Source organism: Flavobacterium sp. ov086, from assembly GCF_900187965.1.
Taxonomy (GTDB): Bacteria; Bacteroidota; Bacteroidia; order Flavobacteriales; family Flavobacteriaceae; genus Flavobacterium.
This window is the reverse complement of the sequence record NZ_FZNL01000003.1, coordinates 115,344-173,014: the sequence shown is the minus strand read 5'-3', so window position 1 is coordinate 173,014 and position 57,671 is coordinate 115,344. Positions and strand designations below refer to the sequence as shown.

Here is a 57,671-nt window from a genome sequence, read left to right as displayed (position 1 = left end):
TCTATGGACAGACTAGAACCTTTATTGCAAAATACGTCTAACAATGGTGGAACCTGGAAAGAATTTGGCGTTGGTTATAATAAAGTCTACGAAAAAAAGAGCGTTATAAAAGAAGGTTCTCGGTCTTTATGGAGCTACGCCGAAGGTTTAATAAACGAAAGCGTCGAAAAAGGCATCTTGAAGAATGAGTAAAATTTAAGTATCGAAAACTTTGTCAAAGTTTCAAACTTTGACAAAGTTCTGGTAGACATAAGTGTGATTTGCACTTTTAAATTTGTTGAAAAGTTTAACAAATGTTGAGCGATAAACTTTTTTTTAAGGCAGGAATTTCGGGTTTTAATGGGTAAATTTGTGGGACTTCATAAATAAAATACCACTATGGAAGAAATGCTTTTTTATGACCGAATGCAATTCGCCTTCACAATTACTTTTCATTATCTTTTTCCGCAACTTACAATGGGGCTTTCGCTGATCATTGTTTACTTCAAGTGGAAATATCTTAAAACTCAAAATGAACAATACAATCACGCCACGCATTTCTGGATGAAAATTTTTGCCCTTAATTTTGCAATGGGCGTTGTTACGGGAATTCCTATGGAGTTTCAATTTGGAACCAATTGGGCAAAATTCTCTGAATTAACCGGTGGAATCATCGGTCAGACTTTGGCAATGGAAGGAATGTTTTCATTCTTCTTAGAATCCTCATTTCTTGGAATATTTTTATTTGGAGAAAAACTCCTTGGACATAAATGGCATTTTGTAACCGGCTTACTAATTTGCATTGGTTCCTGGGCAAGCGGATTTTTAATTATAGCTACACATTCGTGGATGCAGAATCCTGTAGGTTACGAAATCCTTGAAAACGGAAAATTTGTGCTGAATAATTTCCAGGCTTTATTCCTGAATCCGTGGTTGTGGCCATCTTATTTACACAATCAGGCAGCTTCATTAGTTACGAGTTCATTTGTTGTGGCGGGAATTGGAGCTTTTTATATTCTGAGTAAAAAGAATGTTTATTTTGGAAAATTATTTCTTAAAACAGGCGTGATCTTCGGATTGATTTCGAGTATAATTGTGGCAGTTCCAACGGGAGATTTACTGGCTAAAAACGTCGTAAAATACCAACCTGTAACTTTTGCCGGAATGGAAGGAATTTTTCATACCGAACAAAAAGGTTCCGAAATTGTTTTAATCGGTCAGCCCGATGTAAAAGACAAAAAACTGGACAATAAAATTGCCGTTCCAAATATCCTGAGTTTCCTTACTTACGGAAATTGGAATCAGGAAATTAAAGGTTTAGATCAATTCGAAGAAGATTTGCATCCAACCAATATTTCAGGATTGTATTATGCGTATCATATTATGGTAGGACTCGGAACTGTATTCATCGGTTTGATGCTGATTTCTCTTTTTCAATTGATTAGAGGGAAATTATTCGAAACCAAATGGATTTTATGGTCGCTTATGTTTATGATGCCATTTCCGTACATTGCTAATACGACAGGCTGGTACACCGCCGAATTAGGCAGACAACCTTGGCTGGTTTATAATTTATTACGAACTGCCGCCGGAGCATCGCCAACAGTTTCTTCCGGAAATACCTTGTTTACTTTGCTGGGTTTTATTGGATTGTATCTTTTACTGGGAATGTTGTTTTTGCTTTTGATTGGAAAAATTATAAATAAAGGACCTCATCAAGAAGTCATAACTGAAAATATATAAGTATGGAATTTTTTTGGTACGTAGTTTTAATGGGAATTCTAGCCGTTTATATTGTCTTAGACGGTTATGATTTTGGGGCAGGAATTATTCATTTATTTTTTGCCAAAACAGAAAAAGATAAAAAAGCAATTACGAGTGCCATTGGTCCGTTTTGGGATGCCAATGAAGTTTGGATAATTGCTGCCGGAGGAGTTTTATTTTTTGCTTTTCCAACTTTATATGCATCTTCTTTCAGCGGATTTTATCTGCCTTTGATTATGATTTTATGGCTTTTAATTTTCCGTGCCATTGGTTTAGAAATGCGCGGTCAGGTTCATCATCCAATGTGGGAATCGATTTGGGATAAAGCATTTGGAATCGCAAGTTTACTTTTGGCTTTATTCTTTGGGATTGCTTTGGGGAATATTGTTCGCGGTGTAAATCTCGGAATGGTGACTAATGGCGTTTCGACACAAGAAGCTCACTTTTTCTTTTTGCCTTTGTGGAATCCAACTTTTAGCCCACAGGCAAATGAATTGGGAATTATCGATTGGTTTACACTCTTTCTGGGAGTTGTGAGTGTTGTCGCTTTGACGATTCACGGCGCAAATTGGATTATTTTCAAAACCAATTCTTCGTTAAATACCCAACTTAAAAATGTGGTTTTTAAACTGAATATTGTTCTTTTGATATTAGTTTTTATTTCACTGCAAATTTGGCATTTTATCGAACCTCAGCCATTTCATAACTTTATAGAAAATCCAATTCTTTGGTTTTTTCCTCTAATGACTTTTGTTGGAATTGTAGGTTTGTTCAAAGTTCGTTCGTATAAAAAAGACGGTCACGGATTTATATTTTCGACTTTGTTTCTGGTTGGTGGATTTGCCTCAACAGCTGTTTCGATTTTTCCGAATGTTTTGCCTTCGACCAATAATGTAAATCCATCTTTAACGATTTATAACACAGCGGCGGGAGAATACGGTTTAAACGCCGGAATGAGCTGGTTTTTTGTTGCTTTGTTTTTAGTGATTGTTTACTTTATTATTCAATACCGTGTTTTTAGCGGGAAGATGGATGATATTGGGTATGGGGAGCACTAGGTTTTTTTGCCACGAATTTCACAAATTTTCACGAATTAATTATATGACTAGCCGTTGGTTTTAACCAACGGTTTTTTAATTTCAAAATATAATGGCCTTAGCCAAATTGTTAAGCATATTTGGCTAAAGCCAAGATAGATTTATTCGATATTCCGTGGGTTGAAACCCACGGCTAGTCAAATGTCAATAATGATTAATTTTTCTAATATGGTTGCTTCGTTCCTCGCAAAGACACATGCTACGTTATTGCGAGGAACGAAGCAATCTCACTATGTATTTCTTTTGGTTTAATTATAACGGACATTTCTATTTACCCAAGTCTGCGTTAGGGATAGGAGCGGTATCCTTTTTTATGGCTTTTTCTGCCATAAAAAAGATATAGCGGATAGCCCGACCGGAGGGAACACCCAAATTATTTATCATAAATTATTTTTTCTAATTTGTTTTACTGTTGTCTTGAACTTAATTATTAGAAACTTTGTAATTGATTTGTTTTTAGTATGTTTGTGAGAAGAACGAATAACTAAACCTACAAAAAATGTATAATTGTTTTGATATAGCAAATTATTTTGTGGAGTTGGCTAAAGAAGAAGGTCAGGGACTTGATCCTATGAAATTGCTGAAGCTGACTTATATTTCGCATGGCTGGTATTTGGGAATTACAGGAAATCCTCTTTTCGAAAATCAAGTACAGGCATGGAAATACGGTTCGGTTATTCCTGATTTGTATTATTCGATCCGAATGTTTGGTAAGGATAATGTTGATCCGTTGTTGCTTAGTATTTCTGCTAAAACTCCATTGCAGGAAGAAGATAAAGAGTTTTTGAAAAAAATCTGGGACAATTATAAAAATCTATCTGGTTTACAGCTTTCGGCGTTGACGCATGAAGAGGGAAGTCCATGGTCGCAAACCTGGGACGGTACGCATGATGTTGTGATTGGAAATGATTTAATTAAAGAATACTACAAGGAAAAATTAAATACTTAATGGAAAGAACTCTAGCAGAAAAATTGACGGATAGTGCTTTAGGAAACGACATCATTAATGTTCCAAAGGATGTAACGAAAGAGGCAGAAAAGGAAGATCATTTGATGAGACCTTATGATCCAAAAAGCCACTCGGAATATATTGAACTAAAAAGATTTGAAATCGAACAGGCAAACGAAAGTTCTGAACGGAAGCTGAGACAGGAAAACGCTAAGAAAGCTTTTGTTTTTTCGTCACGATGGGCTATTTTCATCGCTATTGTAATTCTTTTGCACGGTTTAGGAGCATCGTATAAATTCTTTATTTTGTCGCAAACCGAGTTTCTATTTGTAGTAGGGACTTTAACGACTTCTATTTTTGCGTTTTACACCTTGGTTTTAAGATATTTATTTTACAGAAAACCAAGTCTTAGAAATGCTGAGAAGAAATAGTTTTCGTCTTTTTCAAAGCTCAAAACTTTGACAAAGACTACTTTACAAGTAAAACTAAAACAAAACCTCTTTTGTAATTATATAAAATCCCATTACGAGAACAAACCAGCCAAAAATTGGTTTTAGTTTAGTTCCGTCGATTTTTTTAGAAAGCTGACTTCCTAATAACATTCCTAAAAGTGCCATTGCCGAAACACCTAATAAAAAAGGATAATTAATAGGAGTTCCAATGTATAAATCGCCTCCAAAACCTATCGTAGAATTAATGCTGATAATTAATAACGAAGTTCCTACAGCTTGTTTCATAGGTAATTTTGCAAAAAAGAGCAAGGCAGGAATAATTAAGAATCCTCCGCCAGCACCCAGAAATCCTGTTATGATTCCTACAATGAAACCTATAAAACTTAGTTGAAGGTAATTTGTTTCGGCGCCTTTTATTTCGGGTTGGCTTTTTCGGATCATCGAAATTGCCGCCGTAATCATTAATATCGAAAAGATAATCATAATCAGAAAATCTTTTGAAACTGAATAAGAAGCAACGGAAAATAAGGTCGATGCAATTTGCGGAAAAATAACTTCACGAATAATCAAAATCGAAATCACCGAAGGAATCGCAAAATACAATGCCGATTTCAGTTTTAGATTTCCCATTTTGTAATGGCTGTAACTTCCAAACATGGCAGTTAATCCAACAATAAATAAGGAATAGGAAGTAGCTTGCTCCGGATTTACTTTAAACAAATACACTAAAATAGGAATGGTCAATATCGATCCGCCGCCACCAATTAAACCCAGCGAAATCCCGATAATAATCGAAGCAAAATAACCTAAATATTCCATTGCATTTGTTTTTATGCAAAGGTGGTTTGTAAAAAGAAATCCCACAGTAACATTTATCACATAAGGAATGTGAAATGGTAATGAAAAAAAGTTTTTACCATTAAGAGATTAAGAAAATTAAGTTTAACTGCTTAATTTTCTTTAGTAATCATTAAGATATAAAGACGCTAAACTTAATTTTCTTAATCTCTTAATGGTTCAAATAAAAAAACAAATGTTTTATTTTTTACTTAAAAGTTCGATTTGGTTTCGGTTTAGTTTGACCAAACCTCTTTGTTCCATTTTTTTGAGTAATCGCGAAACAACTTCTCTTGAAGTATTTAATTCGGAAGCAATTTCCTGATGTGACAAATTTACTTCGGTACAACCGCAAGCATCGGAATGTCTTTTGAGGTAAAACTCCAAACGCTCATCCATAGAACGGAAAGCGATATTGTCAACAACTTCGAGGACTTCTTCAAAACGATTTCTATAGGTTTCGATTACAAATTCGTACCACGATCTGTGTTCCATCATCCATTTGTCCATCATTTGCAACGGAATCATCATGACCGAAACATCTTCGACAACTTTTGCCATAATTTGGCTTTTCTCACTTTTGGTTGCACAAATCATCGAAATGGCGCAGGCTTGTCCGGGTTGTAAATAATACATTAAAAATTCGCCGCCATCTTCGCCTTCGCGATAGATTTTGATTTTTCCTTTGGTAATCAAAACGGTATTCTTGATATATTGTCCGGTTCGCATTAAGATCGTTCCTGCTTCAAAATGCTGCAGACTTCCGTTTTCTTCGATTGTCGAAATAAGTTCGGAAGAGAAATTAGGGAATATATTTTTTAATGGGTTTTGCATTGGATTGAGGTTGTTTTTTCGCCACGAATCGCACTAATTTTCACTAATTAAATTGTGCTGTTTTGTGTAATTCTTGACGTTTTTTTTAAATCATTATAATCTTTTAATCTGTGGCAAAAATAAATTTCAACGTAATTAATTCGTGTTTATTCGTGAAATTCGTGGCTTACTTTTTTATCAAATTAAGATTAAAGCACACAATTTTATACAAAGATAGCAGATTGAAATGGTATAAATTGTGAGAAAACTATATTTGAGAGATAAAAGGTCAAATGAAAAAATCCTATTTTCGATCGATTTTATAGACTATATTTTTAAAAATAGTAAGTAAATTTGCCTTTCACTGATTATAATCCTTTCTCTAAAACGTTTTCTGAGAATAATAATCGAAATCGCATTTGGCACGTTTTTAATTAATAGAAACGTCGTAATTTTACAAAAACACATTTATTATGAATTTATCACAAGAAGATTGGGTTAATCAGCTAGCTGCTGATGAGAATGCAGTTATACTTGACGTAAGAACTGAAGACGAATTTAATGACGGCTATATCGAAAATGCTGTAAATATCGACATTAATAAAGGACAAGGTTTTATTTATGAAATCGAAGAATTAGATAAAAACAAAAACTATTATGTGTATTGTCGTTCTGGTGCCAGAAGCGCTAAAGCATGTCAGATTATGAATGAGTTAGGTATAGATAATGCCTACAATCTGCTTGGTGGAATTCTGGACTGGGAAGGGGAAACCGTGAATCCATAAAAGATAGAAGAAGAGGCGCGAAAAGCCTCTTTTTTTGTTTAAAATGCTATTAATAACCAAACATAAATTACCAGATTATGAATTTAATACCCGAAGAATTTCAGATTAAAACCCTTATAAATCAAGATGCTTATCTTGTAAACGGAGAATTAAAACACTGGGCAGGACAAACTACACCTGTTTTTTCTACTATTTCATCTACAGAAAAATATACGCCAACTTTACTGGGATCGATTCCGTTTATGGCAGAGAAAGAAGCTGCTGAAGTTGTTGAAGCTGCAAATGCGGCTTATAATAAAGGACAAGGTTTATGGCCAACTATGAAAGTGGTTGATCGTATTAAATGCATGGAAAATTTCGTAAGACAAATGAAGGAAACCCGCGAAGAAGTGGTTAAACTTTTGATGTGGGAAATTGGAAAGAACCTTGGCGATTCGCAAAAAGAATTTGACAGAACAGTAGAATATATTCATGATACTATTGACAGTTATAAAGAACTAAACGGGCGCAGTGCTCACTTTGAAAAAGTACAAGGTGTAAATGCAATGATTCGCCGTGGACCTCTTGGTGTTGTTTTGTGTCTTGGACCTTACAATTATCCATTAAACGAAACTTTTTCATTGTTGATTCCAGCTTTGATTATGGGAAATACGGTAATCTTCAAACCTGCAAAACATGGTGTCTTATGTATTTCGCCATTATTGGAGGCTTTTAGAAGCAGTTTCCCTAAAGGGGTTATCAATATTGTTTACGGTAGAGGTCGTGAAGTAGCTTCTCCAATCATGAAATCTGGGAAAATTGATGTTTTGGCATTAATTGGAAACAGTAAATCGGCGATTGCTTTGCAGGATCAACATCCAAATAAAAACAGATTGCGTTTGATTTTAGGTTTAGAAGCTAAAAATCCGGCAATTATTTTACCGGATGCCGATTTAGATTTGGCAATCCAGGAATGTATTGCAGGAAGCTTATCGTTTAACGGACAACGTTGTACGGCCCTAAAAGTACTATATGTTCATGAATCTATTGCGGAGGAATTCAACAAACGTTTCTCTGAAAAAGTTGATGCTTTAGTATTTGGAAATCCTTGGGAAAAAGGAGCTTCATTGACACCACTTCCTGAAACCGAAAAACCGGCTTACATTCAGGGATTAATTGACGATGCTACACATAAAGGTGCTAAGATATTGAATGAAAAAGGAGGAAAGCACACTGATAATTATATTTTTCCGGCAGTTTTATATCCTGTAAATAAAAATATGCGTGTATATCATGAAGAACAATTTGGACCTGTAGTGCCAATTATTTCTTTTAAAGATATTAATGAACCGCTTGAAGATATGGCCGAATCTAACTACGGACAACAAGTAAGTTTGTTTGGTAAAGACATCAAAACTTTGGCACCACTTATCGATGCTTTAGTAAATTTAGTTTGTAGAGTAAATTTAAACAGTTCATGTCAAAGAGGTCCGGATGCATTTCCGTTTACAGGCCGTAAAGATTCTGCTGTAGGAACTTTGAGTATTCCAGATGCTTTGCGTTCATTTTCAATTCGTACGTTCGTGGCTTCAAAAGATATCGCTTATAATAATGAAATTCTGCAAGAGCTATTAAATAGCAAAGAATCGAATTTTATAAATACCGATTATATTTTGTAATTCCGAGGTTATATATTAATTGTAGATGCCGTCTTTTTCTTTTAGAATTAGGCGGTTTTTATTTTTTAAGATGTTAAGGATCTAAGTTACTAAGTGGCTAAGTATTTTTTTAATCTTTTGATTTTAATTTAATGTTTAGTTATAATTATTCTTAATTTTATAACGTCAATTTCTTAAAACAAATATTTTTATAACAAATTGTAACTTTAAATGAGAAAATGCCACTAATTATATATTCGATATTAAATCATTAAAATATAAAACCACTTATGGAGAAAAAAACATTCCAATTTGTATTTATTGCCTTATTATTTTTGGCGCAAAATAGCTTTGCGCAAGAGCTTTATATGCCCAGAAATATAAAAGAAGCTTATGCAAAAGGTACTCGTTCTCAGGACGGAAAACCTGGAAAAAATTATTGGCAAAACCACGGAAAATATACGATGGATATTTCTGTAGATCCAAAAACAAAACTAGTTAGCGGAACAGAAACTATTGTTTATGAAAATAATAGTAATGATACTTTAAGAAATCTGGCAATTCGATTTGTAAATAACCTTCATAAACCGTCTTCGCCAAGAAGCGGAACTGTAAGTGATGATTTTTTAAGTAATGGACTTACAATTACTTCTCTTAAAATTGGAGATGACGTTTATAAAGAAGATGCAAAAGGTTGGGGAACTGTTGGAAACGTAAAAATGAACAAACCAATTCTTCCACATTCGAAGGCAACTATTTATATCGATTGGAATTATCCATTGTCTAAAGAGAGTGGAAGAGAAGGACAGATCGACGAAACTACTTTTTTTGTAGCTTATAGTTATCCTCGCGTTTCGGTTTTTGATGATTACAATATGTGGGACCGATTACCACATACTGATCGTCAGGAATTTTACAATGATTTTAATGATTATAGCTATACCGTAAAAGTGCCTAAAAATTATGTGGTTTATGCAACAGGTGATTTACTAAATCCTGATGAAGTTTTGCAACCGGAATTTTCTACACGTTTGAAAAAATCTTATGTTACAGATGAAATTTTACATATTGCAAATGAAACCGAACTAAAAAGCGGCGTAGTTACCAAACAAAATGATTGGAATGTTTGGAAGTTTGAAGCCAAAAATATCTCTGATGTATGTTTTGGGTTAAGTGACCATTATTTATGGGATGCGAGTAGTGTTTTGGTCGATAAAAAAACAAACCGTCGTGCAAGCGTTCAGGCGGCTTATGATGTAAAAGGAACTGATTTTGTGAACTCAGTAAAAAACAATCAATATGCTTTAGATTTCTTTTCGAACAGTTGGCCGGGAGTTCCGTATCCGTTTTCAAAAATGACCGCATTTCAGGGTTTTGCAGATATGGAATATCCAATGATGTGTAATGATTCACAAATGGGAGATCCTGTTTTTGCGCAATTGGTTCAGGATCATGAAGTAGCACATACATATTTTCCTTTTTATATGGGAATCAACGAAACACGTTATGCATTTATGGATGAAGGTTGGGCAACTACTTTCGAATATTTAATTGGAATTGCAGAACATGGTAAAGAAGCTGCAGATAAATTCTATAAAGATTTTAGAGTAAAAGATTATATAAGTGATTTATCTACAGAAGAAGATCAGCCAATAATCACAATGTCTACACAAGTTTCCGGTGCCGGATATGGAAATAATTCATACGGAAAAGCATCTCTTTCTTATCTGGCTTTAAAAGATATGTTGGGAGATGATTTGTTCAAAAAATCATTACACGCTTATATGGACAACTGGAACGGTAAACATCCTATTCCTTGGGATTATTTTAACTCTATAAATACAGCTTCAGGCAGAAATCTGAATTGGTTCTTTAATAACTGGTTTTTTACCAATAATTATATTGATCTTTCAGTAAGAAACGTAGATAAAAACATCGTTTCCGTTGCAAATGAGGGAGGCTTTGCAGTTCCGTTTGATATAGTTATTACTTATCAGGATAATACGAAAGAAACTTTGCATCAAACACCAGCTGTTTGGGAAACAAATCAGAAATTGGCAAAAGTTATTTTGAAAAACAAAAAGCAAATAAAACAAGTTATTTTAGATGGTGGTATCTTTATGGATGCCACACCGGGAAACAATACTTGGACAGCTAATTAATAAACACAACAAGTCGCCTTTCTCTATGGGAAAGGCGATTTTTTTTCTATTATATTGAAGATTAAGTTTTATTAATTAACCTCAAAAAATAAAATAAATTGAAATGAATAGTTTAAAAAACAGTTTTAGAAAAAAGATAATATTCTTTGGGTTTTCCTTTTTGCTGACAAGCTTTGCATTTGCTCAGAATAAAACCAAAATTGAAATTGGAACAATTGATAGTATTTCTTCAAAAGTCTTGAATGAGAACAGAAAAATATGGGTTCATTTGCCTAAAAGCGCACAAAACAATGGTTTTGCGAAACAAAAATATCCGGTAGTTTATGTACTTGACGGAGATGGACATTTTAGTTCAGTAGTTGGAATTATTGAAGAAATGAGCGAAGTAAACGGAAATACAAATTGTCCGGAAATGATTGTAGTAGGAATTCCAAATACAAAGCGCAATAGAGATTTGACTCCAACACATTCAGATATTGATCCGTCGTTTGTGAAAAAAAGTGTAAGTGATCAATCTGGTGGAGGAGAAAAATTTGTCGAGTTTCTCGAAAAAGAATTGATTCCGTATATTGACAGTAAATATCCTGCAGCGCCTTACAGAACCTTAATCGGGCATTCTTTTGGAGGATTGACAGCCATTAATATTTTGACAAATCACACTAATTTATTCAATTCGTATATAGCTATCGATCCAAGTATGTGGTGGGATCATCAGAGATTTTTAGCAGAAACGGAAAAAAAACTGGCAAATAAAAATCTGGTAAATGTTTCGCTATTTATGGCTGCAGCAAATACAATGGATGACAATATGGATGTTGTAAAAGTTAGAAAAGATACAGCTGTTTTTTCAAGACATATCAAATCAATTCTGGATTTGAATGATTTCTTTGGCAAGAATAAAAAGAGTAATCTAAATTATGATTACAAATACTATAATGATGATGATCATGGATCTGTACCATTGATTGCAACATATGATGGTCTTCGTTTTATATTCAAATTCAATCATTTAAAGCTTTCAATATCGGAAGAAATTAATTTTAATAAAGCCGTTTTTACTAAAATTGAGAAGCATTTTGAAAATGTTTCCAAACATTTAGGCTATATAGTAAATGTTCCTGAAAAAATAGTAAATACTTATGCTTATGAGTCTTTGGGGAAAAAAGATATGGATTTGGCAGGTTATTTATTCAAATTAAATGTTACTAATTATCCTCAAAGTCCAAATGTTTATGATTCGCTTGGAGATTTTTATGAAGCCAATCGCGATAAGAAAAATGCGATTGCCAGTTATGAAAAAGCGTTACTTTTGGATAAGAATTTTCCTGAAACAAAAGGGAAATTAGAAAAACTGAAATGATTTTATTTAATAAGAACTCAAAATGTCGGGAGAAAAAGATTTAGAAAAATTGCTCAAAAGCATGAAACCTCAACATAATTCAGGAGATTATGTTTTTTGTAAAGTTGCGAAATTAGAAAATCTTGATTTGAACGATATCGAGATGTTCTTTAAAGAAAAAGAAGCCATTACTTTAATTCTGAAAAAAGAAATTGCAGAAAAGTTAAACCTGGAATATTCGGTTGTAATGTCCTGGATTACGCTTACAGTTCATTCCTCTTTGGAAGCAATTGGTTTGACGGCAGCATTTTCTAAAGCACTTTCAGAGAACGGAATTAGCTGTAATGTTGTTGCAGCTTATTATCACGACCACATTTTTGTAAGTACAAAAGATACCAAAAAAGCGGTGGAGATTTTAAATAGGTTTTCGAGCTAAATTGAAGTAAATCAATATATCATGCACAAAAGGGAGTCTAAATTTATAGACTCCCTTTTGTGTTAATATTAAAGATACAATTTGTTAAAGTTAAAGAAATACGGAAAACCATAATTGTATGTAAGAATAATGGCTTAAATTTGTAAGAAAAAAAACTGTATTAATGAAAAAGATTCTTTTTTTTATTGCCTTATTACTTACTTCAAAAACTTTTGCTCAAAATAATACAAAGACTTCGTTTCAAAAAAACAGATACGAATTAGCAGTATCCTATTATAAAAAAGCTGATTTTAAGAAAGCAATTGACCTATTTTATATAGCTTCTAAGATTATACCTGAGAACGAAATTGGTATCGAATCATTTAATAAAGTAGACACTTTAAGAAATGTTTTAAGAGAAAACATATTGACTCAGACATTGGGTATTTGGGAAATGACAGGAAATAAACCAGTTTGGGCAAGTAATAAAACAAGTGATAGTTCTGTGAAAACTTCTGATGAGTTCATCAAGGTTAGCAGAACGCAGGTTTCATTTTTTGAAAAAAATAAGAAAACACAAGAAATGAAACTTATTAAAACGGAAGATCTGGTTTACTATGATGGAGCGAAATCCGATTCTTTGTTTTCGAATATAATTTTATCAGATGGTACGATTTGGCATTGCTCAATAAATGATAGTTCAACAGAATTACATGTAATTAATGTTGCCAAAAAAAATAAAAAAGGTATCGAACAAATAAAAGATAATAATAAAGAATGGTATTTTGTTAAAGTAAAATAACACAAAAGGGAATCAATTTGATTCCCTTTTTTATATAATAAAAAGATATTTTTATAAAAATTTAAACCCAAGTGACAAATTGGAGATTGCCGTTTTTACGTTTCTACCGGAAGGATCAAGATCTGTAAAGCCTGCAAGATATCTGTAATCTAATGTAAGCTTCCATAAATCGACACCAACACCACCAAGAACACTGCTGTTGTTTTTTTCGAAATCGATAAAATTAAGATTGTTATTTGTTTTTATATCTGAGTAGTTTTTCCAATTATATCCAACAAAAAGGCGAATATTTCCAAGCTTTCCTAAAGGTACAATCTTGAAACCGGCGATTATTGTAGCATCAGTTCCGGATAATTCATAATCTGTTTCTCCAACTCCGGTTTGCGAAAGGCTAAATTTTGATTGTGAATATCCAAGTTCACCCTGAGCATAAAAGAGTAATAAATTAACTCTTGCAAATCCGGCAACTCCCATTGCAGTTCCAGAACTTTTAGAACTAAAATCGTCTGTAAGTGGTGAAGTAATGTTATAAGAAACCTGAGGACCAAATTGTATTAATTGTGCAAAGGAGTTTACACCAATACACAAAAATGCTGCTAAAAGGAATTTTTTCATAATGGGATTTGTTTTTAGGTGACATAAAAATAAATATTATTAATTAAAATAGAGCGATTTATCTTATTTATTTTGAGTTAATCTGTGTTTTTTGTTTTTGTATGTTTTTGATAATGAATACGATATGTTTGTTCTTTAGAAAACAATCTAATAATCTTAAATTTGAATGCTAAAAAAAATAAAACAATGAGAATTAGAACAATTCAACCTTCAGAAACCTGGGAGATTAGACACAAAGTAATGTGGCCGGATAAACCTGTTGAATTTGTACAACTGGAAGAAGATAATCTGGGGTCGCATTTTGGAGTTTTTGAGCAGGAAAAACTAGTTTCTATAGTTTCTTGCTTTGTTGTTAATCAGGAAATGCAATTTAGAAAATTGGCCACTTTAGAAGAATATCAAGGTAAAGGAATTGCATCTGAATTGTTAAATTATATTTTTAAAATCGCCAAAGAACAAGATTTAAGAAAAATTTGGTGCAATGCAAGAAGCAATAAAAAATCATTTTATGAGAAGTTTGGAATGATAGATACGGGTGAAATTTTCGTAAAAGAAGGACAAGAATTTACGATAATGGAAATTTTGTTATAGAAAAAGAATCTAAATTTATCAGAATAAAATATACATCCTCAGATATTTATGAATTTGATGGTTTGGTCTAATTGTATCTTTCATAAAAGCCTTAATTTAATTTGCGAGTTATTTGTCTCTGCTATTTTATCATAAAAGGCTGCATTTAATTATGAAATAATGATTGTTAAAAAATGAAAACGTTTTCGTCTGTTTCTACATGTTAAGACTTTCTTATTTTATTTTTTTTATTCCAATCTTTTATTACTTTCGCACCCAAATGAGAAAGTTAATAGTATTTTTAGTATTCATGAATTTCCTTCTGCTAGGCGGAGGGCAATATCTTAATGCTGGTACTCCTCAAAACTTTCATCAACACACTCTTGAGAAAAAGCACAGGATAAAATTCACAAATCAGGATCAGGGATCTTCAATAATTGAAGACGCTGACGTAGATCTTGAGGAAGAATATCTTGGAAGTGATGATCTTAAGGATGGACTTACGAATAAATTTTTTGCAGCAAATTACAGTTTACTTGACAATTGGTACCTTTCCTTTTCAAGTCAAACCATTGTAAATGATTATAATCGTTTTAAATTCTTTGTGCCATTTTGTGGCAACTCAAATCCTATCTACATTACCCAACAGGTTTTAAGAATTTGATTCAACAGTATACATCGGTTACCTAAGTTGTGATCTACATATCTTGTTGATGTATATTTTTTTACTTCTTCTTATATGAAAGTTAAGTTCTGACTAAGGCTGGCTGATGCATTTTTTCATCCAAAGGAATCTCTGTATTCCAAGCATCCAATCGCTTAATTTCCAAACTAAATCATGAAAAGAATTATCTTGTTCACAGGCCTAATTGGCCTAGTGTGCCTTACTAGTTGTACAACTAAAAAAGAAGAAAAAGAAGAAGTGGAAAAATTTACCGCAACAAATCCGGTACTAATTGATACTTCGTTTGTAAAAGAATATGTTTCTCAGATTAAATCTGTACGTAACATAGAAATCCGTGCTCAGGAAAAAGGGTTTCTACAAAACATTTATGTTGATGAAGGACAGTTTGTAAAAAAAGGACAACTGTTGTTTAAAATTATGCCAAATATGTATCAGGCTGAATTGCTTAAAGCACAGGCTGAACAAAGATCAGTAGAAATAGAATTGCAAAATTCAAAATTACTGGCAGATAAAAATATCGTTTCTAAAAACGAATTGAGTGTTGCTCAGGCAAAACTACAATCAGCAAAAGCTGAGGTTGCATTAGCAAAACTTCACTTATCATTTACAGAAATCAGAGCTCCGTTTGACGGAACTATCGATCGTATTCCATTAAAATTAGGAAGTCTTATTGACGAAGGTGAATTAATGACAAGTCTTTCAGACAACAGTCAGATGTTTGCTTATTTCAATGTTTCAGAGCCTGAATATATTCAATATCAAACAGATGTAAAAGATCGTGCTGATAATAAAGTAAGCTTGGTTTTAGCCAATGGTGATACTTTCAAAGAAAAAGGAAAGGTAGAACTTATCGAAAGTGAATTTAATAATGAAACCGGAAATATTGCTTTTAGAGCACGATTCCCTAATTCAGATAAATTGCTTAGAAACGGAGAAACAGGACAAGTTAAAATGTTAGTGCCTCTTAAAAATGCGATCATAATTCCGCAAAAAGCAACTTATGAAATTCAGGATAAAAAATATCTTTTTGTTATTGATAAAAACAATAAAGTAAATTCCAGAGAAATAACAATTTCAGGCGAAATCCCTGATTTGTATGTGGTTAAAAGTGGAGTTACTCAAAATGATAAAATTTTACTTGAAGGAGTTCAGAAGGTAAAAGAGAATGACAAAATTAAATATGAATTCCAATCTCCAAAAGAGGTAATGAATCATTTGCGCGTAAAAGCAGAGTAAGTAGCAGTATCCAGTGTCAGTATTCAGTAATGGTTTATAGTGTTGAGCAGCGATTTGCTTTTCACATTTTACAGTATACATTTCACCTATTACCATGTTTTACTCCTATTTGGTTTAATCATTAAAAAAATATAAAATGTTTAATAAATTTATTCAAAGACCTGTATTGTCGATAGTGATATCGCTTATAATTGTCTTTTTAGGGGTATTGTCGGTATTAAGTTTACCAATTACACAGTTCCCTACAATTTCACCACCAATGGTGAATGTTACCGCGGATTATCCAGGATCTAACGGTGAATTAATGATCAAGGCGGTTGTAATTCCTTTGGAAAGAGCCTTAAATGGAGTTCCCGGAATGAAATACATGGCTTCTGATGCCGGAAATGATGGTGAAGCTACGATCAAAGTAGTTTTTAACTTAGGAACAGATCCTAATCAGGCTGCGATCAACGTTCAAAACCGTGTAGCTTCGGTTACTAATAAGCTACCTCCATTAGTTATTAGAGAGGGTATCAAAATTACCCGAGAAGTACCGAGTATGTTGATGTATGTGAATCTTTACAGTACAGACAAAAATACCGACATGAAGTTCTTGTATAACTATGCTGATATCAACGTACTTTCTGAATTAAAAAGGGTAAATGGTATTGGTTCCGGAGATATCTTAGGAACACGTGAATATGCAATGCGTATTTGGTTAAAACCGGATCGTATGTTGGCTTATAAAATTTCTGCAGATGAAATAATGGAAGCATTATCAAGTCAGAGTTTAGAAGCTTCACCTGGTAAAACAGGAGAAAGTTCCGGTAAACGTTCTCAGGCATTTGAATATGTATTAAAATATTCAGGACGTTTTACAACCAAAGAACAATATGAGAATATCGTAGTAAAATCAAACGCTAACGGGGAACTTTTACGCTTGAAAGATGTTGCGAAAGTAGAATTTGGTAGTTCGATGTACGATATCTATTCGAACTTAAATGGTAGACCTTCTGCGGCTATTGTATTGAAACAATCATTTGGTAGTAATGCCAATCAGGTTATTGAAGAGGTAAAAGCTAAATTAGAAAAAATCAAGCAAAGATTCCCTAAAGGAATGGATTATGAAATTTCGTATGACGTTTCTAAATTCCTTGATGCTTCTATCGAAAAAGTAATTCATACTCTTGTAGAAGCATTTATTTTGGTAGGTATTGTGGTATTCCTTTTCTTAGGAGACTGGCGTTCGACGGTTATTCCGGCAATTGCGGTACCTGTATCTTTGATTGGTACGTTTGTGTTCATGACATTCTTTGATATTTCATTGAACTTAATTACATTATTTGCTTTAGTTCTAGCGATTGGGGTCGTCGTCGATGATGCGATTGTAGTAATTGAAGCTGTTCACGCCAAGATGGAGGAAGAACATCTCTCACCACTCAAAGCAACTAAAAAAGCGATGCACGAAATTGCAGGAGCGATTATAGCGATTACATTCTTAATGGCAGCGGTATTTATTCCGGTTGCATTTATGTCTGGTCCGGTTGGGGTATTTTACAGACAGTTCTCTGTAACTATGGCAACGGCGATTATCCTTTCTGGTATTGTGGCTTTGACTTTGACACCGGCACTTTGTGCGATGATGTTAAAAAACAATCATGGCGAGGTTAAAAAGAAAACGCCTGTAAATATATTTATAGATGGATTCAATAATAAATTCAATTTAGCACAAGGAAAATACCAAAACCTATTAGCTAAAATTGTAAACAGAAGAGCCGTTACAATTATTGCGCTTCTTGGTTTTTGTGCCGGAACATGGTTGATTAGTAGTTCTGTTCCTTCTGGATTTATCCCGAATGAGGATCAGGGTATGTTTTATGCTGTAATTCAAACACCACCGGGTTCTTCATTAGAAAGAACGAATAATATTGCAGAAAGACTGCAAAAAATTGCGGAGAAAATTGATGGTGTAAAATCTGTTTCTTCATTAGCAGGTTATGAAATTCTGTCTGAAGGTACAGGTTCTAACTCAGGAACTTGTTTGGTTAACCTTAAAGACTGGAGTGACAGAAAGCATTCTGTTCTTGAGATTATGGCCGAAATGGAAGAAAAATCTAAAGACATTGCAGGAGCTAACATCGAATTTTTTCAACCGCCTGCTGTACCAGGATATGGTGCTGCCGGAGGATTTGAGCTTCGTTTGTTAGACAAAACAGGTTCTAATGATTACAAAAAAATGGAGCAGGTAAATAATGATTTTGTGAAAGAGTTAAACACTCATCCGGAATTGTCTAACGTGTTCAGCTTTTATAGTTCTAGTTTCCCTCAATATATGATGAAGGTAGACAATGATATGGCACAGCAAAAAGGAGTTTCTATCGAAAACGCCATGAATACTTTGTCAACTCTTGTGGGTAGTAACTACGAAATTAGTTTCATTAAATACGGAATTAACTATAAAGTAATCGTTCAGGCTTCGCCAGAATACCGCGCTCAGCCAGATGATATCTTAAAACTTTATGTGAAAAATAATCGTGATGAAATGGTTCCTTTTTCTGCTTTTATGAGATTAGAAAAAGTATACGGACTTTCTGAGATTACAAGACATAACATGTACACTTCTACACAAATTAGTGGTTCTGCAGCGGCAGGTTATAGTTCTGGTACAGCAATTAAAGTTATTCAGGAAGTTGCCGCTAAAAAATTACCAAGAGGTTATGATATTGATTGGGCAGGTATCTCTGCAGATGAGGTTGCTCAGGGTAATCAGGCTATTTGGGTATTCTTAATTTGTTTAGGATTCGTTTACCTAGTATTAGCAGCTCAATACGAAAGTTTTATTTTACCATTATCAGTAATTCTTTCTTTACCGGCAGGTATTTTTGGAGCTTTCTTATTATTGAAATTAACAGGATTAGAAAACAATATTTATGCTCAGGTTGCGATGGTAATGCTTATTGGTTTACTGGGTAAAAATGCCGTGTTGATTGTAGAGTTTGCGATACAGCGACATGCAGCAGGAAGATCAGTACTTGAAGCCGCAATGGAGGGAGCGAAAGCGAGGTTCCGTCCTATTTTGATGACTTCTTTTGCTTTTATTGCGGGATTATTGCCACTTGCTTTTGCTACTGGTCCGGGTAAAATTGGTAACAGAACCATTGGTACTGCAGCTGCCGGAGGTATGCTTATAGGTACTATTTGTGGGGTATTTGTAATTCCGGGCTTGTATTTCATTTTTGCCAAAATTGCAGAGAAATATAAATTGGTAAAACATGAAGAAGAAAATCCATTAACAGAAGAAATTGATAACAATCATGTATAAATTCAAATCATATCAATATGGTATTGCGTTAGGTATATGTCTTACGGTTGCAGGGTGTAAAGCCCCTGCGCCTGAGGCAGCACCTACAACCAGTACACCAGTTCCTGAATCGTTTGGCACAACAACCCAAACTCAGGACGCAAACAATAATACCTCAGCTTTAGTCTGGAAAGATTACTTTAAAGATCAAAATCTTGTTGATTTAATTGATGTTGCCCTGAAAAATAATCAGGAATTAAATATCACTTTGCAGGAAATTGAAATTGCTAAAAATGATATTCGTGTAAAAAAAGGACTTTTATTACCAACAGTTGGTGTTCGCGCCGGAGCTGGAGTAGAAAAAGTAGGTAGATATACTAGTCAGGGTGCGGGTGATGCTACTACAGAAATCAAACCTGGAGTAGAAACTCCTGATCCGTTGGGAGATTTTACTATTTCGGCTTACGCCAATTGGGAAGTGGATATCTGGAAAAAATTACGCAATTCTAAAAAAGCGGCATTAAACAGATATTTGGCTACTGTTGAAGGTAAAAACTTTGTGATTACAAACCTTATTGCTGAAGTTGCCGATTCTTATTACGAATTATTGGCTTTGGATAATCAATTGGATATTATAAACCAAACGATTAAATTACAGTCAAACGCTTTAGAAATTGTAAAAATTCAGAAGCAGGCTGCAAGAGCGACAGAACTTGGTGTTAAGAAGTTTGAAGCAGAGGTTCTAACTTCAAAAAGTATGGAGTTTGATATTCGTCAGCAAATAAAAGAAGCGGAGAATAAAATCAACTTTTTGTTGGGTAGATATCCACAGGAAATCAAAAGAACAAGTAGTACTAATTTCTTAAGCTTATTACCTGCTGCTGTCAGTTCTGGAATTCCATCTCAATTATTAGCAAATCGTCCAGATGTTAAACAAGCAGAATTAGAGCTTGTGGCTGCAAAACTGGATGTGAAAGTAGCACGTGCTGAATTTTATCCATCATTGGATATTTCGGCTGCAATTGGAGTAAATGCTTTCAAGCCTGCTTATTTGTTTACGTTTCCAGAATCTTTGTTATATTCTTTAGCAGGAGATTTGGCTGCGCCATTGATTAACAGAAACGCAATTAAAGCTGAATTCGCAAGTGCAAACGCAAGACAGCTTCAGGCATTATATAATTATGATCGTACGGTTTTGAATGCTTATTTAGAAGTGTCAAACCAACTTTCTAAGATCGAAAACTTACAAAAAGGATATGATCTTAAATCGCAACAAGTTGATGCTTTAAACACATCAATAGATGTTTCTAATGATTTATTCAAGTCAGCGAGAGTTGATTATTTCGAAGTTTTAATGACGCAACGTGATGCGTTAGAAGCGAAATTAGAATTAGTAGATACTAAAAAAGAACAACTGAATGCTGCGGTTCATGTTTACAGAGACCTAGGCGGCGGTTGGAAATAGAATGCCTATTTTAATTAGTTATTAGTAGGGGCCTTCCAGAAGTAAAATTCTGGGAGGTTTTTTTATATTTAAAAGTGTAGAGGTAATTAAACATTGAAGTTTCTTATAAAATTTGATTCCCTAGCCCAGATAGCAGCGGTATCCTTTTCTTGCTTTCTTTACAAGAAAAGATATAACGGATAGCTGGAAATAGCTCCTTATAAAATAACTGATGATTTGTCCCTATTTAGGTATAGCTATCTTTACTTTAAAGCCTTTATCAGGTTCTGTGTCAAAAGCAATAGTTCCTTTTACTACTTCAACACGGCTTTCCATGTTTTTGAGCCCATTTTTTGCAATCTTAGTTTTTTCGCAGCCTTTACCGTTATCGGTATAGTTCATTAAGATTGATTTTTGATCGTTGTCGAATTTTATAACAACCAGATTTGCCTCACTGTGTTTCTTCATATTCACTAGTAATTCCTGTAAAATTCGGCTAATAGTGACCTTTTTGATATCATCGATCATTTCCCAATTCATATCTTCTAAATTGGTAACCATGATATTTCTTTCGGTGGTATTGTAAGCCGAAAGCATTTCTTTTATGCTGCCGGTAAAATCTATGCCAGTTTCAATTCTGTTGTTTTCTCTTGAAATTCCTCTGACACGTCCGTAAATATCATCTAATTTTTCGAGTAGATTTTCTCGGGTACTATCCTGAGATACTAATTGAGATTCGGCAAAAGCAATTACATTGTAAACGTCATTTGCCAACTCATCGTGGATTTTTTTTGCAATTCGGGTTTCGGTATTGTACGAAGTTTTAAATTCTATGGCTTTGTTTTTATTTTTATAATAACGTATTAGAATGGCTATTAGAATGACTAAAAAGATAAAAACTATCACAAATACGATTCTTAGATATTTGGCTCTTTGAAGAGATAATTGGGTTACTGCTTTTTCTAAACGAAGTTTTGCATTTTCGTCTTTTTCTTTTTTAGCATCGTATTTTATTTTGGCAAACTTGTTTTTAAAGTTATTTCTAACTTTAATAAGACTGTCGTTTAAAGTAAAATACTTTTGCACATATTTGCCAGTTTGGTTACTGTGATTATTAGAAATTAAAATTTGTAACGCTTCTAATCTTTCGTCAACACTATATAGTTTTGTGGCCGCATTGTACGCCGCAAGAGCACTCTCGTCTGATTTTTGAATGTCTTTTTTAGCGTAATAATCGGCAAGATGCAAATAGCTTTCTATACTTCCGTAAGTGTCCTTAAATTCATTTCTTGTCTGAAGCGCACCTTTCATTAAAAGAAATCCTTTTTCCTCGATTCCTTTCTTGAAGTAAGCATAACCCAGGTTATCCTGAAATCTGGCTTCGCGAGTTTCCTGCCCTTTCTCTTTTAGTATTTTTTTACTTAAAAGGGATTCTAAAAGAGTGATTGCCTGATCGTATTTTTTTTGTTGGATATAAACAGCTGCAATATTACTTAAAGGTCCTTGCTTGTAAATAGGATCTTGATAGTCATTGGCTGCTTTTTTATAAGAATGAATGGCATCGTCATAAAGAGAAAGCTCTTTATCAGCAATACCTAATATATTATTTATAGTGGCGGTATACTCATTATTTTTTTTAATATAAGGTAATGCTTCGGTTACGGTTTCTTTACTCCCATAGTAATCTCCGTTGACTTGCTGAATTGATGCCATTATAGTAAGTATGTATCCAATATTAGCACTGTCTTTTAATTTTTCAAAAAGCAGTTTTGACTTATTATACTCGTAAAATGCGGTATTGAAGTTTTGTTTATCGTAATGTTCAGATGCTTTATCTCGTAAACTAAGTGCCTCTTTTTCTATAGATTTGGTATTTGTATTATTGGTTTTTTTTTCGGTACACGAAAAAAGAAAAAGAAGTATAATAAAATAAAAAAACGGGGACCGTAACATATAAATTTACTTTCCCCGAAAATAGTAATTAATTAGATACTAAAAATATTTATTTATTCATCACCACCTGGTGTTTTGATTGGTGGTTTCGGTCGTATAGTACCGTCGTCACCAGGACCATCAGCATAAGTTGGTTTTGAAGGATTAATAACTTTTTCAGTTTCCTTTTTTGGTTGTGTCTCATACTCCTCAGGAGTACAAGAAAATATCGTGAATAATGACGCAAAAGCGACAAAAAGTATTAGTTTTTTCATTTTGATTTAATTTAGAAATTAGACATAGGTATTGCTGTCCGGGATGATCCAGAGTTTTTGGTTGGCAATACTAAATTGGTTTTTGGGAAGTAAACCGTGTAGAACTGTAAGACGTTTTTTTATACTTCCCGAATAAATCCGGTCTTACGGTTTTTACACTGTTAAGTGGAACTAGTTTTTTGTTTTTGTTTTGGTCTGCAGACAAAACTTGAACTAATTTCTATGGCAAAGGAAAGGAGCTTTTAGGCCTTTGTTTATAGGGGATTCCCAGAATTCCCGCATTTTCCCGAGATTCCCAAGAATTCCTGAAAAAAGAATATAATGCACAATAAATTTAGGCTCGTTAGAACGTGTTATGTGAATGTAAAATCAAATCTGATCTTTATTTAATAGAGGCAAAAAATCTTAAAAAGGTTGTCTGGACTATTAAAAAAAAGTTAAAAAATGTATATCGAAGAGATCAATAAATTGATTTAATAGTAGAACAAGTCTAATTGTTGGAAAACGAGAAATAAATATTATAGTTAGATACTAAAAATAGATTAGTTTTTTGGTCTGATTTCCATACTTGTGGAAGTAGAAGAGAATAAAGCAAAAAACAAATTGTAGGCTGCAAAAAAATATTTTTTTCATTTTGGTTTAGATTAAAAATTAGGCATGAGTATTGCTATCCAGAATTTATCCGGAGCTTGTTAATGGTTGTGCCAAAATTGATTTTTGGGGAAGTAAAGTGTGTAGAACTGTAAGACGTTTTTTATACTTCCCAAATAAAGTCGGTCTTACGGTTTTTTACACTGTTAATTTGAACTAGTTTTATATTTTTGTTTTAATCTGCAGACAAGGCATGAACTAATTTCTATGATAAACGAAAGGCACTTTGATGTCTTTTTTTTGTGAGAGATTATCAGAATTTCTGCGGTTTACCGAGATTCCCAAGAATTCTTAAAAAAAAACCATATATACCAAACCATACCATGCATTCCAAAACATTAGAAGAATATAAAAAAGGCATTAAAAATAAATACGAGATCGTAAAAGAAGGAGAACACTTCGATTACTTGTATAATCCTTCTCGTGGAAAACTCCGCGATTTGTGTTGGCTTATTTTTGAGAACAACCCAACGCAGGACGATTTAAATGTTTTTAAAAATTTATTGTGCTTAGATTTTGATCATACTAAAAAGAATAAGTTTAAGGAGCAAAAAGATAAGTTTAGGCCTATTGAAACTTTCTTTAAGGGTGAAACAGATCCGTTGAATATTGATGCAATAAATCTTGCGGCAGTTATAGTTGATTTTCAACCGCGCCCTTTTAAAAAGTTTAACGAGAAGTGCAGAATTAAAGAAACCAAACAAATTGAGAATGCCGATAAAGGTGAGATAGTTGTTGAAAGGGAGAAAGAAGTCATAGAAGTAGCGGGTTTTGTGAAAAATGAAAATGAAGCACCGAAAGAGGATCCTAAAAAAGGAAATCTTTACTTTAATTTTAAAGACGTATTTTCTAAAATAAGAGCTCAGAAAATAGATCCGGAAAAAATAATTATGGTTGGAGTTGGGGCAGTAGCCTTAGTTTCTTCAAAATGTCTAAAAAAATTAGATAGAATGATTTCTAAATCTAAATGAAGTTGAGGAGAAGCATTGGGAAAAATAAAATGCTTGAAAAGGTAAAAAGAATAATTTTTTGAGGAGTAATTCAGGTCTCTGAAAAGTTTGTTTTTTGGCATATATTATCTGTTATTTATACTATAAAGATAAGAAAAAATAACCAGTAAACCTAGTAAATATCAATGAAATAACGGATTTTTATTGATTTTTTGAAAATGTTTTTTGTGAATTTTGTTTATGAAAATTACTAGTTTGGAAAGCAAATCTGTGTAAAAAACTTTTTTAATATTTTATGCTGATACTTGTTGAGAGTGGCTGAAAATTTTGCACGCAGATTTAAAATGATTTTAACGGATTTCACAGATTAAAAGAATTAAATCTGTGAAATCTGTTAACTGATTAGGCAATAATCAAACCAGCCTCTTTATAAGCTTTTAGAACCTCATCTTCAGGATTAATATTCGTTACAAGAACATTAATATCTTTAAGAGGACAGACCAAATAAGATTCGGCGGTTCCAATTTTTTCGATAGAACTCAATGCAATAACAAAATTTGAATTCTGGATCATGTTTCTTTTTATTTGCGAATCATCATATAAAACTCCTGTTACGCCACGATCATGATGAATACTGCAAATTCCTAAAATGCAAATATCAGCTCTAAAATTCCTAAAGAAATCGATCGTATCAATACTGGCAGTGGTAAAAGATGTTTTGCACATTTTTCCGCCGGCAAAAATCAATTCGATATTTGGTAAATCTTCAATCAATGCTGCAACCGGAAAGCTGTTTGTAATGACAGTTATTTTTAGATCATAGGGAAAACTTGCTACTAAAGCCATAGAAGTTGTTCCGCCATCAATAAATACGACCTGACCGTCTTTTAAGTACGAGATTGCTTTTGCGGCAATAATTTTTTTGTTTTCAACATCGTGGTTTTCTCTAACCCTAAAGTGCAGCGGAATAGGAGAAGGAGCAACTGCACCTCCGCGGACTGCTTTTAATAAACCTTGATCTGAGAGTTCTTTTACATCTCGTCTTATCGTGTCTTCTGAGACATTTAAGTATGCGCTGAGTTCAAGTAAAGTTACCCGATGCTCTTTTGATAAGTATTCTAAAATTACTTTTTGACGCTCTTCTTTTTTCATTTGGTGCAATTTTATATTGCAAAAATAAGTTAAAATTGCAATACTTTGCAATATTTGCGTAAATTTGTTGCAAAATTAATTAGAAATGAAAAAGAAAACTATTGCTATCGATATGGATGGCGTACTTGCCGACATCGAAGTACAACTTATTGAACATTACAATAAAGCCAATGGAACAACACTTTCAAAGGAAAGTATTCATGGTTTGGCAGAGGAAGAAGCTTTTAAGGATCGGGCTCTTTTACGTGCGGTTTTAAATGCGGATAATTTTTTTAGAACCTTGCCTGTAATGCCGGATGCGGTTGAAAGTTTACGTCGATTGCAGGAGAATTTTGAAATTTTTATAGTTTCTGCTGCGACTGAATTTCCGGTTTCGCTTGCCGAAAAAATAGCCTGGCTTGGGGAACACTTTCCTTTTATAAAATGGGATAATATTATTTTATGCGGAAGCAAAAGAATTATCAATACAGATTATATGATTGACGATCATTGTAAAAATCTGGATTATTGTATGGGAAAACCTATCATGTTTACGGCATCTCATAACGTGAATCAAACACATCATTTAAGAGTAAACAATTGGAAAGAAGCTGTTGAGGTTTTAGAGAAAACCTTATAAATTATTGGTTAAGTTTTAAACAAAAAAGCCTTTCGAAAGTTGACTTCCGAAAGGCTTTTTGTTTTTCTTGAAGGATTAAAAAAGAACTATAAATTAAGGTCGTTATTAACTTCTACTTCATCAGATTCGTTGTAGAAATTTAGTGCTTCTTCAATTTTCTTGCGATCTTTTTTATTTTGCTTTATTAGAAAATAGACTAATAGAACAACGCCAATAATTATGGCAGTTAATACGTAATTATTAATTTCCATAACGGTGCTATTTTAAGTTAATTCTAAGGGTTATTTTTGTAAAAATAATCTTTAAATTCTATTTTTAGCGCTTTTTTAAGATAAAAAATCACGAAACCATAATCCTGAATGTTTAATAGTTCGTTGTTGTGTGTCAAAATCAACATGAATTAATCCGAATCTGGCATTGTAACCTTCAGCCCATTCGAAGTTATCAGTAAGACTCCATACAAAATAACCATCAACATTATAACCGTCTTTTTTTGCTTTTAAAATTTGTTCTAAATGGTCTTGTATATAATGCGTGCGTTTGATATCGTAGACTTTTCCATTTTTAATAATGTCCGGAAATGCGGCACCATTTTCTGTAATTATAATTTTCTTTATATTATAATTATTGAATTTTTTAAGAACCTGATAAAGTGCCGGAGGATAAACTTCCCAACCCATATCTGTGGCGATAACATTTCTTTTTTCGGCGCTGATTAATTCGGCACCAATATACGGAATCAATAAAGACGCTTTTACAACTTCTCGCGTATAACATTGAAGTCCAATAAAATCAAAGTCAAAAGCGAGATTGTTTAAATCATCTTCAAGGATATAATTGTTGAGTTTTTTTAGCACCGGTAAATCCGCTTGCGGATAACCCAATCCTAAAATAGGCTCTATAAAAGTTCTGTTTAATAAAGTATCAACACGTTTTGCGGCTTCGATATCTTTTGGCGTCTGCGAAAAAGGCTCAATATGTGTACAGGAAAAAGTGGTTCCAATATTTGCTTCAGGAACTAGTTTTCGCAAAGTTTTTGCGCCTGCAACAGTGGCTAATGTTACATGATGCATGGCTTTAAGATAATTGGTAATCCCTTTTTTTCCCGGAGCATGAATGCCCAGAAAATATCCGGCTCCTGTAAAAACAGAAGGCTCGTTGATAACCATCCAGTTTTTGACACGATCTCCAAAATATAGTACACAAACGGCAACATATTCAGAAAACCATTTAACAGATTCGCGATTGGTCCATCCGCCTTTTACTTCCAGATCATGAGGTAAATCCCAATGATAAAGCGTAATCCAGGGTTCGATTCCGGATGCTAATAATGAATCTATGATTTTGTTGTAATAATCGATTCCTGCCTGATTTACAGGGTGGATTCCTGTGGGCATAATTCGTGACCAACTGATGGAAAACCTAAAATTCGGAATGTTTAATTCGTTTATTAAGTCGATATCCGTTTGATAAGAATTGTAGAAATCGCAAGCAGTCAGGGCATGATGTCCATTTTTGATTTTTCCTTTTTGAGAGGTAAAAACATCCCAGATCGAAGAACCTTTTCCATCGGCATCATGTGCTCCTTCAGTTTGGAAAGCGGCGGTAGAAACACCCCACAAGAAATCTTGTCCAAACTGGTCTTTGTGTAAAAATGAGGTCTCAACTTTATTCATTCAATTGTGCTTTCCTTTTTAAAATTTGAATTTGTAATATTTTAATGAAGGAAAGAAGATTGCATAGCTCTTAAAAAAAGCCATTCTTTGAATGAAACCAAAAAATTTAGATTGAAGAATTTCATGATATTTAGTTTTATTCAAATTAACAAAACTAATGTGAATTAATTGTAAAGTAGTTATTATCAAATGATTAAATCAATAAGCTAATAGGTTAATCTTCCCAGCCGCAAAGTGTGAGTCCGTAACCTTGCGCTTGCGAAATTGATACTTTAGTAATTTCATGTCGGCAGGCAGTTAATCCGCGGCAATTATCTGTATAATGATATTTTTTTGCTCCGGTTGGTCCGCAAATGTAGACTTTAGTCTCAACCGGAGAAAATGATGTCAAGAAGATAAAGAGTAGGATTAAGCTATATTTCATTTGGGTAAGATTTGGGGTAAATGCAATTACTGTACTATTAAGAAATATTCATTTCCTTTTTCGTCATAAGCTTTAAGTTTTCCGTTATCGATCCATTCGGTTTTTATGTTGAGTTCCGGGACAGAATCATTGGTTAATATTCCCGCGCCATATTTTCCTTCAACATTTATATTCCCGAAAACAGAGTCTCCTTTTATATTGACACCTTTTACATTATAATTATATTCGTAATGACCAGAATTTCCAGTTCTATATTTATAATGATATTGTGTATCAACATGGTAGGTTTTGGATTCTTCGGGAGTTATAGATTTGCGGTCGTCAGAAGAAATTACTTCCTTATAAAATGTGTTTATTTTTTGAGGAGCCGGAGCAGAAGCATGTTTGCAAGAAAGTATTCCAAGCGAAAGAAATGATAGTAGGATTAGGTAATTTTTTTGCACAGGCGTTGAGGTATTTAGATAATCTTAAAACAGGTTTTAAAATCTTGTTGTTTTTAAATAGTGATAAATCTAATTAGAATTACTTTCTTTAAAATGCGTATTTACACGTGATTTTATCGAAAGATCTAATTGAGAAGAAAGTTGGTTTAAATAGAAAAAAGAGGACATTTCCGTTCCTCTTTAAAAGCTTAAATGATTTGGCTTTAATTTTAAACCATTTAAAATCCAGTATTATATTTTACATTAAAAGAATGATCAGACATAAAAATAAGTCCGAAAAACTGAAAAAAGGCTAATAGTGAAGGAATAAGTGTCCAACAAAATAATAGATAAAGAATCCCTTGTCCTGATTGTCCTAAATAAAATTTATGGATTCCGATTCCTCCCAAAAAGAATGTCAAAATTGCTGCGGTAGTTTTACTTTTCATAATTTACATTTTAGATAAAATTTCTGTTTTCTTTGAATCAAATTCTGTTTGTGAAATGATTTCGCTTTCTAATAATTTTTTTAGTTTTTGAAGCACTTCTAATGGATCTTCTTTTTGCTCGACATTTTGAGCAGTTGGTATATTTGTATTTACGGTTATTCCTCCGCCAGCAATTGCCCTTTTATTTTCAAGATCATGTTCACGTCTGAAAACAACCATTTCTTCTTCTTTTTGCTGAGCAAATTGATATAATTTTCGGGCTTGAGCCTTTGGTAAATAATCAAGCATATTCACATGTCCTTTAATTGTCTTCATAGAAAAAGTTGCTCCCATAATTCCTTCTTTCATATGACAATCTAATATGTCTTTCCAGGCATAATCCTGAAAATCCATAGATAATCCTAAATTTCTTGGTCTGCAGAAAATGATTCTTTTATTAGTTAAAGCAATACAGTCCGGAGATAAATTTAAAGCCGGTTTTTTTTGCACGGCGATGTATTCTACTTCTTCACCAGAAGTAAGTAATCCGTTAACTTTTACTAATAGTTTTTCAACTGCTTTTGGGTCTTGTTCTTCGTTTAAGAATTTTTTTAAATCGTTTATCATAATAGTTGGATTTTAATTACACTCGGGTAATTCTAATAAGTTGTTTGTTTCAGTAGTATCAGCTTCTGTTTTGAGGTATTTATTGCCTAATGAAGTTTTTACAATAATTACATTTACTTTGCGACCAGCTTTGCTAACATAAAATGCCCACTCGCCATCTTCAATTCCTTTAATAGCGGCATTTAATGATAGTTTCCATCTAGTTCCATCATTATTTAATCCACCAATATTTAAAATACGTTCATGTATATTATATCTGTCAGATTTATTGATACATTTAATTTCTACTGATTGTGCCATTGTTTTAGTCTTTTTAGTTAATTATTAATTTAATATTGTGCCAATTTCTACTTCGTACTTATCACAGTTTTGAATGTCAAGTCCCATAACATCTACAGTTTTTTCGGCTCCAGCAGCAAAGTTTGCAGCATTGCCGATCCCTGTTCCTACAATATTTCCATTTTTATCATAGAAAGTTGCTTTTAAATCGAGATAGCTGATTAATTCAGTTGTATTGTTTTTAAGTCGGCAGTGAATTGTGTATGAGCTAAGTGTTGGCTCATATTTTGCTGATTGTTTAAGTATTTCCACGTCAGGTTTTGAATTTCCTGTATTTGAAATTGTTGCTGAATCAAATTTTGAGCTAGTTTTTTCATCATCGCCACTTCCAAATGCGATGAATATAAATCCTGCCAGAGTTAATGCAGAAAATAAATGTTGTACTTTTCTTTTCATTGGTTTAATAAATTAATGGTTATTGATTTTTTGTAAATTAAAAAAGGTAGAGTAGTTCCTAATAGGTACATGAGTAAATCTATTATATCAAATGTGCCAGGTACTATTTTTAGTATTTGTCCTAATTCCGATATAATTGCAATTATTGGTACAATTAAAATCCAGAAAACATTCTCATATCTTATTTCATTTTTCCACAGATATAAAATCAGGCTTACGTATGAAAATAACCATAGTCCATCTGGAAATGAGAATAATATAAGGCTGGATAAATTACTTGCGTAATCAATTGTAAAGCTTCTGATAGTCTTTATAAAATTTAAAACACCTAGTTTTTCGAACCAACCAAACATTCTTAAGCTTGAAGATCTGAATAGCACATATATAATACTGCCACATAAAAGTGTAATAAAATGACCTATATATAATTGTTTGACTTTCATGTTTTAGTTTTTGATATTTCAAAAGTAAAACCAATCATAACCAGTATTTTACGGAAATCCATAATCCAATAAATATTTAAATTTCGGCAATAAAAAAAGCTCCCGAAGGAGCTTTATAATTTAAAAAACAAGAATATAATAAGATTAAATAATCCCCATATCTTTTGTGATCGAAACCAAATGAATGGTATTGTTTGCTTTGAAAAAATCTTTTAGTTTAGAAAGTCTTTTTTCCATAGCACTTTTACTGTTAGGTTTTTTACCGGAGTCTTTAAAGATTTTTATGATATCATCTTGTGGAGTTCCTGCTGATAAATATTTTAAAATTTCAATGTCTAAATCGTCTATCTCGAAATTGTTTTTTTCCTGAAGTGCAGAAGCAACTTCATGCGAAATGAATCTTTGATCTGAAGTAGAAATAATATGAATTGCTTTTTTTAAATCTTCGATACTATTTCGCCCCTTTAATACAAATCCGTTCACATCTGAATTATCAAAAAGAGATTTAATGCGAAAGCTTTTATCCTCGACAGAATAAGCTATGATTTTAATATCAGGCTGTAATTCACGGACTTTTTCGATAAGTTCATCACCACACGAAATTTTTACTTCACGATGGTCTTTTTTAAACGAAAGATCACTAATTAATAAATCATACGGCTCATTATCCAGAATAGCTTTTCGGATTTTTAAAAAGGCATCATCACAATATTTTGCATGTTGAAAATTTACAATATCTAAATCTTTTAAGGTTTGCTCGATTCCTAAATTTATATCTTCCAGGTCTTCGGCAATTATTACTTTTTTAAACATAGGGCTCTTATTTAGGCAGAGTTATTTTTACTTTAAATCCTTTATCTGGTTCTGTATCAAAAGTAATAGTTCCTTTTATGGCCAGAATACGGATTTCCATATTTTGCAGACCATTTTTAATAATTTTATCTTTTTCGCAGCCTTTTCCGTTATCTGTATAATCAATTGAAACCGTTTTTCCGTTGCTTTCAAATTTTACAACAACTAATGATGCGTTACTATGTTTTTTCATATTCACCATTAATTCTTTTAGAATTCTATGAATTGTAACTTTTTTGAAATTATCTACTAATTCCCAATTTACTTTTTCAATATTATTGATGATTACGTTTGCTTCCGGACTATTATAAGTCGAAAGCATTTCTTTTAAGTTAACAGCATAATTTGATGTAATATCAATTGTACTATTTTCTTGTGAAATTCTTCGGACGCGGGAATAGATATTGTCTAATTTGTGAATTAGAGATTCTTTTATAGTTATATCGGCTAAAGATTGTGTTTGTGTATAAGTCATGACATGAAAAACATCATTGGCCAATTCATCATGTATGTCTTTGGCAATTCTGGTTTCCGTCTCATAAGTAGCTTTTATTTTTCCGATTCTGTTTTTATTTCGATAATACTTTCTGCCATAAATTAATACAGTGAAAAGTATGATAACTCCAAGAATAGAAAAGGTTCTCTGATATTTTGCTTCCTGAAGTGCCAATTCATTTTCGACCTTCTCCAAACGCAATTTCTGATTTTCGTCTTTTTCTTTTTTGGAGTCATATTTAATCTTCGCAAATTTGTTTTTGAAGTTGTTTCGGATTTTAATAATACTATCATTTAAGAAAACAAACTTTTGAGCATATTTGGTGTCATCGATGTCAGAATCATTTGAAATTATAAAAGAAAGTGCCTTTAATCTTTCATCAATACTATTAGATGTAGTTGCTGTTTGATACGCATTTAAGGCATATTGATTTGATTTTTGGGGATTGATTTTGCTATAATATTCAGCTAAATGAAGATTACTTTGAATGGAACCATAAGAATCATTGTCTCGACTTCTCATCTTAAGACTTTCTTCCATAAGGGAAAGACCTTTATCTAATAAGCCTTTTTTGAAGTATGCATAACCCAGATTATCCAGTATTCTGTATTTCTTTATAAGCTTTTCTTTTGTTTGGAAATTATTTTGGCTAAGTAAAGATTCTAATATCTGAATTGCGGGATCGTATTTTTTTTGCTCAATATAAACAGCAGCAATGTTGTTTAAAGGAGATTGTTTTGAAGCTTCATTGTCCAGTTCTTTTATAGATTCCTTGTAATACAAAATAGCATCATTATATAAGGAGAGTTCTTTGTCAGCAATTCCGAAGAAATTATTAATAGAAGCACTAGAAAGATCTTTCTTTTTGATATAAGGTAACGCTTCTGTTAATGTTTCTTTACTCCCATAATAATCACCATTTATTTGCTGTATCCAAGCCATTTGAATTAAACTATAAACAATATTGGCACTGTCTTTTAAATTCTCATATATTATTTTAGATTTATTGAAGTTGTAAAAAGCACTATTAAAGTTCTTCTCCTTAAAATTTAATATTCCTTTTTCTCTTATTATAAAAGCTTTTTCTCTTGTAGCGTCGAGATTAACAACTACTATTGTTTTTTCTTTACAGGAAAGGAAAGTTATAAAAATAATAAAACAAAAAAACGGGGATCGTAGCATAGAAGTTACTTTCCCCGAATTTATGAATTAATTATAAACCACCTTCTTTAATTTATGGTTTTTTTGGTGGTGGCGGAACAATGATTGGATCATCACCAGGTCCTGGAGGAGTAATCGGCTCAGACATGAATGCCTTTTTAACCTCTGCTTTATCTTTGTTTCCAGTTTCAAATTCGTCTGCTGTACAAGAAAATATTGTAAGACTCAATAGCGCGCACGCTCCCATTGTAAATAAATTTTTCATTTTTTTGTGTTTTTAATGATTTTTACTAAAGGGTATTGCCGTTCAAAAAGGTTCTGAACTTTGTTAAGGCAATACCAAATTGCTTTGGGAAGTGGAGCACGTAGATCAGTAAGAGTAATATTTATACTTCCCGGATAAATTTCGTCTTACGGATTTCCGTACTTTTAATTGAACTAGTTTTGTATTTTTGTTTGAATCGCGATATCAAACATGAACTAATTTCTGAGACAAAGGAACAACGCTTATACCGCCGTATTGATAAGGAATTCTGGGAATTCCTGCAATGTTGAAGCCTTCCTGAAGATTCTTAGAAATTCCTAAAAATTCCTAAAGCCTATGCCTAACTTTACTATTGAAGATTACAAAGAAGCCATCAGAGCTAAATATGAAAAGGACATAAATAATCCACTTTCTTGTGCACCAACATCACTCGGTCAAGCTTATCTAAGAGATTTTTGTTGGCAAAAATTTGAAGGAGGTTTGAGTCAGGATGATTTGATGGTTTTTGCTTCTTTTTTTGGATTTGAGTTTAATCCACTTAAAAGAACTTTATTTAGAGATCATACGGATAAGTTTAGACCTGTAGGGACTTTTTTAAAAGGACAGACAGATTTAACAACTAGGGAAGCAATTAATCTAACTGCTATTTTGGTTGATTTTCAGCATAGACCTTTCAGAAAATTTCAGGAAAAAGGAATTATTAGTTATTTAAAACATCCTGAAGATTCTATAATTCCAGAATCATCAAATGCGAAAGAAGAGGAAGAAGATATAGTTATAGAGAAGGAAAATGATAAGAATGAAACGATCAATTCTGATGAAACAATTTCTAATGATAATATAAAGGAAGAAAACCATATAAAAGGTTTTGCAGATATAAAGCCAGATTTGAATAAAGAGGAGGGAAGTAAAGATGTGGAACAAGTTGAGGTTTTGACTATAGTTTCGAAACCTGTAACAATAAAATCAACTGAAAGGATTGAGAAAACGATCTCCTATTTGTTGCATAAATTAAAGAATACAGCAATTGCGACGTTACTAATCTTTGGTTTAATTAGTACAGTAATTTATTTCGCTTTTTTTAAGAATGATTGTATGCAATGGTCAGGAGATCATTATGAAGTGGTAGATTGTTCCTCTAAAGATGAGGGAAATTTAAACGAAATAATTCCACTAAATGAGGAACTTTTAGATTTTAGAAAATTAACGGCTTGCGATACTACTAATTGTTTTAAGAAAGACGGCGAAGCTTTTATTTGGTATACCAAGACACCAGATGGAGGAATAGATTTTTTTAATGATCATGGAAGACATCCTGAATTTAATAGACCTCTAAGACCAGTTTCACATTATATATATAATAAATATTTGAAAGGAAAACCGTGTAAGTAGTATTTCTTGTATCTATTTGATTTTGATGTAATTTCTTAAGTAAGAAATTACATTGATAATTAAAATAATTATGTAAATGAAAGTGAATATTATATAACATCATTCAGCGATGTTGGGTATAATTTAGCCATATACTAATAATTAATTTAAAAGAAATCAAACATGAAAACTAAACGTATATTATTCGGACTATTATTGAGCATTGGATTATTTACTTTATCGTGCAGCAGCGATGATAATGAGGGAGAAACAATCGTGCCAATACAAGGGAAATACAACCTAAGCAAGACAGGAACAATCGTTGACGGAAAAGAAGTATTGGTTGATGCTCCTGAAAATGCAGCTGGATGTAATAGAGATTATTTAGATTTGAGATTGAGTAATGCTGCCGTTATAGGTGATTACGATGGTGCTAACTGTGCCTTGGTAGAAACTACAGGAACTTATGTAAGATCTCATAATGATTTAACTATTACGATAGGAAATTTAAGTACTACGAGCGATATCATGAATCTTACCAATAAAGAGTTGAAGATAAAAAACAAAACTACTGGTGTAATAACAGTTTACACGAGATAATTTTCTCTCTTTAGGAGTTAAAAAAAATCGGAAGCACTTTAAAAAGTGCTTCCGATTTTTTGTTTATGATAATGTTGGAAGGTAAATATCGAAAGTGGCTCCAATATTTTGTTCGCCCGTTGCAGTGATGATTCCGTTATGATTATCGACAATCTTTTTTACGATTGCGAGACCAATTCCTGTTCCGGTATATTCCAGTTTGCCATGCAGACGCTGAAATACTTCAAATATCTTAGAACTGTATTGTTGCTCAAAACCAATTCCGTTATCGGTGATTTTAATATGACAATAATTGGTTTCGTCGCTTAGTTTAGCATTTTCTACAATTGATCCTTTGATGATTTCGCAGTTTATTTTTATAATGGTATGAGTTTCGGGTTTAGAAAACTTAAGCGAATTGCTTACTAAATTATATAATAATTGCCTAAACTGAAACGGAATTATATCTGCTTTGCATGTTTTAAGAACTTCTATAACGGCATTTTTTTGTTCGAGTTCTTCTTTTAAATCGTCTTTTACCTCATCGATAATTTTGGCAAGATCTGTTTTTTCAAATACTCTTTCCTGAACATTTGTTCTTGAATACGAAAGTAAATCATTAATCAGAGTTTGCATTCTTTGCGCTGCATTTTGCATTCGCTGGAATTTATCTTTACCTATATCAGATAAATTCTGATATTCTTTTTCCAGAATCTGGGTGGCAAAAGTTTGTATTTTTCTTAAAGGCTCCTGCAAATCATGACTTGAGATATAAGCAAAAGACTCAAGCTCTTTGTTCATTAGTTCCAGTTCTGCATTTTTTTGTTCGAGTTCTAATGCATTTTGTTTTAAGGTATCGTTTGCTTTCTTTTTCTCTGTAAGATCGTGTGTTACTTTTGAAAATCCAATGACTTGATTTTTCTTGTTATGAATTGCTGTAATTACAACATTCGCCCAGAAAAAAGTTCCGTTTTTACGAACACGCCATCCTTCTTGTGTTGCTTTTCCTGTTTCGATTGCTAGGTTTAAAAGTTTTGCAGGAAGACCACTTTTCCGGTCTTCTTCGGTATAAAAAATAGAGAAATACTTTCCGATAATTTCCTCGGCTTTGTATCCTTTTATTTTCTCTGCACCCACATTCCAGTTTTCAATTATACCTTCATGATTTAAATACAAAATGGCATAATCCTGTACTTCTTCGACCATTAAATGATAACGTTCTTCACTTTTTCGAAGTGATTCATTGATCTGACTCAACTCTTTGGTTCGTACCGTTACTTGTTGTTCAAGTTCATGTGTAAAAGCTTTTTCAGTATGAATATCTGTAAAAGCGCCAACCCATTTTATTATTTTGTTGTCTTTATTAAAAATAGGTTCACCAATTACGGCGTGCCATCTGTAATATCCGTCTTTCCGTCTTAAGCGAACATCACATCTGTATACTTCACCTGTTTCTAAACTATGACTCCATATTCTAACATTTTCGTCATAATCATCCGGATGAATCATCGCTTTCCATTCGGCTTCTCCAGCAGGTTTTATACCGGTATATTCAAACCATTTTCCGGATGAAAATAAAGCATTTCCTTTTTCATCGGTTTCCCAGATTAATTGCGGAATACTTTCAGTTAACGAGCGGAATCTTTTTTCGCTTTCTTCGATTTTTTTGCGGGCTTCCACTTTCTCGGTAACATCAATTAAAGTCATTTTTATTCCCGAAATACTATTGTTCGATTCCCGCAAAGGAGCGTATTCAAAATCGATATACAATTGGTGTTTTCCGTCTTTTCCATCAATGTACAAAAGCGATTCTGATTCAGTATGAATTTCTCCTGTATTGTAAACTTTGGTTAAAAGTTGTCCATATTTTTGATGTTCGAGCTCCGGAAAGATTTCAAACAAGTTTTTGTCCTGTATCTCACTTTCTTCTTTTTTCCAGATATTTTTAAGAAGTGCAACATTGGCAATTTCAATTTTCATATCCTTGCCTTTCAAAATAGCTTTTGGTACGGGAGATTGCATGATAAGATCACGGAATCTTTTTTCGCTTTCTTCAAGTTCTTGCTGATGATTTTTTTCATCGGTTATATCTCGTATCGTACCTATTAATTTCTCAGGGTTATTGTGATCATCATAGAAAACTTTTCCTTTTCCTTCCATCCAGTGAACAGATTGATCTTTCCAGATCGTTCGGGCTTCATAATGGAGATATCCGGAAATAATAGCATCTTTAAAAGCTTGATTCCGAATATTCATATCATCCGGATGCAGATGTTTTAGTAATTGGTCGTGCGTTAATACTACATTATCGGTATATCCGCCAATGATTTCGAGGTATCTTTTAGAGTATTTAGGTTCCTTTGTTTTTACATTTAATTCCCAGGTTCCTAATTCGCTGGCTTCAACTATAATTTTAAGCCTTTCTTCGTTTTGCTCTATTTTTTTTCGGACTTCGACTTTTTCACTTACTTCGGTAACAGTTACTATAATACCCGAAATTTTGCCGTTTTCTTCTTTTAGCGGATGATATAAAAAATCAAAATAGGAAGTTTCTAGTTTTCCATAACGTTTTAACGGAATTGGAACTTCATTTCCATGAAAAGGAATTCCGGTTGTTAGAACTTCATTTAGCAATGAACTGACACTTTCTTCAACTTCCGGTAAAGAATCGAATAAAGGTTTACCTATAAGATCATTCTCTTCTCTGTCTACTAATTTCAAATAAGCTTCGTTGGCAGTTTCTACTATGAAATTTGAACCACGTAAAATTGTAATTCCTATAGGAGCTTGTTTTACGGTATTCCTAAAACGTTTATCGGCTTCTTCAATTTTTTGTCGCGCAACAACTTGTGGCGTATTATCGAGTACCCAAATGGCTATTTTTTTGACTTCGCCTTCTATGTTTTTAAGTGGTGCATAAACAAAAGTGACATAAATTTTTTCTTCTTTTCCATGTCTGATGAGCATCATTTCGACCTCATTTACATAAAACGGAATACCTTCGTCTGCTACTTTTTGCAAAGCTTCTTCATAAAAAGATTTTACTTCGGCAAATGCATCCCAATAGTATTTTCCTGCGATTTCTTCGTATCGTTTTCCGGCAACTTGAATAAAACTTTCGTTTACAATTTCACTAACCAAAGTTTTAGCATCCAAAACACAAATACCAATAGGCGATTGCAATACCATACTGTGTAAATTCTGCTCGCTTTCTTCGGTTTCTTTCTTTGCTATGTTGAGGTCTGTTAAGTCTACTCCGGTGTTCATTACGCCATAAACAGTACCATTTATGTCGTATAGAGGTGTTAGGCTGTAGTTGAAATAATAGGTGTGTAATTTTCCGTCAACCGTTAGATCGAGCGGAGTATTTCTTGTGTGGAAGGATTTTCCGGTTTCCAAAACGGTATTAATTTGTTCAAATACCAATTGATTATCCAATTCAGGAAGAATATCTTTAAAGGATTTTCCGATAACATCATTGCCTTTCCCCCATATTTTAATAATAGAATCGTTGGCGAGTTCTACAATCATTTCTTTACCCACATATACAGCAATAGGAAAGGGGGCATTCTCGACAAGCTGTCTTATTTTTTGTTCACTTTCTTCGACTTTTGAGCGGGCTAAAATTTGCGGAGTTACTTCGATCGCTATTGCAACAACACCAGATATGGTTCCGTTTGTATCTTTTAGGGCCTCATAAACAAAATTGACATAAGTAGTTTCTACCTTTCCATTTCTTGGTAAAAGAATCGGGAGTTCGTTGGCAATAAATTTTTCACCTGTTTTATATACTGTGTCAAGAAGTATTTCGAGATCCTGATTTTGAGCTTCGGGCAAGGCTTCAAAAATGGGTTTGTTGATTGCCTTTTCATATTCAGTACCCCATAACTGAATCATCTGGGCATTGGCAATTTCTACAATATGATTTTCACCTCTAAAAACACACATTGCAACAGGGGCCTGCATGATATTATTTATAAATTGGGAGTTACTTTCTTGTAATGCTTTGGTTGCTTTTTTCTTTTCGGTGGTTTCAATTACGGTTACTAAGACACCACCAATTTCTCCATTTTCTATTTTGATTGGGCTGTAAGAGAAATCAAAATAACATTCTTCATCAAATCCGTTTCGATTTAAGACAACCATAAAATCAGGAGAACTCACCGCTTTTCCTTTTATAACTTCACTAAACATTGGACCTATGGTATCCCAAATTTCAGAGAAGGTTTTGTGCGAACTTATGCCTAAGGCTTCAGGATGTTTTGATGCACCCAGAATAGGGCGAAAGGCGTCATTATAAAGTTGTATATAATCATTTCCCCACGCAATGTACATCCCAAACGGATTATTGAGCATTACGCCAACCATAGTACAAAGACTCTGTGGCCAGGTGTCGGGATTTCCTAAAGGGGTTTTACTCCAATCTTTAGATCGCAGTAATTCTCCCATCTTTCCACCATCGGCCAAAAAATAATACTCTTTGTTTGTGGCTTTCATTCTAAAAACTATTTAAGGTTGAAGAATAAATTGTGCTCTGACAGGTTGCTTGAAATTATTTTCGGATGTTATGGCTAATGCATTGCCAATGACCTTTTTTAATTTAGAAAATTCGCCTGGTTTGCGAATGTAATGTGTAGCTCCTTTTTCGTACATTAAATCAACAATATCAGTGTCTAATGAGGTCGAAAAAATAATTATCGGAAGATTTTTAAGCTCTGCTTTGTTTTTTATTTCAGCCAGACATTCATGACCATTTTTGCGGGGCATGTTGAGATCAAGAAAAAGAATATCCGGTAAATTGTTTGAGAAATTCTCTTCTAAATAATCCATTAACTGCACACCGTCATTAACAGTTACAAGTGATACCGGAAGCGCTAATTCGTCTAAGGCTTCTTTAAAAAAAGCGCAATCATCTTCATCGTCGTCTGCTAGTAAAAGATTGTAATTCTGCTTGTTCATTATATAATAGGATAAAATTTTATAATATTTATATAGACCTGAATAGGGTTTATTTCTGCTAAGGTAGACCTATTTTTATTACAAATAGTCAAGATTATTGCAATAAATTTAACTCTTTTGAATGATAAATCATAATCAATTTTTTAGAATAATGCTTTATTTATGATACTAAGAAAATGTCTTTTACTTTTTACAGAAATAAAAAAAAGAGCTGTTTAGCAACAGCTCTTTTGATAAAAAAAAATAAACCAACAAATGATACTTTCTTAGAAACATTCTACTCCAGAATTATGAAGCAGAATGTTCTAATTAAAAAAACAAGTAAAAACATTTGTTACAGTAAGCATCACTGCTGCCGTAAAATTTTAGAACACTCCAATGTAATAGTACCTGGCTTGTTGATTTGTCTTGCACTTTTGTAATGGCTATGAAAATTTCATTTTTGTGTATTACAAAATCAATAGAAGTGCAAATTTATAACGTCGTTTACATTTAATCTAAATAAGTTTATTAGAAGATTATTAGAATTGTATTAGAAATCTTAATATTGAAAAAGGGGAGTTGACTCTTTGATTAAGAGGGAATATGAGTTGTAGAAAAAAATATGGATTTACTTCGTCTGTTCGACTTTCAATCTCGGGTCTCAAATTAACACCATTCTAAAAGATTGCTTAGTGTGTGAAATTTGTGTTTTAAGCGAGACATAGTTAAGATTGCAAAAATATTTTAAAGGTATTCTCTGTTTTAAGAATCCAGCCAGTTCTTGAAATTATTAATTTCTTTTTTACTTAAAATAATAGGCTCGCTATCGGGAACAGAAACATTTAAAAGCATTTCAATTTTTTGGCTCGAATGTTTGATGATTTCCTGAATATGATGACGGTTGATGATATATTTTCGGTTTACTTTAAAGAATAGAATTGGATTAAGTTTATTGATTAAATCCTTTAGATTGCTATTGTACAAATAACTGTTGCCGGAATTGGTATAGATAAACAGATGTTTTCCTGTGGCAAAAAAATAGGTAATTGCGGTATCATTTACAGAAATGAGTTTGTCTCTGTGACTTACCAAAAAGTGATGCTGAATGTTGCTTTGATTTTCAATTTCAACAAGCGATTCTACAATTAAATTGGTATTGAAGGTTTCCTTAATATTTTTATATTTCATTAAAGCTTCCAACAATTCTTCTTCTTCATAAGGTTTTAGAAGATAATCGATCGTGAAATGTTTGAAAACTTTTACGGCATAAGAATCATAAGCGGTAATAAAAATAACCGGACAGGAAACAAGCGTCTGCTCAAAAATGTCCAGACTTTTTCCGTCTCCCAAATGGATGTCCATAAAAGCAAGATCAACGGTATTTATTTTAAAAAACGCAACAGCATCTTTTACAGATTTCACCACCGAAATTTCACTGATCGAAATTATGGTTTGTTGTTCCAGAATTGATTTCAGATAGCTTGACGCCAGATGTTCATCTTCAATAATGACAATTTTCATTTGGTTTATTTTTCTGCAAAGTTAAAAAAAAAGCTCCGTTAAAAACGGAGCTAATTTTATTACAATTCAGGATTGTTTAATATTGCATCTTTAGGAAATGGCAGCGTATATCGCGGGTCATTTTCTATCAATGTATGATCTTCTCCACCATAGTTATGGATGATTTGTTTTTGAGTAGTTCTTCTTAAATCAAACCAACGGTGACCTTCAACCGCAAACTCACGTTGTCTTTCCTGAGCTATAAAATCAAGAAGCTGAGTTTGTGTCATTGCAGCAATCGATGTGCTTAATGTGTTGAAACCTGTCGCAGTATATCTGTTTTTGATAAAAGCCAAAACTGTTGTTCTTGTCGTTGGAAGATCGTTCAATTGTGCTGATGCTTCTGCTTTTGTCAAATACAATTCAGAAGTTCTAAAAGTACATTTTTGAGCGATATCACCACCTTTTCTAAATCTGAATCTGCTTCCGCTTGCCTGATAATACAAAGCAAAACGTAAGTCGTTTGTTTTATCATAAACACCTGTTAAAGTTGGTGAAGCATATGATGTTCCTTTTATAATATTGATAAAAGGATCCTCAAGCGCTAATATAGATTCCGGACCATTATAAAGGTTAGGCAAAGCTGGTGTCGCATTTAAGTTTATTAAAGCATTTTTGAATGTCATTGCTTTATCTGCAGCAGCAATAGCTTTAGCCCACTCTTTTCTGTAAAGGAAAATACGAGATTCCATAGCATATAAAGAAGCCTTAGAAAAACGATAATTAATACCTGTTGCTTGCGTGTCTAAATTCAATAATCTTTTTGCCTCTTCGTTATCAGATAAAATCTGATCGTAAATAACAGCAATACTTTGAGGAACATAAGCTTGCTCTAAATCTATTTTTAAAGCCAATGGAACACCCTTGTCTGATGCAGCTGTTGCAGCATTATAAGGTTTACTGAATATGTTCAATAAATCAAAGTAACTTAAGGCTCTTAATGCATAAGCTTCTCCAATTAATTGGTCTTTCTCTGCAGAAGGAGCTAATTTTTGGCTTGCTTCATTGATAACTACATTCGTATAAAAAATCCTGTTGTATAAAGTTGCATAAGGAAAAACGTTTGTCGTTTTATCAGGATTGATATCATTCCAGATATAATGATCCTTATAGAAAGTTGCATTGTCATTAAATTCATCAAGAATCAATTCATCTGCTCTTACAGCAGACAATGCTTTGTGAATTGCAGTTATAGAATATCCTTTTGTCATTAAGGCTCTGTAATCTGCTAAAGTTTCCGGAATTACTTTACCCACTGGCTTAACATCAAGGTAATTATCACAGCTTACAGTAGTAATTGCTACGCTGGCAAAGAATACGTATTTTAATATATTTTTCATTTTGAATCAGATTAAAAAGTTAGGTTACATCCTAAAGAAATTGATCTTGGGATTGGTTGTGCATAGATATTTCCAAAAGTTTCAGGGTCAAAGTAACCTTTGTAATCAGAGCTGATTACGAATAGGTTTCTACCTTCAATGCTAAATCTAATGTTTTCCATAAACATACTGTTTGTAGCTTTTTTAGGTAAAGAATATCCAAAACGAATACTGCTTACACGCATAAAACTCATTTCATGAACCCATGTATCTAAATAGTTATACATTGGCAATTGATTTCCTCCAGAATACCATTGGTAAGCCATCCATGAATCTCCTGTTCCTGAAGTTTCACTTGTAATTCCAGGTATGTGTGAACCTGTATTAGTAGGTGACCATGCATTAAGCGCATCAGTAGTATAGTTTTGACCACGATCTAATTGTGTGCCATTGAAAGTAGGTTTTTCAACAACAGTTTGTTTAATATTGAAAGTGGTTGCAATTGTAAGGTCAAAATTATGAAGCTTAAAGGTGTTGATAAAACCACCAGTAAATTTAGGATCTAAATCTCCTACATAAGTAAACAAATCTCTTGTTTCTGCATCTGTAAGTTTTGATTGAGATAGAACTCCCGGGAAAAAATCTGCATATGGGTCATAAAGGGCAAAAAAGGTTTGTGAGTTTACGGTTTCTCCTTTTTTATTTACAAATAAAGGATAACCATTTTCATCAATTCCTGCAGTTTTTAATGCGAATACCGCATTCACCGGAAGTCCTTCTCTAGAAGGTAAATAACTATTTGATCTTGTTTGAATACGATCAACATTACTCTTATTATGAGCAAAATTGATTGTGGTATTCCACTTAAAGTTTGGATGATCAATGTTTCTGGTAGACAAAGAAATCTCATATCCTTTATTGGTTACCTGAGCCCAGTTAGCATTTGTATATTCAAATCCATTTTCCAGAGCAAGCGATTGTAAACCAATTAAATCGGTACTTTTTCTTCCGTAAACATCGGTAATAATGTTGATACGATTCTTGAATAAACCAAGATCCATTCCAACGTTAGTATTGGTGGTTTTTTCCCATCTTAATTTATCATTTGGAGGGGAAGATACTGAAATAACAGGTTCTGTTTGTCCTGGTAAAATAACAGTTGTTTGGTTTGTACCCACTACATACGGAGAAGTATTTTTGTCGATATTTCCTTGTAAACCGTAAGACGCACGTAATCTTAAATTAGAAATCACGTCACTATCTTTTAAGAAATTTTCCTCAGATACTGCCCAAGAACCAGATACTGCCCATAATGGTAAGTATTTGTATTTAGGGTCTGCACCAAATAAATCTGAACCATCGTAACGAACACTTCCAAAGAAAGTATATTTTCTGTTGTAAGTATAAGATGCTGTTGCAAAGAATGATGCAAATGCATTTTCGTTTTCATTCTTTAAATACGTTCTATAGTTTATGTCAGCTGCATAGCTTGGAGTTGGAAAAACAATTTGAGTTGATGTCAATGTTTTTGGATCATAACCAAAAGCTTTCGTATTAATAGCAGTGGTTTTGTTTTTTCTTAATTCATTACCAACCATAAATTCCAACTCATGTTTTCCTCCAAGAGTAGTACTATAGTTCACCATAGTTTTCCAGTTGTATTGGAAAAAGTCTGTGTTTGAATTTTGAATAATTCCACCAAAAGGAAGGAAATAATTATAAGCTCCGTTTGCAAATACACTTGTTTTTTCTCTTTCTTTTCTTGTATAGTAAGTGTCTTTACCAGCGTATTTTTCAGAAGAATTGTTATCAAACTGTAAACCAATTTGTGTACTTGCTTTTAAGCCTTTTGTAATATTATAATCAACATCAAGTAATGCTTTTACCGATCTTGTTAGTAATTCGTAATTCGTATTTTCTCTTTCTTCTAAGAAATTAAAAGGAACATAAACAGTTCCATTTCCAAATCCTTTGATATCTTTATCATATTTATAACTTCCATCAGTATTGAATGGAGTCAGGTATGGGTTTACGTTTCTTGAATAATTAGAAGGATTTGTAAAACCATCTGTATCTGAAAGATAACTTGTTTTCTTGCTTTGAGTACCAAAAATTCCAACACCAACGTGTAATTTATCAGTTACATCGAAGTTGTTTTTTAAGGTAAGGTTGTATCTGTCAAAACCAGTTCCTACAGTAGCTCCTTCTTCATTATAAGCTCCTAAAGAGAAATAGTAATCAGATCTTTCACCACCACCGGATAAACTTAAAGCGTATTGCGTGTTAAAAGCAGTTTTATACAATAAGTCACCCCAATTAGTATTGTTGCTTCTTAAAGCGTTGATTGAGTTTTGTGTTGTTGGACTTAGAGACGAAAAACCTCCCGATCTATAGGCTCCTAATTCATTAGCCTGGTTTAGAATGCGGGAAATTTCCCCAGCCGTGTCTCTGTAAGTCAAATCTTCTCTAGAAGCTAGCGAAAGTTCAAAATCTACTTTTTGAGAAGAGTTTAAAAGGTTTAATTTAGAAAAATCAGGTTTTTGAGTCACAAAAGTATTAACGCTAAAGTCTACTTTCATGTTTCCTTTTCTTCCTTTTTTAGTCGTTACCACAATAACACCATTTGCAGCTCTTGCTCCGTAAATAGCAGTTGCAGCAGCATCTTTTAATATGGTAATATCTTTGATGTCATCAGGGTTTAATCCTGCGATAGAAAAGTTACTTAATACATCTATATTGTCTTTGTCATAGTTTTGAGGAACATCATTTCCTTCAAGAGGTAAACCATCTAAAACCCATAACGGATCCTGAGCACCATTAAGAGATGCAGTACCACGAATTCTGATTTTTGAGATTGTTCCAGGAGCTCCCGTTTGTTGCGTTACCGCTACACCCGCAACCTGACCAATTAACATTTGATCCAAACTCGCAACACCTGCTTGTTTGATATCTGCCATTTCAACTTGCGCAACAGCCGATGTTAATTTTCTTTTCTCGATTTTTTGATAACCTGTTACAACAATTTCTTTTAATTCTGCTACGTCAGATTTTAAAGAAATAGTGTAGTTGTTTTGTGATGTAATATCAATAGTATAAGGTAGGTAACCCATATAAGTTACTCTTAAACTTTTCATATTACTGTTGATTTTGAATTCAAATGTACCGTCAAAATCAGTTACGGTTCCAAGGCTTGAACTTTGGATCACACCTTTTTGTTGTGTGTTGTTAGATACGGAACTGTTCTCTACAAAAACAGTAACACCAGGTATTGGCAGTCCGTCTTTGGCATCAACTACGGTACCTTTAATTGTCCTTTCCTGCGCATACCCGGAAAGGGCAAGTAGGAAACTCAGCATGTAAAATAGATTCTTCATTAGTTTGTGTTTGGAGTTTGGTTAAAAATTTTATAATGTGTTGTTTAATGCTCTTTCAATGCGTTGGATCAAATCGAAATAATGATTCTTGGTTTCTTGATTTCCAATGCTTCTTTTAGATTTCAATAATTGCAAAATCTGGTTTAGTTCCCCTTTTTTATCAGAAGTAACCTCAGTAACTCTTTTTAAAGAAGACTGATTAATGTTGCGTGCCATTTTTGATCCGTCTAAATAGTCACACAATTGAGGCATGTTTAAATTTTCGTTTAACTGAATTCCTTTTTTAGCATCAGTTTTTTCAAAAAGTTTATTTGTCGAAACAATCAATACATCTACGTAATTCTTTTGAGTCATACGTTCTAAAATCGTAAGCGACTTGTTTTGTATCGTTGAAGCAAATATGTTTTGACGTAGTATCTGGAATAATTGCGTAACCGTAAATATATTTTCTTTAGTACCATTACGTTGAAACAACTCGTTTTCGGTCATTCGCAATAAACGATCATCGCTTAACATACTATAGAAAACACTGTATTGTAATTCTCTTGCCAATGTATAAGGTGTGTATTCGTATGGTCCTAACGGCGAATCTTTCAGCGGATTTGTTTTATCCAGAATCGGATTAAAAAATAACCACTCCGGAATCGCAATCGTGTTTTTCAGTAAATACGCTACAGCTCTTTTTTGTATCGCAGCCGGAACCGGAACATAACTCGCTTTATTATCACCATGAACAGTAGTATTCAAATAAATACCACCCAAATTGTTTAATACGTGATAGTTGTACAAATTCCATTGACCAATAGCGCCTATATAAAGTTTACCCGTTTGGTAATAAGATTCGTCTTTGTCATAACTCCATTCCAGAATATTGCTTACGACTCTTTTTAGGTTCTTAAGACCATATTCGCTGGCTTTCATAGCATCATCACCCAAATCTTCAGATTGTGAGCGAGGATCTATAGTACTGTCTCCATCTTGTTGTTCACCGTAGAAATAAAGGGGATCATTTTGATGTTTTGCAATCAGATTATTTAATGCTGTGTGCTCTTCAGTTTGATCTGCATACCATCTATAACCCCATTCGATGGCATATTTATCATATTCACCAATTTTTGGAGTAATCGCTTCTACATGATCTTCAGGTTGAGCAATATAATTGTAACGTGCATAATCCATGATCGACGGAGCAGTTCCGCCCATTTTTTCTGTAAATTCTTTAGATCTTAACGATTCTACAGGATATGCAAAAGATGCTCCCATATTATGTTTCAGACCAAAAGTGTGTCCAACTTCATGAGACGATACAAAACGAATTGCTTCACCCATATGTTCATCACTAAATTTGTTTCCTCTTGCTTTTGGATCAATCGCTCCGGTCTGAATACGCATCCAACTTTGCAATGAAGTCATTACATTATGCCACCAGATAATATCAGACTCGATAATTTCCCCACTTCTAGGGTCTACAACCGCAGGTCCCATAGCATTTGATTTTTGCGAAGCCACATAAGTAATAACCGAATAACGTACGTCATCAATATCAAAATCAGTATCAGCCTCAGTTGGTTCTTTTGCAATTACAGCATTTTTAAAACCTGCTTTTTCAAAAGCTACTTGCCAATCGCGAACACCTTCTATAATATAAGAGCGCCATTGTTTAGGAGTCGATGGATCAATATAATATATAATAGGTTTCTTAGGTTCTACTAATTCTCCATTTTTATATTTTTCAATGTCTTCTTTTTTAGGCTCTAATCTCCAACGCGTGATCAATTCTTTTTCACGCATAGCTTGTTGATCATCGCTAAAGTACCAGTGTTTTTCTGCGAAATAACCAATACGATTGTCTGCAAAACGTGGTTGCATTGGCACTTTGTCCAATAATATAATATTAGAAGTAACTCCAATCGTTACAGATAGAGCAGGACCGCCTTCGCTTACAGAAGTAGTAAGCTGAGATTTAACCACAATATTTTTAGGGAAAGTTTTCACACTTTCTATATATGATAAGTCTGATTTTACAGATCCGCCAAAACCAATATTGCTCAATACATCATTGAAGCTTTTTTGTTTTCCGTCAAAAACTTTATTTACTTTAATAACAATCGAAGTCGAGTCGTTATTTTTTGTTTCAATATCAAAGACCTCTATAATAGATTCTGAGAAGTTAGCATTTACCGAAGCCGTTATAGCGTCTCCAATTGGGGATGAAACTTTAGGTTCTGATGATTTTACCCAAACTTTTTTAGCAACAAGATCTTTGTGGAACGTAATAATCTTGTTTTCATAATTCATCCCCCTATTTAATCCGGCATCATTAACCGGCATTGGAACACTTGAAATTTTATTTACCACTAAAAATTCTCTTTGAAAAAGGGAATCATTTATTTCTAAATACAGATCCGTTTTTACCTGAATCGTATTGAACAATCCTTTTTTGAAAGTTCCTTGTTTTACAAGATCATTATATTTTTTTCCCTTTGGAGATTTAATTGAATCTTTAACCTCTTCTGTTTTGTCCTCTTTGTTCTTTTTATTCTTTTTTTGAGAAACCATCGTTCCTGTACTAAATAATAGTGCCAGTACTAAGATGATTTTTAGGGCTCTCAACATTGCATTTTTCCCCATTTAAAGTTAATTTTAGGTTAATTTTATGATAAAAATATAATGCCGGATTTGTTAAAAAAAACAAAAAGGAGTGAGTGGCTTTTTTTTGGGAGTGAATGTTTTTTTTCTAACCAATTAAGGGTAAAATGCAAGTAAAATCTCCGTCTTTTTTGAAGGTTTTAAAATCCTTTTTAGAATAATAATTGTAGATACTTTCTAAGTATTTGTGACCAAACTTAGATTCTTTTCCGAAGTTTTGCTTTTCATTTAAGTTATTGGTAATGATCACAACATTTTCTTTAATATCAATGGTTATTTTCAAAGGATTTTCATCAGAAGCGATATTGTGTTTAATAGCATTTTCGACCGCAATCTGAAAAGCCAGATAAGGTACCTTTTTAGCCAAATTGCTTTCGTCTTCGATAGTAATCGTAAAGACAAATTCTTCTGTGAATCTGGTTTGTTGCAGAAATATATATTTCTCGATAAAAAGCAATTCTTCCTGAACCGTAACAATATTATTAAGGGGCGGATTAATAAGGTATCTGTAAATCTTAGAAAGATTCAAAGTGAATTTTCTTGCTACACCAGTATTACCTTCAATAAGCATGTAAAGCGAATTCAAAGAATTGAATAAAAAGTGTGGATTAATTTGCTCCTTTAATTGTTGCAGCTGAATTAATGCTTTCTCTTTATTGATTTTTTCATTTTCCAGAAGAAGTTTATTTTTTTCCTGAGACAAGATTTCTTTTTCGTGAAAAGTTCTTCGCGTAAAAATGGTAAACAAATAAAAGAACACAATTAAAATTGCAGTCGTAATAATGTAAATTAACCAAGCATACTTTTTTACCGCATCTACATCTTCAGTTGAAATCTTTTTAGGAAAATTGACACACAAATACCAATTTGTACCTTTTAGATTCAATCGTTTTGTATAACGTACAATATCCAGACCTAAATATTCCGAAAGTGCTATTTTCCGGTTAAAGGTATCCTTGTCTTTAAGAGTCGTATCCTGAAGAGATATATTTGTAACCTTAAAAATATTTTTTTCCAGCAATTTTATTTCGGGATGAAAAATAATCGTTCCTTTTTTGTCAAATACAAAAGCATAAGTTGGTGACTTTTGATCAATCGTTGCGAAATAAGATTGCATTGATTCCAAATCAATATCATATCCGTATCGAATTACAGTACCATTTGTATTAACATATTTATAATAGATGCGCCAGGAAAAATTTTGAGGATCTTCAACAATGATGTTCGACTGATCCAGATTTCTGTTTTTTGCAACAAAATCTTTTATAGAAGTTTTGATGTTGTCACTATTAATAGAAGCAGTAAATTCTATTTTTTGATCATTAATCTGAAACCAATTGTTTTTGATAATATTGTCATTGGCGTGAATCGTACTTAGAACTTTTAGATTGTCAGATAAGTTTTTGGTATTACTCATCTCAACAATACTTTTTAGCTCATTTTGAGTTTCAAGAAATCGTGACAATTCATGAACCATAACTTCCTCCTTTTTTAATAAGGTGCGTTGTTCAGTTGCAATATTTGACGTTTCAGTGATTTGAGTCATTAAACCACTAAATATATAAATAGAAACCAATGTAAGGACAACGAAAATGATTCCTAAAATAAAGAAGGTCCTACCGGAAAAAGTATTTTTAAAAGTAAATTTCAAAGATGTATATTAATATATAAGGAAGCTTTTTTATCCTTATAAAAATGTGGTATTTATTTTTTTTCGCGTGCAAATATAAAACTTTTTGACTGATAGCGTTTTAGTTGTAAAAAGTTAACACTTATTTCGTGGATGCGTTTAGTAAAAATCTTGTTAAGGGAGAAAAAGGGTTGTTTTTGTTTCAGGTTTCAGGTTTCAAGTTTGTGATGAGTTTCAGGCTTGTATGAAATTTTACCGCAAAGAGCGCAAAGTTTTTTTACTAAGCAAGATTTTATAAAAACGCAAAGTTCGCAAAGCTTTGTATTAAAACTTTGTGAACTTTGCGTAACCTTTGCGCTCTTTGCGGTTAAATGATAAAGAGTATCTATTCTCATTTCAAACCTGAAACTTTTTCAAACCTGAAACAAAATTCCTAATTCAAATTAATAATTTGCGGTCCGAATTCTTCGTAGAAAATATTCTTCTGATTTACCTTTAAATCTATAAGCGATTGATATTGTTTTTTGATAAAAACTTCTGGTCCGCAGATGTAGAATTTTGCACCCTCTAATAGAATTGAATCTTTACATTTAGTAAGATCAACGCGACCTTCAATGATTTGGTTCGAATGATTATCAGTATTTTCTAATGAATCATAGAAAGTAAAAGTTTCAAGCCATTTTACCTCTTCTTTTAAAGAAGCAATCTGATCTTTAAAAGCATGAACCGATTCATTTCGGCAACCGTGAACCCAAACTGTTTTTTTATTCTGAATAGCATTTACATTTGTTTCCAGCATGCTCAACATCGGCGTCAAGCCAACACCTCCACTAATTAAGATCAACGGATTTTCAGAATCTTTTTCTAAGTGAAATAATCCCGCCGGAGCTGAAATCGAAATAACATCACCTTCAGATTTTGAATGCATCGTATTCGAAACCAATCCGGATGGATTTGAAGCGAATCCGATTTCTTTCTTGACAGAAATTCTATAATATTCCGGATTGAAAGCACTTGATAAACTATATTGCCTTGGTTGCATGAAACCTAATTCGGGAACAAAAATATGAACACTTATATATTGACCGGAATGGAAATCTGTAATGGGTTGTCCGTCTTCGGGATAAAGATAAAACGATTTGATTTCGCTCGATTCGTTGGTTATTTTTTTAATTATAAAATTTCTCCAACCGTTCCAACTTCCCGGTTTTGCAGCATTTTCTTTGTAAAGTTCTTTTTCAAGATCAATCATAATTTGTGCAAGCTGATTGTAGGCAATAGCCCAGGCTTCGAGAATTTCCGGAGTTGCAGCTTCGCCAACAACTTCTCCAATCGAAGCGATCAATTGCGTTCCTACTATATTATATTGGTCCGGCTGGATATTCAAACTTCTGTGTTTGGTTCCAATTCCTTTTAGAACATTAATAAGTACACTTGGATCTTCTATATTTTCGGCGTAAGCCAAAACAGCATTTGCCAAAGCAGATTTCTGTTTTCCGTTAGCTTGATTTCCCATATTGAAAATGTTTTTCAATTCAGGATGGTGTGTAAACATTCGGTTATAGAAATAGGAGGTAAGATCTTCGCCGTTTGATCTTAAAATTGGAATAGTAGCCTTAATCAGTTCTTTTTGATATTGATTCATCTTTGAATAATTTGAATTTAGAATTAAATTTTAATGTACTATAAACCCGTTCAGAATTTATATTTACAAATTTAAACCCGTCATAAAGCTCTATTTTATGATTCAAATCATAAGAGGTAAATTTCAAGTTTGAAATGTGTTCAGGCTTGTGTAAATTTTACCGCAAAGTCCGCAAAGTTTTTTTGCCAAGCAGGATTTTATAAAAACGCAAAGTTCACAAAGCTTTGTGTTTAAACTTTGTGAACTTTGCGTAACCTTTACGCTCTTTGCGGTTAAATCATTAAAGAGTTTCTATTCTCATTTCAAACTTGAAACTTGAAACCTGAAACCAGCATCAAAAATAATTAACCAATTTGAAGATGTTCCAATGTTTTTCCAACCAAAGTTTTAGTCCCAACAGATTTGAAACCTAGTTTTAGGTATAATTTTTTGGCATTTGGATTTTCTTCGTCGACCAATAAACCCAAAGTCTGATTATTTTTGGTTACAAATTCTTCAATCAAAAATTGCAGTAATTTTGATCCAATACCTTTTCCTTGATGATTTGGATTTACACCCAAAGAATCAATGTAAAATTCTCCGCTTTGCGTTTCGCTTTCCGGATTAAAATCGGAGTTAAAGTTTGCTCTGACATATTCGATAATTGGCAACCTCAGCACCATTAAATCGGCTCCGTTGTAAATATTTACAATGCCAATAATTTCATTGTTTTCCTCAGCTACAAAACAATTCTGATAGGAATATTGATTGTTTTCTTTTTCTACAAAATATAATAGAAAATCTCTCGCACTATCGTAATCTTTCCTTCCAATAAATTTATAGATAATGTCTTCCATTGCCAATAACAAACATGGTGCAATAAATGGTGAATCGGTTTGAATGGCTTTTCTAATAATCATGATCTATTTTTTATGAAGTGCAAAATTACACCAACTTTTAGAGTTAGTTCTTATTTCTAACACTAATTAACATAATGTTTGAAATTGAACATGATGTTGATTTTATATTTTGGGATAGGTCAAATTGATGTTATTAAATTAAAGAGGTAATTGTAAATGATGACTAAATACATCTCTCGCAAAGACGCAAAGTCGCGAAGTTTTTTTATTCTAAAGGAATTAAGGATTGCACAAAATATTTTGCAAATTTTAGTATAAACTTTAAAAACCAAAGCTTTGCGACTTTGCGTCTTTGAGAGATTATTGAAATGGTTTTGTGATATATTTCGCAAGAAATATACGCTTAATGATCAGAAATTATAACGCCGGGTTTTACTTTATTTGATTTGTTCATTACGAATAATAATAGGGGTAATGTGATCACAAAAAATAATCCAACAATTACAAAAGCATCTCTGTAACTCAATAATGATGATTGTCTTATGATGACATTTTCCATGAGTTTTAGCGCTTTTATTTTGGCTTCATTATAGGCAAATCCTTTATGCTGAAAATAACTTATATAAGCGTTAATTCTGTCCATTGCTTTTACATTATCTGGCGTAACATTTGAAATTAATATATTTCGATGATCGGCAAAACGATGTGCGATGTACGTGTTTATAATCGATACGCCAAAAGAACCACCAAGCTGACGCATCATATTGTTTAGTGCTGCACCCTGACCAACATCTTTGTCTTTAAGCGAAGAAACTGCCAGCATTGTAAGCGGAACTGTAAGCAAAGCAAGTCCAAGCGCTCTGAAAATAAGTGCAGTAGAAACTTCGGCTGCGCTGGTGTTTAAAGTTATGCCGGACATTCGCCAATTAAAATAAATAAAGAGCACAAAACCTAAGGCAATAATCACAACTGGAGATACTCCTTTTTGTAATAATGTACCACATATTTTTAAGGCGAGCAATGCCATTAAAGCGCCGGGAAGCAAAAGCAAACCTGTTTGATAAGGCGAAAAGTTTAAAAGGCGCTGCACAACAACGGGACTCAGATAAATAGAAATAAACATTCCGAAACCTGTTACAAACGTCAGGATTGCTGCTATAATTAGAGATTTACTTTTGAGAACCCTGAGATTGACTACGGGTTTATCTACTTTTAATTCCCAATAGATAAAGAGACATAAGGTTGTTATGGCTATAACGGTTAAAATAATTATGTATCGGGTTTCGAACCAATCTTCGACCTCGCCTCTTTCGAGAACGGTTTGCAGGGAACCAACTCCAATTGCGAGAAGTGCAATTCCGGTCCAGTCGACTTTTGCTTTTTCGGGTTTTACAGGAGGTTCTTTTAAGAGAAAGTAACAAGAAATAGCAACCAGAATTCCTATTGGGATATTGATTAAAAATATCCACGGCCAATCGTAGTTTTCAGTAATATAACCACCAAGAGTTGGACCGATGGTTGGACCAATAAAAATTCCTGCTCCAAATAAAGCTCCGGCTGTTGATTGTTTTTCTTTTGGAAAAAGTTCAAATACTACAACCTGAGATATAGACAAAAGTGCACCTCCGCCAATTCCTTGTAAAAATCTAAAAAATACCAACATCCAAATAGAAGAAGAATGTCCGCACATGAAAGAACAGAAAGTAAAGAGAATTACAGAACCAATGTAATAATTTCGCCTTCCAAGATTAGCGCTTAAAAAACTTGTAATCGGAATAATGATAACGTTGGCGATTGCATAAGCGGTAATTACCCAAGAAGTATCTTCGAGAGTTGCACCCAGATTTCCGCTCATGTGGTATAAGGCTACATTGACGATCGAAATATCAATAAGCTCCATAATTGCGGCCAGAATTACGGTAAAAATGAGGAGTTTTCGTTGGAAAGGTGTCATAAGTATTAATTATACCGATTGGTATATTTTTGATTAAAAAAAATGGTGTTTGGCTTCGCAGATAACTTAATTCGTTAAGTGCAATTATTTTTAACACATAGAAACATAGCTTTTTGTAACTTAAAAAAGGCGTTTCACTTATAATTAATGCATCCCGAAGCTTCGGGACTAGCTATGCGATAGAAATGAGTTTCTTTTCTGTATTCTTTTTAGAAATAAAATCTATGTTTCTATGTGTTTAATTTCGCTTTTGTTAATTAAATCAAGCGTGTTGACTTAAGAATTTCTTTTAGAAAGATCAGTTTTAAGCAGGTTTGTGTAGGCTCTGGCAATTAATCTGGTTTGATCTTCATTCCATATTTCGCATTGCGCGTTGACCATTTGTTTTCCTTTTTTGATGACAGTTGTTTTGGCAAAAATAGTATCTCCAACTTTTGCCGGAGCGAAATAATCAACGACAAGATTTATAGTGACATAAAAACTATTTTCATTATAAGAAAACATTGTTGCGCCAATACAATCGTCTGCAATTGCTGCTGTAACGCCGCCGTGCAATGTTTTTATTGGATTTGACATTTCTTCTCTAATCAGATATTTAAAAGTTACACTTCCTTCTTCGGCAGCGATTACAACAGGTCGCATCCAAAGCATAAAAGGCGATGGCGATGCAGTAAATTCTTTGTCAATGTGGTTTTGTAATTCTTGTAATCTCGAAATTGTTTCCATTTTAGTTTTGATTTTAATTTATTATACCAATCGGTATATTTTATAGTAAAAAAAATAGTTTTGTTTTATTCTAAGTCTTCGATGACTTTATTTACGGAAAGCATTACGGTTGATAAGTCTTTTAAATCTCCTGTTATTTTTGAGATCATTACACCGCCTTCGATCAGTGCAATTATCGTCAATGCCGTTTTTTCCGGATTTATTTCTTTGGCTTTAAATTCGCCCAAAAGAATGCCTTGTTCTATGAATTGAATCAGTTTTCTTTTCCAAAAAAGGATAATTTTTTCTACGTTTTTTTTAAGAATTGGATGTGTATCGTCAGCTTCTGTAGCGGTATTTAAAATCGGACATCCACCTTTTGTTACTCTCAAATCAAGATAGTTAGAGTAGAGTCGGGGATACACCAGAAGTTTGCCTTTGAAGGTATTTTGTTTCTCGATTTCCTGGGCAAAAGCATCTTGTAATTTCTTCACATTATACTTAAATGCAGCAAGGGCAACCTCATCTTTATTTTCGAAATTACCATAAATACTGCCTTTTGTAAGTCCGGTCGCTTCTGTAATATCGCTCATAGACGTGCCACTATATCCTTTCATATTAAAGATTGGAGCAGTTTTTTCGATAATAAATTGCTTGGTTCTTTCGGCTTTACTCATGATATTCAAATATAATAACGCAAATATATACCAATCGGTATAATTATTTTTATTTTTTGGGAATTATTTTATGATGGAGTGTTTTTCGCAATTATTTTAAAAATATTGCTTGTAGGTTTTTGGGACATTATATCTGCAATCTGTATATGTTTTTGCCATTATTATGATCGTAAAATCAAACGTTCCTACGGAATGAAAAAAAACGTCAATTTATTTGGCTACCGATGAGATGTTCCGGTGGAACAACTTATGCGTTTTATTTCCTGATGCTTCGGCTTATGTGTTAGTGAATTAAAACTTGCAAGCTTATTTATGAAGTTTCTATAAAACAAGTCCGCCAGTTCCATAATTGAAACTGGCGGACAAAAAAAATAAAAAATAAACACTGTCTTTGTTAGAACGAATATCTAACCCCCAATTGTCCCTGAAATCTTGACGCTAACTGATCTACAGTAT

General features: G+C 33.1%; 50 protein-coding genes (2 of these 50 cut by a window edge). 20 read left to right on the top strand and 30 right to left on the bottom strand.

The window, feature by feature from the left end:
• The 5 genes from CHB81_RS04370 to CHB81_RS04350 all read left to right on the top strand — a co-directional run.
• Nucleotides 1-192 carry the 3' portion of an HD family hydrolase gene (locus CHB81_RS04370; RefSeq protein WP_089350677.1) on the top strand. Its footprint begins 402 nt before the window's first position, so the window shows 192 of its 594 coding nt (coding positions 403-594); its start codon lies off the left edge, out of view; the stop codon is at nucleotides 190-192.
• A 186-nt stretch (nucleotides 193-378) separates the two neighbouring features.
• Complete coding sequence (locus CHB81_RS04365; protein ID WP_089350676.1) at nucleotides 379-1,722, top strand: cytochrome ubiquinol oxidase subunit I; 1,344 nt, start codon at nucleotides 379-381, stop codon at nucleotides 1,720-1,722.
• 2 nt (nucleotides 1,723-1,724) lie between these two features.
• Nucleotides 1,725-2,801: a cytochrome d ubiquinol oxidase subunit II gene (cydB, locus tag CHB81_RS04360; RefSeq protein ID WP_089350675.1), complete on the top strand. Its 1,077-nt coding sequence runs from the start codon at nucleotides 1,725-1,727 to the stop codon at nucleotides 2,799-2,801.
• A gap of 538 nt (nucleotides 2,802-3,339) precedes the next feature.
• On the top strand, nucleotides 3,340-3,789 hold the full coding sequence (locus CHB81_RS04355) for a Panacea domain-containing protein (protein ID WP_089350674.1): 450 nt from the start codon (nucleotides 3,340-3,342) through the stop codon (nucleotides 3,787-3,789).
• Nucleotides 3,789-4,220: a hypothetical protein gene (locus CHB81_RS04350; RefSeq protein ID WP_089350673.1), complete on the top strand. Its 432-nt coding sequence runs from the start codon at nucleotides 3,789-3,791 to the stop codon at nucleotides 4,218-4,220. The genes CHB81_RS04355 and CHB81_RS04350 overlap by 1 nt, the downstream gene beginning before the upstream one ends.
• Before the next feature lie 54 nt (nucleotides 4,221-4,274).
• Here the strand turns inward: CHB81_RS04350 and CHB81_RS04345 are convergent, their stop codons facing one another.
• A complete protein-coding gene (locus tag CHB81_RS04345) occupies nucleotides 4,275-5,060 on the bottom strand; it encodes a sulfite exporter TauE/SafE family protein (protein WP_089350672.1) in 786 nt (261 codons plus the stop codon).
• A 219-nt stretch (nucleotides 5,061-5,279) separates the two neighbouring features.
• Nucleotides 5,280-5,912, bottom strand: coding sequence for a Crp/Fnr family transcriptional regulator (locus CHB81_RS04340; protein ID WP_089350671.1), 633 nt, complete (start codon nucleotides 5,910-5,912; stop codon nucleotides 5,280-5,282).
• A 452-nt stretch (nucleotides 5,913-6,364) separates the two neighbouring features.
• Here CHB81_RS04340 and CHB81_RS04335 point away from each other — a divergent pair, with 452 nt between their 5' ends.
• The 6 genes from CHB81_RS04335 (at nucleotide 6,365) to CHB81_RS04310 (ending at nucleotide 13,031) form a co-directional block, all read left to right on the top strand.
• The gene (locus tag CHB81_RS04335; RefSeq protein ID WP_089350670.1) at nucleotides 6,365-6,676 is read left to right on the top strand and encodes a rhodanese-like domain-containing protein; all 312 of its coding nucleotides are present in this window, start codon (nucleotides 6,365-6,367) and stop codon (nucleotides 6,674-6,676) included.
• 77 nt (nucleotides 6,677-6,753) lie between these two features.
• Entirely contained in the window at nucleotides 6,754-8,334 is a 1,581-nt protein-coding gene (locus CHB81_RS04330) for an NADP-dependent glyceraldehyde-3-phosphate dehydrogenase (RefSeq protein WP_089350669.1), read from the top strand.
• A gap of 269 nt (nucleotides 8,335-8,603) precedes the next feature.
• The gene (locus CHB81_RS04325) at nucleotides 8,604-10,475 is read left to right on the top strand and encodes a M1 family metallopeptidase (protein WP_089350668.1); all 1,872 of its coding nucleotides are present in this window, start codon (nucleotides 8,604-8,606) and stop codon (nucleotides 10,473-10,475) included.
• A gap of 103 nt (nucleotides 10,476-10,578) precedes the next feature.
• Nucleotides 10,579-11,835 (top strand): alpha/beta hydrolase-fold protein, encoded by a 1,257-nt coding sequence (locus CHB81_RS04320; protein ID WP_089350667.1) that lies wholly within the window; start codon nucleotides 10,579-10,581, stop codon nucleotides 11,833-11,835.
• A 22-nt stretch (nucleotides 11,836-11,857) separates the two neighbouring features.
• Entirely contained in the window at nucleotides 11,858-12,250 is a 393-nt protein-coding gene (locus CHB81_RS04315) for an ACT domain-containing protein (protein WP_089350666.1), read from the top strand.
• Between the two features lie 163 nt (nucleotides 12,251-12,413).
• A complete protein-coding gene (locus tag CHB81_RS04310; protein WP_089350665.1) occupies nucleotides 12,414-13,031 on the top strand; it encodes a tetratricopeptide repeat protein in 618 nt (205 codons plus the stop codon).
• 51 nt (nucleotides 13,032-13,082) lie between these two features.
• On the opposite strand, the gene CHB81_RS04305 is transcribed toward CHB81_RS04310, so the two are convergent.
• Nucleotides 13,083-13,646 carry a porin family protein gene (locus CHB81_RS04305; RefSeq protein ID WP_089350664.1) on the bottom strand — a complete coding sequence of 188 codons (564 nt, stop codon included), beginning with the start codon at nucleotides 13,644-13,646 and terminating at the stop codon, nucleotides 13,083-13,085.
• Between the two features lie 186 nt (nucleotides 13,647-13,832).
• Here CHB81_RS04305 and CHB81_RS04300 point away from each other — a divergent pair, with 186 nt between their 5' ends.
• The 5 genes from CHB81_RS04300 (at nucleotide 13,833) to CHB81_RS04280 (ending at nucleotide 20,885) form a co-directional block, all read left to right on the top strand.
• The gene (locus CHB81_RS04300; protein ID WP_089350663.1) at nucleotides 13,833-14,237 is read left to right on the top strand and encodes a GNAT family N-acetyltransferase; all 405 of its coding nucleotides are present in this window, start codon (nucleotides 13,833-13,835) and stop codon (nucleotides 14,235-14,237) included.
• Nucleotides 14,238-14,496: 259 nt separating this feature from the next.
• Nucleotides 14,497-14,880, top strand: coding sequence for a hypothetical protein (locus CHB81_RS04295; RefSeq protein WP_089350662.1), 384 nt, complete (start codon nucleotides 14,497-14,499; stop codon nucleotides 14,878-14,880).
• 174 nt (nucleotides 14,881-15,054) lie between these two features.
• Nucleotides 15,055-16,137 (top strand): efflux RND transporter periplasmic adaptor subunit, encoded by a 1,083-nt coding sequence (locus CHB81_RS04290; protein WP_089350661.1) that lies wholly within the window; start codon nucleotides 15,055-15,057, stop codon nucleotides 16,135-16,137.
• Nucleotides 16,138-16,273: 136 nt separating this feature from the next.
• The gene (locus tag CHB81_RS04285; RefSeq protein ID WP_089350660.1) at nucleotides 16,274-19,441 is read left to right on the top strand and encodes an efflux RND transporter permease subunit; all 3,168 of its coding nucleotides are present in this window, start codon (nucleotides 16,274-16,276) and stop codon (nucleotides 19,439-19,441) included.
• Nucleotides 19,434-20,885: a TolC family protein gene (locus CHB81_RS04280; RefSeq protein ID WP_089350659.1), complete on the top strand. Its 1,452-nt coding sequence runs from the start codon at nucleotides 19,434-19,436 to the stop codon at nucleotides 20,883-20,885. Before CHB81_RS04285 ends, CHB81_RS04280 begins: the two co-directional genes overlap by 8 nt.
• A 222-nt stretch (nucleotides 20,886-21,107) precedes the next feature.
• Here the strand turns inward: CHB81_RS04280 and CHB81_RS04275 are convergent, their stop codons facing one another.
• Nucleotides 21,108-22,817 (bottom strand): ATP-binding protein, encoded by a 1,710-nt coding sequence (locus CHB81_RS04275; RefSeq protein ID WP_089350658.1) that lies wholly within the window; start codon nucleotides 22,815-22,817, stop codon nucleotides 21,108-21,110.
• A 53-nt stretch (nucleotides 22,818-22,870) separates the two neighbouring features.
• Nucleotides 22,871-23,071 (bottom strand): hypothetical protein, encoded by a 201-nt coding sequence (locus CHB81_RS04270; protein ID WP_089350657.1) that lies wholly within the window; start codon nucleotides 23,069-23,071, stop codon nucleotides 22,871-22,873.
• A gap of 974 nt (nucleotides 23,072-24,045) precedes the next feature.
• Here CHB81_RS04270 and CHB81_RS04265 point away from each other — a divergent pair.
• Nucleotides 24,046-24,693 carry a hypothetical protein gene (locus tag CHB81_RS04265; protein WP_089350656.1) on the top strand — a complete coding sequence of 216 codons (648 nt, stop codon included), beginning with the start codon at nucleotides 24,046-24,048 and terminating at the stop codon, nucleotides 24,691-24,693.
• A gap of 381 nt (nucleotides 24,694-25,074) precedes the next feature.
• Here the strand turns inward: CHB81_RS04265 and CHB81_RS04260 are convergent, their stop codons facing one another.
• On the bottom strand, nucleotides 25,075-25,824 hold the full coding sequence (locus tag CHB81_RS04260; protein WP_089350655.1) for a DeoR/GlpR family DNA-binding transcription regulator: 750 nt from the start codon (nucleotides 25,822-25,824) through the stop codon (nucleotides 25,075-25,077).
• An 85-nt stretch (nucleotides 25,825-25,909) separates the two neighbouring features.
• Here CHB81_RS04260 and CHB81_RS04255 point away from each other — a divergent pair, with 85 nt between their 5' ends.
• A complete protein-coding gene (locus CHB81_RS04255; RefSeq protein WP_089350654.1) occupies nucleotides 25,910-26,443 on the top strand; it encodes a 5'(3')-deoxyribonucleotidase in 534 nt (177 codons plus the stop codon).
• Between the two features lie 86 nt (nucleotides 26,444-26,529).
• On the opposite strand, the gene CHB81_RS26805 is transcribed toward CHB81_RS04255, so the two are convergent.
• The 11 genes from CHB81_RS26805 to CHB81_RS04200 form a co-directional block, all read right to left on the bottom strand.
• Nucleotides 26,530-26,694 (bottom strand): hypothetical protein, encoded by a 165-nt coding sequence (locus CHB81_RS26805; RefSeq protein WP_158283873.1) that lies wholly within the window; start codon nucleotides 26,692-26,694, stop codon nucleotides 26,530-26,532.
• 75 nt (nucleotides 26,695-26,769) lie between these two features.
• Nucleotides 26,770-28,119: a GH1 family beta-glucosidase gene (locus CHB81_RS04250; RefSeq protein WP_089350653.1), complete on the bottom strand. Its 1,350-nt coding sequence runs from the start codon at nucleotides 28,117-28,119 to the stop codon at nucleotides 26,770-26,772.
• Nucleotides 28,120-28,333: 214 nt separating this feature from the next.
• Nucleotides 28,334-28,543: a hypothetical protein gene (locus tag CHB81_RS04245; RefSeq protein ID WP_089350652.1), complete on the bottom strand. Its 210-nt coding sequence runs from the start codon at nucleotides 28,541-28,543 to the stop codon at nucleotides 28,334-28,336.
• Nucleotides 28,544-28,569: 26 nt separating this feature from the next.
• On the bottom strand, nucleotides 28,570-28,986 hold the full coding sequence (locus CHB81_RS04240) for a hypothetical protein (RefSeq protein ID WP_254920962.1): 417 nt from the start codon (nucleotides 28,984-28,986) through the stop codon (nucleotides 28,570-28,572).
• Between the two features lie 218 nt (nucleotides 28,987-29,204).
• Nucleotides 29,205-29,414 carry a TM2 domain-containing protein gene (locus CHB81_RS04235; RefSeq protein WP_089350651.1) on the bottom strand — a complete coding sequence of 70 codons (210 nt, stop codon included), beginning with the start codon at nucleotides 29,412-29,414 and terminating at the stop codon, nucleotides 29,205-29,207.
• Between the two features lie 3 nt (nucleotides 29,415-29,417).
• Nucleotides 29,418-30,020, bottom strand: a complete 603-nt coding sequence (locus CHB81_RS04230) for a PH domain-containing protein (RefSeq protein WP_089350650.1) — start codon at nucleotides 30,018-30,020, stop codon at nucleotides 29,418-29,420.
• 12 nt (nucleotides 30,021-30,032) lie between these two features.
• Nucleotides 30,033-30,320, bottom strand: a complete 288-nt coding sequence (locus CHB81_RS04225; protein WP_089350649.1) for a DUF3892 domain-containing protein — start codon at nucleotides 30,318-30,320, stop codon at nucleotides 30,033-30,035.
• A gap of 24 nt (nucleotides 30,321-30,344) precedes the next feature.
• Complete coding sequence (locus tag CHB81_RS04220; protein ID WP_089350648.1) at nucleotides 30,345-30,755, bottom strand: FxLYD domain-containing protein; 411 nt, start codon at nucleotides 30,753-30,755, stop codon at nucleotides 30,345-30,347.
• A gap of 587 nt (nucleotides 30,756-31,342) precedes the next feature.
• The gene (locus CHB81_RS04210; RefSeq protein ID WP_089350646.1) at nucleotides 31,343-32,011 is read right to left on the bottom strand and encodes a response regulator transcription factor; all 669 of its coding nucleotides are present in this window, start codon (nucleotides 32,009-32,011) and stop codon (nucleotides 31,343-31,345) included.
• 7 nt (nucleotides 32,012-32,018) lie between these two features.
• Nucleotides 32,019-33,728, bottom strand: coding sequence for an ATP-binding protein (locus CHB81_RS04205; protein ID WP_089350645.1), 1,710 nt, complete (start codon nucleotides 33,726-33,728; stop codon nucleotides 32,019-32,021).
• A 52-nt stretch (nucleotides 33,729-33,780) separates the two neighbouring features.
• Nucleotides 33,781-33,972, bottom strand: a complete 192-nt coding sequence (locus CHB81_RS04200; RefSeq protein WP_089350644.1) for a hypothetical protein — start codon at nucleotides 33,970-33,972, stop codon at nucleotides 33,781-33,783.
• A 336-nt stretch (nucleotides 33,973-34,308) separates the two neighbouring features.
• On the opposite strand from CHB81_RS04200, the gene CHB81_RS04195 reads away from it, so the two are divergent.
• A complete protein-coding gene (locus tag CHB81_RS04195) occupies nucleotides 34,309-35,364 on the top strand; it encodes a hypothetical protein (RefSeq protein WP_089350643.1) in 1,056 nt (351 codons plus the stop codon).
• Between the two features lie 162 nt (nucleotides 35,365-35,526).
• On the top strand, nucleotides 35,527-35,943 hold the full coding sequence (locus CHB81_RS04190) for a lipocalin family protein (RefSeq protein ID WP_089350642.1): 417 nt from the start codon (nucleotides 35,527-35,529) through the stop codon (nucleotides 35,941-35,943).
• A 63-nt stretch (nucleotides 35,944-36,006) separates the two neighbouring features.
• Here the strand turns inward: CHB81_RS04190 and CHB81_RS04185 are convergent, their stop codons facing one another.
• The 13 genes from CHB81_RS04185 to CHB81_RS04125 form a co-directional block, all read right to left on the bottom strand.
• The gene (locus tag CHB81_RS04185) at nucleotides 36,007-40,419 is read right to left on the bottom strand and encodes a PAS domain S-box protein (RefSeq protein ID WP_089350641.1); all 4,413 of its coding nucleotides are present in this window, start codon (nucleotides 40,417-40,419) and stop codon (nucleotides 36,007-36,009) included.
• 12 nt (nucleotides 40,420-40,431) lie between these two features.
• Nucleotides 40,432-40,881, bottom strand: coding sequence for a response regulator (locus CHB81_RS04180; protein ID WP_089350640.1), 450 nt, complete (start codon nucleotides 40,879-40,881; stop codon nucleotides 40,432-40,434).
• A gap of 744 nt (nucleotides 40,882-41,625) precedes the next feature.
• Nucleotides 41,626-42,384 carry a LytTR family DNA-binding domain-containing protein gene (locus tag CHB81_RS04175; protein ID WP_089350639.1) on the bottom strand — a complete coding sequence of 253 codons (759 nt, stop codon included), beginning with the start codon at nucleotides 42,382-42,384 and terminating at the stop codon, nucleotides 41,626-41,628.
• 59 nt (nucleotides 42,385-42,443) lie between these two features.
• Nucleotides 42,444-43,763, bottom strand: coding sequence for a RagB/SusD family nutrient uptake outer membrane protein (locus tag CHB81_RS04170; protein ID WP_089350638.1), 1,320 nt, complete (start codon nucleotides 43,761-43,763; stop codon nucleotides 42,444-42,446).
• An 11-nt stretch (nucleotides 43,764-43,774) separates the two neighbouring features.
• A complete protein-coding gene (locus CHB81_RS04165; RefSeq protein ID WP_089350637.1) occupies nucleotides 43,775-47,116 on the bottom strand; it encodes a SusC/RagA family TonB-linked outer membrane protein in 3,342 nt (1,113 codons plus the stop codon).
• 30 nt (nucleotides 47,117-47,146) lie between these two features.
• The gene (locus tag CHB81_RS04160; protein WP_089350636.1) at nucleotides 47,147-49,747 is read right to left on the bottom strand and encodes a zinc-dependent metalloprotease; all 2,601 of its coding nucleotides are present in this window, start codon (nucleotides 49,745-49,747) and stop codon (nucleotides 47,147-47,149) included.
• A 106-nt stretch (nucleotides 49,748-49,853) separates the two neighbouring features.
• Nucleotides 49,854-51,311, bottom strand: a complete 1,458-nt coding sequence (locus CHB81_RS04155; protein ID WP_254920959.1) for a histidine kinase — start codon at nucleotides 51,309-51,311, stop codon at nucleotides 49,854-49,856.
• A 517-nt stretch (nucleotides 51,312-51,828) separates the two neighbouring features.
• Nucleotides 51,829-53,040 carry an NO-inducible flavohemoprotein gene (gene hmpA / locus CHB81_RS04150; RefSeq protein ID WP_089350634.1) on the bottom strand — a complete coding sequence of 404 codons (1,212 nt, stop codon included), beginning with the start codon at nucleotides 53,038-53,040 and terminating at the stop codon, nucleotides 51,829-51,831.
• Between the two features lie 344 nt (nucleotides 53,041-53,384).
• The gene (locus CHB81_RS04145) at nucleotides 53,385-53,939 is read right to left on the bottom strand and encodes a GNAT family N-acetyltransferase (protein WP_089350633.1); all 555 of its coding nucleotides are present in this window, start codon (nucleotides 53,937-53,939) and stop codon (nucleotides 53,385-53,387) included.
• Between the two features lie 343 nt (nucleotides 53,940-54,282).
• Nucleotides 54,283-55,833 carry a DHA2 family efflux MFS transporter permease subunit gene (locus CHB81_RS04140; protein ID WP_089350632.1) on the bottom strand — a complete coding sequence of 517 codons (1,551 nt, stop codon included), beginning with the start codon at nucleotides 55,831-55,833 and terminating at the stop codon, nucleotides 54,283-54,285.
• 276 nt (nucleotides 55,834-56,109) lie between these two features.
• On the bottom strand, nucleotides 56,110-56,559 hold the full coding sequence (locus tag CHB81_RS04135) for a PaaI family thioesterase (protein WP_176427490.1): 450 nt from the start codon (nucleotides 56,557-56,559) through the stop codon (nucleotides 56,110-56,112).
• 65 nt (nucleotides 56,560-56,624) lie between these two features.
• Complete coding sequence (locus tag CHB81_RS04130) at nucleotides 56,625-57,215, bottom strand: TetR/AcrR family transcriptional regulator (RefSeq protein ID WP_089350631.1); 591 nt, start codon at nucleotides 57,213-57,215, stop codon at nucleotides 56,625-56,627.
• 394 nt (nucleotides 57,216-57,609) lie between these two features.
• On the bottom strand, nucleotides 57,610-57,671 hold the 3' end of the coding sequence (locus CHB81_RS04125) for a TonB-dependent receptor (protein ID WP_089350630.1). Its footprint extends 3,154 nt past the window's final position; 62 of the gene's 3,216 nt are visible here — the last part of the coding sequence; its start codon lies off the right edge, out of view; it ends in the stop codon at nucleotides 57,610-57,612.

Bases quoted from the DNA above. Each gene is read 5' to 3' on its own strand.
- CHB81_RS04345 (WP_089350672.1), bottom strand. From the start codon at position 5,060: ATGGAATATTTAGGTTATTTTGCTTCGATTATTATCGGGATTTCGCTG.
- CHB81_RS04265 (WP_089350656.1), top strand. From the start codon at position 24,046: ATGCATTCCAAAACATTAGAAGAATATAAAAAAGGCATTAAAAATAAA.
- CHB81_RS04230 (WP_089350650.1), bottom strand. From the start codon at position 30,020: ATGATAAACGATTTAAAAAAATTCTTAAACGAAGAACAAGACCCAAAA.
- CHB81_RS04290 (WP_089350661.1), top strand. From the start codon at position 15,055: ATGAAAAGAATTATCTTGTTCACAGGCCTAATTGGCCTAGTGTGCCTT.
- CHB81_RS04285 (WP_089350660.1), top strand. From the start codon at position 16,274: ATGTTTAATAAATTTATTCAAAGACCTGTATTGTCGATAGTGATATCG.
- CHB81_RS04145 (WP_089350633.1), bottom strand. From the start codon at position 53,939: ATGATTATTAGAAAAGCCATTCAAACCGATTCACCATTTATTGCACCA.
- CHB81_RS04260 (WP_089350655.1), bottom strand. From the start codon at position 25,824: ATGAAAAAAGAAGAGCGTCAAAAAGTAATTTTAGAATACTTATCAAAA.
- CHB81_RS04130 (WP_089350631.1), bottom strand. From the start codon at position 57,215: ATGAGTAAAGCCGAAAGAACCAAGCAATTTATTATCGAAAAAACTGCT.
- CHB81_RS04330 (WP_089350669.1), top strand. From the start codon at position 6,754: ATGAATTTAATACCCGAAGAATTTCAGATTAAAACCCTTATAAATCAA.
- CHB81_RS04365 (WP_089350676.1), top strand. From the start codon at position 379: ATGGAAGAAATGCTTTTTTATGACCGAATGCAATTCGCCTTCACAATT.
- CHB81_RS26805 (WP_158283873.1), bottom strand. From the start codon at position 26,694: ATGGAAATTAATAATTACGTATTAACTGCCATAATTATTGGCGTTGTT.
- CHB81_RS04320 (WP_089350667.1), top strand. From the start codon at position 10,579: ATGAATAGTTTAAAAAACAGTTTTAGAAAAAAGATAATATTCTTTGGG.
- CHB81_RS04315 (WP_089350666.1), top strand. From the start codon at position 11,858: ATGTCGGGAGAAAAAGATTTAGAAAAATTGCTCAAAAGCATGAAACCT.
- CHB81_RS04205 (WP_089350645.1), bottom strand. From the start codon at position 33,728: ATGCTACGATCCCCGTTTTTTTGTTTTATTATTTTTATAACTTTCCTT.
- CHB81_RS04155 (WP_254920959.1), bottom strand. From the start codon at position 51,311: ATGACTCAAATCACTGAAACGTCAAATATTGCAACTGAACAACGCACC.
- CHB81_RS04180 (WP_089350640.1), bottom strand. From the start codon at position 40,881: ATGAACAAGCAGAATTACAATCTTTTACTAGCAGACGACGATGAAGAT.
- CHB81_RS04325 (WP_089350668.1), top strand. From the start codon at position 8,604: ATGGAGAAAAAAACATTCCAATTTGTATTTATTGCCTTATTATTTTTG.
- CHB81_RS04235 (WP_089350651.1), bottom strand. From the start codon at position 29,414: ATGAAAAGTAAAACTACCGCAGCAATTTTGACATTCTTTTTGGGAGGA.
- CHB81_RS04310 (WP_089350665.1), top strand. From the start codon at position 12,414: ATGAAAAAGATTCTTTTTTTTATTGCCTTATTACTTACTTCAAAAACT.
- CHB81_RS04245 (WP_089350652.1), bottom strand. From the start codon at position 28,543: ATGAAATATAGCTTAATCCTACTCTTTATCTTCTTGACATCATTTTCT.
- CHB81_RS04335 (WP_089350670.1), top strand. From the start codon at position 6,365: ATGAATTTATCACAAGAAGATTGGGTTAATCAGCTAGCTGCTGATGAG.
- cydB (WP_089350675.1), top strand. From the start codon at position 1,725: ATGGAATTTTTTTGGTACGTAGTTTTAATGGGAATTCTAGCCGTTTAT.
- CHB81_RS04170 (WP_089350638.1), bottom strand. From the start codon at position 43,763: ATGAAAAATATATTAAAATACGTATTCTTTGCCAGCGTAGCAATTACT.
- CHB81_RS04270 (WP_089350657.1), bottom strand. From the start codon at position 23,071: ATGAAAAAACTAATACTTTTTGTCGCTTTTGCGTCATTATTCACGATA.
- CHB81_RS04160 (WP_089350636.1), bottom strand. From the start codon at position 49,747: ATGGGGAAAAATGCAATGTTGAGAGCCCTAAAAATCATCTTAGTACTG.
- CHB81_RS04195 (WP_089350643.1), top strand. From the start codon at position 34,309: ATGCCTAACTTTACTATTGAAGATTACAAAGAAGCCATCAGAGCTAAA.
- CHB81_RS04355 (WP_089350674.1), top strand. From the start codon at position 3,340: ATGTATAATTGTTTTGATATAGCAAATTATTTTGTGGAGTTGGCTAAA.
- CHB81_RS04250 (WP_089350653.1), bottom strand. From the start codon at position 28,119: ATGAATAAAGTTGAGACCTCATTTTTACACAAAGACCAGTTTGGACAA.
- CHB81_RS04340 (WP_089350671.1), bottom strand. From the start codon at position 5,912: ATGCAAAACCCATTAAAAAATATATTCCCTAATTTCTCTTCCGAACTT.
- CHB81_RS04305 (WP_089350664.1), bottom strand. From the start codon at position 13,646: ATGAAAAAATTCCTTTTAGCAGCATTTTTGTGTATTGGTGTAAACTCC.
- hmpA (WP_089350634.1), bottom strand. From the start codon at position 53,040: ATGAATCAATATCAAAAAGAACTGATTAAGGCTACTATTCCAATTTTA.
- CHB81_RS04165 (WP_089350637.1), bottom strand. From the start codon at position 47,116: ATGAAGAATCTATTTTACATGCTGAGTTTCCTACTTGCCCTTTCCGGG.
- CHB81_RS04350 (WP_089350673.1), top strand. From the start codon at position 3,789: ATGGAAAGAACTCTAGCAGAAAAATTGACGGATAGTGCTTTAGGAAAC.
- CHB81_RS04225 (WP_089350649.1), bottom strand. From the start codon at position 30,320: ATGGCACAATCAGTAGAAATTAAATGTATCAATAAATCTGACAGATAT.
- CHB81_RS04200 (WP_089350644.1), bottom strand. From the start codon at position 33,972: ATGAAAAATTTATTTACAATGGGAGCGTGCGCGCTATTGAGTCTTACA.
- CHB81_RS04140 (WP_089350632.1), bottom strand. From the start codon at position 55,833: ATGACACCTTTCCAACGAAAACTCCTCATTTTTACCGTAATTCTGGCC.
- CHB81_RS04220 (WP_089350648.1), bottom strand. From the start codon at position 30,755: ATGAAAAGAAAAGTACAACATTTATTTTCTGCATTAACTCTGGCAGGA.
- CHB81_RS04135 (WP_176427490.1), bottom strand. From the start codon at position 56,559: ATGGAAACAATTTCGAGATTACAAGAATTACAAAACCACATTGACAAA.
- CHB81_RS04255 (WP_089350654.1), top strand. From the start codon at position 25,910: ATGAAAAAGAAAACTATTGCTATCGATATGGATGGCGTACTTGCCGAC.
- CHB81_RS04300 (WP_089350663.1), top strand. From the start codon at position 13,833: ATGAGAATTAGAACAATTCAACCTTCAGAAACCTGGGAGATTAGACAC.
- CHB81_RS04185 (WP_089350641.1), bottom strand. From the start codon at position 40,419: ATGAAAGCCACAAACAAAGAGTATTATTTTTTGGCCGATGGTGGAAAG.
- CHB81_RS04190 (WP_089350642.1), top strand. From the start codon at position 35,527: ATGAAAACTAAACGTATATTATTCGGACTATTATTGAGCATTGGATTA.
- CHB81_RS04295 (WP_089350662.1), top strand. From the start codon at position 14,497: ATGAGAAAGTTAATAGTATTTTTAGTATTCATGAATTTCCTTCTGCTA.
- CHB81_RS04210 (WP_089350646.1), bottom strand. From the start codon at position 32,011: ATGTTTAAAAAAGTAATAATTGCCGAAGACCTGGAAGATATAAATTTA.
- CHB81_RS04280 (WP_089350659.1), top strand. From the start codon at position 19,434: ATGTATAAATTCAAATCATATCAATATGGTATTGCGTTAGGTATATGT.
- CHB81_RS04275 (WP_089350658.1), bottom strand. From the start codon at position 22,817: ATGTTACGGTCCCCGTTTTTTTATTTTATTATACTTCTTTTTCTTTTT.
- CHB81_RS04175 (WP_089350639.1), bottom strand. From the start codon at position 42,384: ATGAAAATTGTCATTATTGAAGATGAACATCTGGCGTCAAGCTATCTG.